This window comes from Pantoea sp. ABR1s (genome assembly GCF_057812235.1).
In genome coordinates this window covers 1,607,302-1,664,416 of record NZ_CM173823.1, presented here as the reverse complement: position 1 = coordinate 1,664,416, position 57,115 = coordinate 1,607,302, and the positions used below count along the sequence as shown (strand labels likewise).

At 52.0% G+C, this 57,115-nt stretch carries 56 protein-coding genes, 1 tRNA gene and 2 pseudogenes (2 of these 59 running past the window's edge); 14 read left to right on the top strand and 45 right to left on the bottom strand.

Annotation, left to right across the window (positions count from 1 at the left end; translation table 11 throughout):
• Together ACXKZD_RS07615 and ACXKZD_RS07610 are read left to right on the top strand one after the other, a co-directional pair.
• On the top strand, positions 1–300 hold the 3' end of the coding sequence (locus ACXKZD_RS07615) for a mannosyl-3-phosphoglycerate phosphatase-related protein (RefSeq protein ID WP_323168827.1). Its footprint begins 492 nt before the window's first position; only the last 300 of its 792 coding nucleotides appear in the window; the start codon falls outside the window, past its left edge; its stop codon occupies positions 298–300.
• 30 nt (positions 301–330) lie between these two features.
• Complete coding sequence (locus ACXKZD_RS07610) at positions 331–1,551, top strand: glycosyltransferase family protein (RefSeq protein ID WP_010247700.1); 1,221 nt, start codon at positions 331–333, stop codon at positions 1,549–1,551.
• 85 nt (positions 1,552–1,636) lie between these two features.
• Here ACXKZD_RS07610 and ACXKZD_RS07605 read toward each other — a convergent pair whose 3' ends face one another.
• The 5 genes from ACXKZD_RS07605 to ACXKZD_RS07585 all read right to left on the bottom strand — a co-directional run bounded on the left by ACXKZD_RS07605 (position 1,637) and on the right by ACXKZD_RS07585 (position 3,902).
• Complete coding sequence (locus tag ACXKZD_RS07605; protein WP_010247703.1) at positions 1,637–1,816, bottom strand: YodC family protein; 180 nt, start codon at positions 1,814–1,816, stop codon at positions 1,637–1,639.
• 191 nt (positions 1,817–2,007) lie between these two features.
• Positions 2,008–2,139: a hypothetical protein gene (locus ACXKZD_RS07600; RefSeq protein WP_003854444.1), complete on the bottom strand. Its 132-nt coding sequence runs from the start codon at positions 2,137–2,139 to the stop codon at positions 2,008–2,010.
• A 33-nt stretch (positions 2,140–2,172) separates the two neighbouring features.
• The gene (locus ACXKZD_RS07595; RefSeq protein WP_010247708.1) at positions 2,173–3,084 is read right to left on the bottom strand and encodes a DUF808 domain-containing protein; all 912 of its coding nucleotides are present in this window, start codon (positions 3,082–3,084) and stop codon (positions 2,173–2,175) included.
• A 10-nt stretch (positions 3,085–3,094) separates the two neighbouring features.
• Positions 3,095–3,370 carry a hypothetical protein gene (locus ACXKZD_RS07590; protein ID WP_010247711.1) on the bottom strand — a complete coding sequence of 92 codons (276 nt, stop codon included), beginning with the start codon at positions 3,368–3,370 and terminating at the stop codon, positions 3,095–3,097.
• A 52-nt stretch (positions 3,371–3,422) separates the two neighbouring features.
• The gene (locus tag ACXKZD_RS07585) at positions 3,423–3,902 is read right to left on the bottom strand and encodes a very short patch repair endonuclease (protein ID WP_010247714.1); all 480 of its coding nucleotides are present in this window, start codon (positions 3,900–3,902) and stop codon (positions 3,423–3,425) included.
• A 190-nt stretch (positions 3,903–4,092) separates the two neighbouring features.
• On the opposite strand from ACXKZD_RS07585, the gene dcm reads away from it, so the two are divergent.
• Positions 4,093–5,469: a DNA (cytosine-5-)-methyltransferase gene (gene dcm, locus ACXKZD_RS07580; protein ID WP_010247715.1), complete on the top strand. Its 1,377-nt coding sequence runs from the start codon at positions 4,093–4,095 to the stop codon at positions 5,467–5,469.
• Positions 5,470–5,748: 279 nt separating this feature from the next.
• Here the strand turns inward: dcm and ACXKZD_RS07575 are convergent, their stop codons facing one another.
• Together ACXKZD_RS07575 and ACXKZD_RS07570 are read right to left on the bottom strand one after the other, a co-directional pair.
• The gene (locus tag ACXKZD_RS07575; RefSeq protein ID WP_010247717.1) at positions 5,749–6,030 is read right to left on the bottom strand and encodes an Arc family DNA-binding protein; all 282 of its coding nucleotides are present in this window, start codon (positions 6,028–6,030) and stop codon (positions 5,749–5,751) included.
• Positions 6,031–6,101: 71 nt separating this feature from the next.
• Complete coding sequence (locus ACXKZD_RS07570; RefSeq protein ID WP_050680073.1) at positions 6,102–6,806, bottom strand: phosphohydrolase; 705 nt, start codon at positions 6,804–6,806, stop codon at positions 6,102–6,104.
• Between the two features lie 611 nt (positions 6,807–7,417).
• On the opposite strand from ACXKZD_RS07570, the gene ACXKZD_RS07565 reads away from it, so the two are divergent.
• From ACXKZD_RS07565 to ACXKZD_RS07555, 3 genes are all read left to right on the top strand, one after another.
• Entirely contained in the window at positions 7,418–8,095 is a 678-nt protein-coding gene (locus tag ACXKZD_RS07565) for an ASCH domain-containing protein (protein WP_010247721.1), read from the top strand.
• A 178-nt stretch (positions 8,096–8,273) separates the two neighbouring features.
• Positions 8,274–9,050 (top strand): DgsA anti-repressor MtfA, encoded by a 777-nt coding sequence (gene mtfA, locus ACXKZD_RS07560; protein ID WP_179256820.1) that lies wholly within the window; start codon positions 8,274–8,276, stop codon positions 9,048–9,050.
• Between the two features lie 103 nt (positions 9,051–9,153).
• Positions 9,154–9,229 (top strand) — tRNA-Asn (locus ACXKZD_RS07555).
• Positions 9,230–9,474: 245 nt separating this feature from the next.
• Here the strand turns inward: ACXKZD_RS07555 and ACXKZD_RS07550 are convergent.
• Positions 9,475–9,722: pseudogene (locus ACXKZD_RS07550) on the bottom strand (LysM peptidoglycan-binding domain-containing protein); the annotation flags it as partial.
• Positions 9,723–9,888: 166 nt separating this feature from the next.
• On the opposite strand from ACXKZD_RS07550, the gene ACXKZD_RS07545 reads away from it, so the two are divergent.
• Complete coding sequence (locus tag ACXKZD_RS07545) at positions 9,889–10,149, top strand: GlsB/YeaQ/YmgE family stress response membrane protein (protein ID WP_033788422.1); 261 nt, start codon at positions 9,889–9,891, stop codon at positions 10,147–10,149.
• A 26-nt stretch (positions 10,150–10,175) separates the two neighbouring features.
• Complete coding sequence (locus ACXKZD_RS07540) at positions 10,176–10,556, top strand: YidB family protein (RefSeq protein WP_154210054.1); 381 nt, start codon at positions 10,176–10,178, stop codon at positions 10,554–10,556.
• Between the two features lie 260 nt (positions 10,557–10,816).
• Here ACXKZD_RS07540 and ACXKZD_RS07535 read toward each other — a convergent pair whose 3' ends face one another.
• From ACXKZD_RS07535 to ACXKZD_RS07460, 16 genes and pseudogenes are all read right to left on the bottom strand, one after another.
• Positions 10,817–11,311 carry a hypothetical protein gene (locus ACXKZD_RS07535; protein WP_072000502.1) on the bottom strand — a complete coding sequence of 165 codons (495 nt, stop codon included), beginning with the start codon at positions 11,309–11,311 and terminating at the stop codon, positions 10,817–10,819.
• Positions 11,308–11,556, bottom strand: coding sequence for a hypothetical protein (locus ACXKZD_RS07530; RefSeq protein ID WP_187484310.1), 249 nt, complete (start codon positions 11,554–11,556; stop codon positions 11,308–11,310). Before ACXKZD_RS07530 ends, ACXKZD_RS07535 begins: the two co-directional genes overlap by 4 nt.
• Positions 11,540–11,914, bottom strand: coding sequence for a CDI toxin immunity protein (locus ACXKZD_RS07525; RefSeq protein WP_033758186.1), 375 nt, complete (start codon positions 11,912–11,914; stop codon positions 11,540–11,542). The genes ACXKZD_RS07530 and ACXKZD_RS07525 overlap by 17 nt, the downstream gene beginning before the upstream one ends.
• Before the next feature lie 5 nt (positions 11,915–11,919).
• Positions 11,920–12,275 (bottom strand): annotated as a pseudogene (locus tag ACXKZD_RS07520) (VENN motif pre-toxin domain-containing protein); the annotation flags it as partial.
• 532 nt (positions 12,276–12,807) lie between these two features.
• A complete protein-coding gene (locus ACXKZD_RS07515; protein ID WP_033758190.1) occupies positions 12,808–13,173 on the bottom strand; it encodes a hypothetical protein in 366 nt (121 codons plus the stop codon).
• A 4-nt stretch (positions 13,174–13,177) separates the two neighbouring features.
• Positions 13,178–13,774, bottom strand: a complete 597-nt coding sequence (locus tag ACXKZD_RS07510; protein WP_033758192.1) for a hypothetical protein — start codon at positions 13,772–13,774, stop codon at positions 13,178–13,180.
• Positions 13,775–13,885: 111 nt separating this feature from the next.
• On the bottom strand, positions 13,886–14,350 hold the full coding sequence (locus tag ACXKZD_RS07505; RefSeq protein ID WP_033758194.1) for a VENN motif pre-toxin domain-containing protein: 465 nt from the start codon (positions 14,348–14,350) through the stop codon (positions 13,886–13,888).
• Between the two features lie 36 nt (positions 14,351–14,386).
• A complete protein-coding gene (locus tag ACXKZD_RS07500; protein WP_187484311.1) occupies positions 14,387–14,920 on the bottom strand; it encodes an immunity 42 family protein in 534 nt (177 codons plus the stop codon).
• Between the two features lie 2 nt (positions 14,921–14,922).
• A complete protein-coding gene (locus ACXKZD_RS07495; RefSeq protein ID WP_052061758.1) occupies positions 14,923–15,243 on the bottom strand; it encodes a hypothetical protein in 321 nt (106 codons plus the stop codon).
• A gap of 542 nt (positions 15,244–15,785) precedes the next feature.
• Entirely contained in the window at positions 15,786–16,148 is a 363-nt protein-coding gene (locus ACXKZD_RS07490) for a hypothetical protein (RefSeq protein WP_033758197.1), read from the bottom strand.
• A gap of 5 nt (positions 16,149–16,153) precedes the next feature.
• Positions 16,154–16,318, bottom strand: coding sequence for a hypothetical protein (locus ACXKZD_RS07485; protein WP_158001810.1), 165 nt, complete (start codon positions 16,316–16,318; stop codon positions 16,154–16,156).
• Between the two features lie 28 nt (positions 16,319–16,346).
• Positions 16,347–16,478: a hypothetical protein gene (locus ACXKZD_RS07480; RefSeq protein ID WP_413787415.1), complete on the bottom strand. Its 132-nt coding sequence runs from the start codon at positions 16,476–16,478 to the stop codon at positions 16,347–16,349.
• A gap of 55 nt (positions 16,479–16,533) precedes the next feature.
• Positions 16,534–17,133, bottom strand: a complete 600-nt coding sequence (locus ACXKZD_RS07475) for a VENN motif pre-toxin domain-containing protein (RefSeq protein WP_033758198.1) — start codon at positions 17,131–17,133, stop codon at positions 16,534–16,536.
• A gap of 599 nt (positions 17,134–17,732) precedes the next feature.
• Positions 17,733–18,140, bottom strand: a complete 408-nt coding sequence (locus ACXKZD_RS07470; protein WP_072014599.1) for a hypothetical protein — start codon at positions 18,138–18,140, stop codon at positions 17,733–17,735.
• A gap of 12 nt (positions 18,141–18,152) precedes the next feature.
• Positions 18,153–18,434, bottom strand: a complete 282-nt coding sequence (locus ACXKZD_RS07465; RefSeq protein WP_139016381.1) for a hypothetical protein — start codon at positions 18,432–18,434, stop codon at positions 18,153–18,155.
• Positions 18,435–18,527: 93 nt separating this feature from the next.
• A complete protein-coding gene (locus ACXKZD_RS07460; RefSeq protein ID WP_139016382.1) occupies positions 18,528–18,995 on the bottom strand; it encodes a VENN motif pre-toxin domain-containing protein in 468 nt (155 codons plus the stop codon).
• A gap of 296 nt (positions 18,996–19,291) precedes the next feature.
• Here ACXKZD_RS07460 and ACXKZD_RS07455 point away from each other — a divergent pair, with 296 nt between their 5' ends.
• Complete coding sequence (locus tag ACXKZD_RS07455; protein WP_033758201.1) at positions 19,292–19,510, top strand: SymE family type I addiction module toxin; 219 nt, start codon at positions 19,292–19,294, stop codon at positions 19,508–19,510.
• A gap of 60 nt (positions 19,511–19,570) precedes the next feature.
• Here ACXKZD_RS07455 and ACXKZD_RS07450 read toward each other — a convergent pair whose 3' ends face one another.
• The 3 genes from ACXKZD_RS07450 to ACXKZD_RS07440 are packed head-to-tail and all read right to left on the bottom strand — an operon-like array spanning position 19,571 to position 21,654.
• A complete protein-coding gene (locus ACXKZD_RS07450; RefSeq protein ID WP_033758203.1) occupies positions 19,571–19,822 on the bottom strand; it encodes a MafI family immunity protein in 252 nt (83 codons plus the stop codon).
• Positions 19,823–19,832: 10 nt separating this feature from the next.
• On the bottom strand, positions 19,833–20,150 hold the full coding sequence (locus tag ACXKZD_RS07445) for an EndoU domain-containing protein (RefSeq protein ID WP_072014600.1): 318 nt from the start codon (positions 20,148–20,150) through the stop codon (positions 19,833–19,835).
• Positions 20,044–21,654: a VENN motif pre-toxin domain-containing protein gene (locus tag ACXKZD_RS07440; RefSeq protein ID WP_488981981.1), complete on the bottom strand. Its 1,611-nt coding sequence runs from the start codon at positions 21,652–21,654 to the stop codon at positions 20,044–20,046. Before ACXKZD_RS07440 ends, ACXKZD_RS07445 begins: the two co-directional genes overlap by 107 nt.
• A 574-nt stretch (positions 21,655–22,228) precedes the next feature.
• On the opposite strand from ACXKZD_RS07440, the gene ACXKZD_RS07435 reads away from it, so the two are divergent.
• On the top strand, positions 22,229–22,459 hold the full coding sequence (locus ACXKZD_RS07435; RefSeq protein WP_033758206.1) for a SymE family type I addiction module toxin: 231 nt from the start codon (positions 22,229–22,231) through the stop codon (positions 22,457–22,459).
• A 310-nt stretch (positions 22,460–22,769) separates the two neighbouring features.
• Here ACXKZD_RS07435 and ACXKZD_RS07430 read toward each other — a convergent pair whose 3' ends face one another.
• The 11 genes from ACXKZD_RS07430 to ACXKZD_RS07380 all read right to left on the bottom strand — a co-directional run bounded on the left by ACXKZD_RS07430 (position 22,770) and on the right by ACXKZD_RS07380 (position 43,527).
• The gene (locus tag ACXKZD_RS07430; protein WP_033758207.1) at positions 22,770–23,141 is read right to left on the bottom strand and encodes a hypothetical protein; all 372 of its coding nucleotides are present in this window, start codon (positions 23,139–23,141) and stop codon (positions 22,770–22,772) included.
• Positions 23,142–23,144: 3 nt separating this feature from the next.
• Positions 23,145–23,396: a hypothetical protein gene (locus tag ACXKZD_RS07425; protein WP_488981980.1), complete on the bottom strand. Its 252-nt coding sequence runs from the start codon at positions 23,394–23,396 to the stop codon at positions 23,145–23,147.
• A 5-nt stretch (positions 23,397–23,401) separates the two neighbouring features.
• Positions 23,402–24,148 carry a VENN motif pre-toxin domain-containing protein gene (locus ACXKZD_RS07420; RefSeq protein ID WP_488981979.1) on the bottom strand — a complete coding sequence of 249 codons (747 nt, stop codon included), beginning with the start codon at positions 24,146–24,148 and terminating at the stop codon, positions 23,402–23,404.
• Between the two features lie 285 nt (positions 24,149–24,433).
• Positions 24,434–24,718: an Imm42 family immunity protein gene (locus ACXKZD_RS07415; protein WP_488981978.1), complete on the bottom strand. Its 285-nt coding sequence runs from the start codon at positions 24,716–24,718 to the stop codon at positions 24,434–24,436.
• A 29-nt stretch (positions 24,719–24,747) separates the two neighbouring features.
• On the bottom strand, positions 24,748–25,452 hold the full coding sequence (locus tag ACXKZD_RS07410; RefSeq protein ID WP_488981977.1) for a hemolysin/hemagglutinin-like protein HecA precursor: 705 nt from the start codon (positions 25,450–25,452) through the stop codon (positions 24,748–24,750).
• A gap of 99 nt (positions 25,453–25,551) precedes the next feature.
• On the bottom strand, positions 25,552–25,935 hold the full coding sequence (locus tag ACXKZD_RS07405) for a DUF6896 domain-containing protein (protein ID WP_033788410.1): 384 nt from the start codon (positions 25,933–25,935) through the stop codon (positions 25,552–25,554).
• Between the two features lies 1 nt (position 25,936).
• Positions 25,937–38,410: a hemagglutinin repeat-containing protein gene (locus tag ACXKZD_RS07400; protein WP_488981976.1), complete on the bottom strand. Its 12,474-nt coding sequence runs from the start codon at positions 38,408–38,410 to the stop codon at positions 25,937–25,939.
• A 15-nt stretch (positions 38,411–38,425) separates the two neighbouring features.
• A complete protein-coding gene (locus tag ACXKZD_RS07395; RefSeq protein ID WP_427052885.1) occupies positions 38,426–40,093 on the bottom strand; it encodes a ShlB/FhaC/HecB family hemolysin secretion/activation protein in 1,668 nt (555 codons plus the stop codon).
• A gap of 412 nt (positions 40,094–40,505) precedes the next feature.
• Entirely contained in the window at positions 40,506–40,661 is a 156-nt protein-coding gene (locus ACXKZD_RS07390; RefSeq protein WP_010670871.1) for a hypothetical protein, read from the bottom strand.
• A gap of 147 nt (positions 40,662–40,808) precedes the next feature.
• Positions 40,809–41,921, bottom strand: coding sequence for a lactonase family protein (locus ACXKZD_RS07385; protein ID WP_404562462.1), 1,113 nt, complete (start codon positions 41,919–41,921; stop codon positions 40,809–40,811).
• 196 nt (positions 41,922–42,117) lie between these two features.
• Positions 42,118–43,527, bottom strand: a complete 1,410-nt coding sequence (locus ACXKZD_RS07380) for an EmmdR/YeeO family multidrug/toxin efflux MATE transporter (RefSeq protein WP_033769370.1) — start codon at positions 43,525–43,527, stop codon at positions 42,118–42,120.
• A 465-nt stretch (positions 43,528–43,992) separates the two neighbouring features.
• Here ACXKZD_RS07380 and ACXKZD_RS07375 point away from each other — a divergent pair, with 465 nt between their 5' ends.
• Positions 43,993–45,447 carry an AMP nucleosidase gene (locus ACXKZD_RS07375; RefSeq protein WP_010670874.1) on the top strand — a complete coding sequence of 485 codons (1,455 nt, stop codon included), beginning with the start codon at positions 43,993–43,995 and terminating at the stop codon, positions 45,445–45,447.
• Between the two features lie 103 nt (positions 45,448–45,550).
• On the opposite strand, the gene ACXKZD_RS07370 is transcribed toward ACXKZD_RS07375, so the two are convergent.
• Together ACXKZD_RS07370 and ACXKZD_RS07365 are read right to left on the bottom strand one after the other, a co-directional pair.
• Positions 45,551–47,095 (bottom strand): methyl-accepting chemotaxis protein, encoded by a 1,545-nt coding sequence (locus ACXKZD_RS07370; protein WP_022625462.1) that lies wholly within the window; start codon positions 47,093–47,095, stop codon positions 45,551–45,553.
• Between the two features lie 1,200 nt (positions 47,096–48,295).
• Positions 48,296–48,601, bottom strand: coding sequence for a hypothetical protein (locus ACXKZD_RS07365; protein WP_163636823.1), 306 nt, complete (start codon positions 48,599–48,601; stop codon positions 48,296–48,298).
• A 222-nt stretch (positions 48,602–48,823) separates the two neighbouring features.
• On the opposite strand from ACXKZD_RS07365, the gene ACXKZD_RS07360 reads away from it, so the two are divergent.
• Together ACXKZD_RS07360 and ACXKZD_RS07355 are read left to right on the top strand one after the other, a co-directional pair.
• Positions 48,824–49,141 (top strand): hypothetical protein, encoded by a 318-nt coding sequence (locus ACXKZD_RS07360; protein WP_488981975.1) that lies wholly within the window; start codon positions 48,824–48,826, stop codon positions 49,139–49,141.
• A gap of 101 nt (positions 49,142–49,242) precedes the next feature.
• Positions 49,243–49,761, top strand: a complete 519-nt coding sequence (locus ACXKZD_RS07355) for a hypothetical protein (RefSeq protein ID WP_488981974.1) — start codon at positions 49,243–49,245, stop codon at positions 49,759–49,761.
• A gap of 1,444 nt (positions 49,762–51,205) precedes the next feature.
• On the opposite strand, the gene ACXKZD_RS07350 is transcribed toward ACXKZD_RS07355, so the two are convergent.
• A complete protein-coding gene (locus ACXKZD_RS07350) occupies positions 51,206–52,504 on the bottom strand; it encodes an NCS2 family permease (RefSeq protein WP_212685931.1) in 1,299 nt (432 codons plus the stop codon).
• 422 nt (positions 52,505–52,926) lie between these two features.
• On the opposite strand from ACXKZD_RS07350, the gene ACXKZD_RS07345 reads away from it, so the two are divergent.
• Entirely contained in the window at positions 52,927–53,670 is a 744-nt protein-coding gene (locus ACXKZD_RS07345; protein WP_033758242.1) for a response regulator, read from the top strand.
• Here the strand turns inward: ACXKZD_RS07345 and ACXKZD_RS07340 are convergent, their stop codons facing one another.
• From ACXKZD_RS07340 to ACXKZD_RS07325, 4 genes are all read right to left on the bottom strand, one after another.
• Entirely contained in the window at positions 53,671–54,369 is a 699-nt protein-coding gene (locus ACXKZD_RS07340) for a D-lyxose/D-mannose isomerase (protein ID WP_033758243.1), read from the bottom strand. It lies immediately after the preceding gene.
• A 245-nt stretch (positions 54,370–54,614) separates the two neighbouring features.
• On the bottom strand, positions 54,615–55,553 hold the full coding sequence (locus ACXKZD_RS07335) for an ABC transporter substrate-binding protein (protein WP_010247755.1): 939 nt from the start codon (positions 55,551–55,553) through the stop codon (positions 54,615–54,617).
• 90 nt (positions 55,554–55,643) lie between these two features.
• Complete coding sequence (locus tag ACXKZD_RS07330) at positions 55,644–56,624, bottom strand: ABC transporter permease subunit (protein WP_010247757.1); 981 nt, start codon at positions 56,622–56,624, stop codon at positions 55,644–55,646.
• A 10-nt stretch (positions 56,625–56,634) separates the two neighbouring features.
• Positions 56,635–57,115: the 3' end of a sugar ABC transporter ATP-binding protein gene (locus ACXKZD_RS07325; protein WP_061703818.1), read on the bottom strand. 1,034 nt of this gene lie beyond the right edge of the window; 481 of the gene's 1,515 nt are visible here — the last part of the coding sequence; the start codon falls outside the window, past its right edge; its stop codon occupies positions 56,635–56,637.

The following is a 57,115-nucleotide window of genomic DNA, read 5'->3' as shown; positions in this document are numbered from 1 at the left end:
GCGCTGACCCAGGGCGGGCGTTTCTGGCATGTGATGCCTGCGGGCAGCGGCAAAGGCGAAGCCCTGCGCTGGCTGCTGGCGCATTCACCCGGTGAGGCACGCGTGACCATCGGACTGGGTGACGGCCCTAACGATGCGCCGATGCTGGATGCGGTTGATTATGCGGTCGTAATTAAGGGCTACAGTAAAACACCGGTGACACTCAGCCGATCCGATCAGCAGCACATCTATCACACGGCTCACCATGGCCCAGAGGGCTGGCGTGAAGGACTGGACTATTTTTTGACTCAACCTCAATGAGCTGCCCACGGGCATTAAAAGGATGATGCGATGAGTGACTTTTACCAGAATGGCGTAATCACCAACTTTCACAACCTCACCCACCGTAGCGTGGAGTCGCTGGAAAAAGAGATGGTACGCTTTGCCCGCAAACGCAAAATGGGGCTGATCCTGCCATCGCTGTTTTCCGAACTTGAAGGCCCGGCGCTGACGAAAATCGTCGATGAACTGGCTAAAGTGCCCTATCTGGATGAAATTGTGATTGGGCTGGATCGCGCCGACCGCGACCAGTTCCTGTTTGCCCGCGAGTTTTTCTCCCGTCTGCCGCAACGGCATCGCATTCTGTGGAACGATGGCCCGCGCCTGAAGGCGATTGATGCCGAGCTGGATAAAGAGGGTCTGTCACCCACTAATCCCGGCAAAGGACGCAACGTCTGGTTCTGCACCGGCTATACGCTGGCGTCAGACCGTACCAGCTGTGTGGCGCTGCATGACTGCGATATCGTCACCTATGAGCGCGGAATGCTGGCACGCCTGCTCTACCCGGTGGCGAACCCGGCATTTCAGTATGAATTCTGTAAGGGGTTCTACGCGCGCGTCGCGGATGGCAAGCTTAATGGCCGCGTGGGACGTCTGCTGGTCGGGCCGCTGCTGCGATCGCTGCAGAAAGTTTATGGCCATTCAGAATATCTGGAATATCTGTCGAGCTTCCGCTATCCGCTCTCCGGGGAGTTCGCCATGCGGACGCATGTGCTGAACGGGATTAAAATCCCCGGCGACTGGGGGCTGGAGATTGGCGTGCTGTCGGAGATTTACCGTAACTACACCACCCGCCAGTCGTGCCAGGTTGAGATCGCCGATAACTACGATCACAAGCATCAGCCGCTGGCTGAAGATGACGGCACCGGCGGCCTGAAGCGCATGAGCAGCGATATCGTCCAGTCACTGCTGCGTAAGCTCGCCACCATGGGTGTGCCGCTGACCAGCGACTCGTTCCGGGTGCTGAAAGCAACCTATTATCGTAATGCGCTGGATATGATGGAGACCTATAACCACGAGGCGGCGATGAACGGGCTGAAGTTTGATCAGCATGTGGAAGAAGCAGCGGTAGAGATGTTTACCCAGTCGATTCTGGAAGCGGGTCAGGCGTTTATTGAGCGTCCTAACGATAAGCCATTTATACCGAGCTGGAGTCGCGTCCAGTCAGCCTTCCCGGATGTGCTGCAGCGGATCTATCAGGCGGTTGAAGAAGATAACGACGGTAACGTCTGAAAACAGGGCGGCACAGGGAGCGTGCCGGGCCAGAAAAAGCAGAAACCGGGCCTGGCGGGTCGCAGAACCCACAGGCCTGATGCTGTCAGCCCGCCAGTTGCTGCGCGGGATTCAAAGCGCAGAGTTCATCGCTGCGAAAGGCTTCGCTGCGCACGGCATAGCCATCATACCAGCGGCACTCCACCATGCCACTCGCGTAGCCGGTCACCACCATCGTCTGCCCCTCTTCCTTATGCTGTACTTCTTCACTGATTGCGAAAACCATGATGCGCTCCTTTTATTAACCTGAGTGTTATTAACCTGAGTGATTATTTTCTTTATAGCAGGCGAATAACGTTCCTGCCTGTTAAGGCACGCAAAAAAAGGGCAAATTCGGAATTAATCAGCTGGATATGCGGAAAATAAAAAAAGCGGATAAAAAAACTTATCCGCTTTGATGAAGTATTGACGCTGACGTCAGATTTTACAGCCTTCGCAATCGGCTTCGTCGCCGAGATCATCCGGCACTTCGCTGGCTTTTTTCTCTGCTTTCGCTTCAGCCTGCTCAAGCTGTGCGTCGATATCAAATTCAAACATGTCGTCGTTCATCGTCATTCTCCTGACCGTAATTCACAGTGCGCTTTATACCGATTTTCCGCGCACTCTGGCAATAAGGTTGACCACTAACAGCACGATCGACCCAATGATAAAGCCGAGCACCAGGTTGGCGCCGTTGCTGAGCAGCATAGCGATCCAGCCGCTGAAGCCACTGCTGACTTCCTCAATAAGATGATGCAGCGGTGCGATACCGTGCACCACAATACCGCCGCCGACCAGGAACATGGCGATGGTGCCGACCACCGAGAGGATCTTCATCAGCCAGGGCGCGGCAGCCAGCAGCACGCTACCCAACCCCTGCGCAAGGCGTGACGGTTTTTCACGCAGCCAGAATCCGAAGTCATCAATTTTGACGATGGCCGCCACGATGCCGTAAACGCCCACCGTAACCAGAATTGCGATGCCCGCCAGGATAATCACCTGGTTGAGCAGCGGCGATTCCGACACGATGCCTAAGGTAATCGCGACAATTTCGGCTGACAGAATGAAATCGGTGCGCACCGCGCCCTTGATCTTCTTCTTCTCAAACTCTGCCGCATTCTGATTCGCCAGCGAATCGAGTCGCTGCTGACGCGCTTCCGGTGATTTGCTCTGCTTGTCATGCTGCAGGCTGTGCATCACCTTCTCAACGCCTTCGTAGCAGAGATAGGCACCGCCAATCATCAGCAGCGGCGTAATCAGCCAGGGCGCAAACGCGGAGATAATCAGCGCCAGTGGCACCAGGATCAGTTTATTAAGAAATGATCCTTTGGCAACGCCCCATACTACAGGCAGCTCACGGTTGGCTTTCACGCCGCTGACCTGCTGCGCATTCAGCGACAGATCGTCGCCCAGTACGCCAGCGGTCTTTTTGGCCGCCACTTTCCCCATGACGGAAATATCGTCCAGAAGTGTTGCAATATCATCAAGTAAAGTCAGTAAACTGGTTCCCGCCAAAATCTTATCCTTAGTCTGGTTCGTTATGTTGACAACATGGGCAGCGCTCAATTTCCGTAACGGTCATCTCGGCGATGCCCTCACAATCCCACTCTACCCGCACCGTCTCGCCTGCTGCTCCTTCAGCATGCAGATATTTGCTGACCGGGCTTTCGGTCATGCCGGTGATCTCCTCCGTGGCGACAAGCCTGTCGCCGCAGTAAACCCGCGCGGTCGCTTTGGTATTCACCATCCGCTCGTCACGAATCTGGTAAAGGCGTTTTACCGTCAGTTTTATGCTGCTCATTTCAGGCTCCTGGCCACGGAGAAAGCGCAGATCTAACCAATTATGTCTGTGATTAGCAATCGGCGTTGTAATGATGAATGCCCTGATGGTCGACTTCGGCACTCTCCGGCATCGCCAGCAGCCACTCCTCCAGCCGCTCCAGCAGGTCCTGATCCGTCAGGCGCAGTTTGCCACGTAGCGCACACTCCCAGATGATCAGCACTTTCCAGCCGCTCTCCTGCAGCTGGCGCACATAACGCCGGTCACGTTCAACGTTGCTGTTGATTTTTCCGGTCCAGAATTCTGTGCGTGTCGCTGGCAGTTTAAACAGATAGCAGTGATGACGATGCCAGAAGCAGCCATGAACAAAAATAATTGCCTGATGTTCTGTCAGAACGAAATCGGGCCGTCCCGGCAGGTTTTTATCCTGCACGCGAAAGCTGAATCCCCGATCTTTCAGCAGCAGCGCAATACGTTGCTCAATGGCCGTATCCTGAGCGCGAATGGCACGCATATTTTTGCTGCGTATTTCGCTGGAGTGAACATCAGCCATAACCTCTCCTTTTTTGCTGGTACTTCAACTTTAGCCTGCGCCACGAAAAGCGAAAGCCGCCGCCCGACGACTTCACACCGTGCGCCGCAAAAACAGAACATTCCGGGGGGCTGAAACAGGGCACATCCAGGCAATTTCCTCACAGCGTCTGGAGTGATAGCATAGGCATCTTACTGTTAAGGAAAAACGCATGCATCCCGCCGCCCTCGCTGAACCACTCTCTGCTGCACTTTCATCTGCTGATGCGTCTGAACTCTTTCAGCAGGTGCTGGCAATCTATTCGGTTCGTGATCTCACGGCCCGCCTGCAGCAGGCAGGATTTTCCTGCTGGACGCCGGCACTCCTGAACCGGATTCGTCAGGGTAAAACCGCCCTGCCACCGCTGTGTGAGGCGGAACTGTCGCTGTTACAGGGGCTGCTGCCGTCCCGTCCCGCCCATTATGATAATCCTGAATTTCGTTTTATCGATCTTTTTGCCGGTATTGGCGGCATTCGTAAGGGGTTCGAGGCGATAGGCGGCAAGTGCGTGTTCACCAGTGAATGGAATAAAGAGGCGGTCCGCACTTACAAAGCCAACCACTACAGTGATCCGCTGGAGCATCACTTCAATACCGATATCCGTCAGGTCACCCAGCCGGAAGGTCTGACCGACGATGAAGCGATATACCGCGCGATTGATGCGGCAATCCCCGATCATCAGGTGCTGCTGGCCGGTTTTCCCTGTCAGCCCTTTTCGCTGGCGGGCGTCAGCAAGAAAAATGCGCTGGGCCGTGCACATGGCTTTGAGTGTCAGGTACAGGGCACGCTGTTTTTCGATGTGGCCCGTATCCTGGCTGCCAAGAAGCCGCCGTTCTTTGTGCTGGAGAATGTGAAAAACCTCAAGAGTCATGACAAGGGCCGCACCTTCGCCATTATCATGGAGACGCTGGATGAACTGGGGTATGACGTTGCGGATGCGGGTGCCAGCAGCCCGGATGCCAAAGTGATCGATGCGCGTCACTTCCTGCCGCAGCATCGCGAACGCATTGTGCTGGTGGGTATTCGCCGTGACCTGAAAAAGCAGGATTTTACGCTGCGCGATATCCGCCGTTTCTACCCGGCGCAGGTACCCAGCCTGCAGAGCCTGCTGGAGAGTGCGCCGGACGACAAATATATCCTGTCACCGGTGCTGTGGCGCTACCTCTATCAGTATGCGAAAAAACATAAAGCCAAAGGCAATGGCTTTGGCTTTGGCCTCAACGATCCGCGTAATCCTGACTGCTGCGTGCGTACGCTGTCAGCACGTTACTACAAAGATGGCTCAGAGATCCTGATCGATCGCGGCTGGGACAGTGCGCTGGGCGAAGCGGAGTTTCAGGATGCCGATAACATGGCGCGTCGGCCACGCCGCCTTTCCCCGCGAGAGTGCGCCCGTTTGATGGGCTTTGATGTGCCAGGACGCGAGCCGTTCCGCATTCCGGTTTCGGATACCCAGGCTTATAAGCAGTTTGGTAACTCGGTGGTGGTACCTGTGTTTGCAGCGGTGGCTCAGCTGTTACTGCCACATATCCGTCAGCTGAAGTCGTAAGCACCGTGAAATGAAAAAACCCGTCTGGCGACGGGTTTCAGGTTCCTGTAAAACCTGGCCAGATTAGCGGTGAGATCGAGCTTGCTCAGGGAACAGGGTCAGATCGGAAAGACGCAAAAACTGTCATCCATGACCGCTCGGCCCGCGCCGTCCCTGGCGCGGGACGCTTTCCTTATCTGACCCTGTTCCCTGCGCGCTGAGGTATTGAGTTGCGGCCAGATTTAGCCGGTTTCAGCAAACCCTGAAAAGTAAAAACCCGTCTGGCGACGGGTTTCTGTTTTATTTCTTCTTCTTGCTCTGCTTCTTCAGCAGCAGCCGAATCTGCTTCAGCTCTGTTGCACTTAGTGCATCGGTCTTCACGTCAGCGGCACTGGATCCCTCAGTCCCCTCTTCAGTGATATCCTGATTATCAATCGCCGGATGTGGATGCGTTTCCAGGCTGGCCTGCAGACGTTGCACAATCTCCTGGCTCATCGAAATCTGATTTTCCAGCGCCAGCTGTTTAATCGTTTCTTTCAGCTCAGGATCAATTTTAATTGTTAAATTAACAGTTTCAGTCATCGGGCAGCTCCTTTTTGTTATTGCTACAAGCTACCGGATGACCGTTTCGATTAATACACTGTCACAAAAATTTAATATTCGGTTTGCAAAGGTGTGAAGTCCCGCAGCACACCCTCATCCATTCCCACCAGATTGCCCTGTAGCTCGGCATAAAGCTTAGCCATATAGCGTACCAGGAAATCGGCGTTATGCTCAGCCAGCATGCGGCCGGTTTCGGTGTGCATGGTTTCCGGCAGACGCAGCAGCTTCTTCTGGAAATGATCCAGCGTCCATTTAACATCATTCAGCTCGCGATCTTTACCCAGCGGGTCCTGGCTGTCGAATAATGGCCGATTCAGCGCACCGGCGGTGTAGAAGACCCGCGCCAGCCCGATCGCGCCCAGCGACTCCAGCCGGTCAGCATCCTGTACAATTTTAGCTTCCAGCGTCTGAGGCGGTATGCCGGCGCTGAAACTGTGGGTTTTAACGGCATGCATCACGGCATCAATCTTTTCAGCCGGGAAATCGAGAAAGTCCTGCTGCAGAATGCGCTGAGTTTCCGTCGCGGCATAGGTAGAGGCGAGATGACGTTCCGGATGGTTCTTCGGCAGATTCACCACATCGTGAAAATAGCAGGCGGTCAGCACCACCAGCGGATCAGCGGGCGTGCCGTCCATGATTCGCTGTGCGCTCATCCATACACGCCGCAGATGGGCGATATCGTGCGCGCCGTCGTCGTGGATCCAGTTCGCCTGAAACCAGCTTTCATAGCGAGATTGCCAGAGTGTAAGTGACATAATCTATCTCCCTGTAGTGATCGACAGCAGTTTTTCTGTCGCGATCAGTGCGCAAACGGCAAGCCATCATAGCGACTGGCTAATGACACTTTTTTTACAGTGCAGTTGAAAAGAGCAGCGCTGCCAGCGATTCCGGGCAGAAAAATGAGATCTGGATCATCTGTATAGCATCTCTGTTACACAATAACCGCAATTTCGGCTGTTTTCAGTCTTTCCTCAGTGAATTGCTGCTAAGAAAATTAGTTTAACAGGCGTAATGTTTGGTTCGATCTTAACCAACTTCCTGCCCCATGCTCAGCGTTTTTTTGTCACGCGATTAAGTGTAAAACTGCACGTTATGACAGGTGAAAAAGTCTGAAAAGGTTCCTATTTTTACGGTTATAACGTACTGTATCCGGGCTATTCGTCGCTTTTTGCCAGTTGCGTGATAAGCTTTGGTGCGCTTTTTGCATTTTGCTGGTTTTTAACTACTAAAGTGACAATTATACAGTGACAGTCAGCCTACAAATTATTAAGCAAAATGATTTAAAGCTTTTATGATAACTCTCAGATGTGAAGCAAATGGACTTTTACAGCAGTAACCGGGTTCTACTAATAAAAAGAGGTAATCCATGAAAGAACGGCCGATTCTTTTTTCCGAACAGCGTGTTCGTGCCCTGTTGGTTGGCCAGCAAACGCAAACCCGGCGCATTATGAAAACTCAGGCTTTCGGTCCGGGACAGGATCATCACGAGGGCGTACACGCTTTCGATGTGAGTGCTAATCATCTGCATGGTTATAAAATGATGTCGATGACGGACATCAGCTATCAGTGTCCTTACGGTAAACCGGGTGACGTGCTCTGGGTGCGTGAAACCTGGCGTGGCCCGATGGTACCCGAGCAGTATCTGGCCGATTATGAACGCGACCCGACGCCCTTCCGCCAGCCAGAATATTGCCAGTATCGTGCAGACAGCAACGAGCTGGGCCAGCATGCACTGAGCACGCCGGAAGCGGAACAGTTTGGCTGGCAAACCGCCATTCATATGCCGCGCTGGGCCAGCCGCATCAATCTGGAAATTACCGGCGTGCGCGCCGAGAAAATTCAGGACATCAGTGAAGATGACATTATGGCGGAAGGCGTGCAGACCGATTCGCACTTCCTCAACAACTTCTTCACCATGAACGTCAATTCTGAATCGCCCAAAGAGGCGTACCGCAAAGCCTGGGAAAAACAGTATGGTGCGACCAGCTGGGAAGTGAATCCCTGGGTGTGGGTAATTGAGTTTCATCGTATTGAGCGCAACTGACGCCCCGGCCCCACGCTTTGCGGGCTGAATCACAGACAACGACCGTGCTAACGGGTTGAATAGACGGCCCTTAGCCCTGTCGCCAGATGAACAGTGCCAGCATGGTGTTTCGATGCTGGCATTTTTATGTCTGCCGCGTCAGGATAGCGAAATAGTCCGGTTCTGTGCGGGAGTTGCGATGTTTAAATGGCCCTGGAAAACGCATAACGACGCCACCCTGGCCGCGCTGCCATGGCAGCACGGGCTGGCGCAGCCGATATTCAGCCAGCTGGATGAGGCCGAACAGCAGGCGCTGGTTGAGCTGGCGCAGCGCTTTCTGCAGCAGAAAAAGCTGGTGCCGCTCGACGGTGTTCAGCTGGATGAATTGCGCAGTGTGCGGATCGCCCTGTTGTTCTGCCTGCCGGTGCTGAAACTGGGTCTGGAGTGGCTGGACGGTTTCCACGATGTCCTGATCTATCCCGAGCCGTTCGAGGTGGACGATCAGTGGCAGGATGACGATGGGCTGGTTCACAGCGCGCCTGCGGTTCACGCCGGACAGAGCTGGACGCAGGGGCCGGTCGTACTCAACTGGCTCGATATTCAGGACTCGTTCGATCTCTCCGGCTTTAATCTGGTGATCCACGAGGTTGCGCACAAGCTGGATGCCCGCGGCAGCGGTTACACCAGCGGTATTCCGGTCATGCCGCTGCGTGACGTCGCACTTTGGGAGAAGGATTTGCGTGCCGCGATGGCGGAGATTGAGAGTGAAGTTGAACTGGTGGGTGAACAGGCCGCCACGATAGATCCCTACGCCGCCAGCGATCCGGCTGAGTGCTTCGCCGTGCTCTCTGAATATTTCTTTACGGCTCCGGTTCTGCTGGCCGAACGCTTTCCTGCCATGTATCAGCATCTGCGCCAGTTTTACCTGCAGGATCCCCTGGCCAGAATCGCCGCTGACACTGCGCAAACTGCTTAAATCACGATCGCTTTGCGTTAAAGCTAGCCAGTTGAATGATAATGTATTTTTTGCTGTTGACACCTTCGGGCGACGCCGTTAATATTCGCCTCGTTCACACGATTCCTCTGTAGTTCAGTCGGTAGAACGGCGGACTGTTAATCCGTATGTCACTGGTTCGAGTCCAGTCAGAGGAGCCAGATTAGAAAAACCCGCTCAGGGAAACCTGAGCGGGTTTTTTGCTTTTCAGCGATCCCCGTTTTCTCTTCCTGTCTGACTGTTCATCGCAACTCGTCTGCGGCTACTATTACAGAGACCACCGTTAAGTCTGGATCAACGCAGGCTGTCTGGCGCAACCCTGTCATGGTGTTATGACGAGCTGGCTTTAAATGAAAAACCAGCCGGGCAATATTTGCGCCAGCTGGCTCATACTATTGACGAATTATTACGCAGGAATGGTCAGTACCTGTCCCGGAGCAATTTTATCCGGGCTGCTGAGAATGCTTTTATTCGCCTAAAGATTTTCATATATTGGGACGCATCATTGTAAAACTGCTTGGCGATGGCGCTGAGCGTGTCGCCTGATTCAACCGTATATGTACGATTACTCCCTGCGCCGGTGACAGACTTATCTTCAACATTTTTATCCACAGCATGTAACAACTCATCGCCTATATTTTTAATGTTATCCAGAATGCTCATATTTACTCCCCTATCGTTTCTGATACGTTTAGTTTGATAAAGAAAACAGGATTGCCAGACAAACACTACGCGGCGTACGATACACCCGCTTTTAATTCATGGGTTAAACCACTGCTAAACGTTGCTGTAATTAATATAAAAACAGAGGATATTAATGATGGGTATATTGTCATGGGTTGTATTCGGATTACTTGCCGGCATTATCGCCAGATGTATTATGCCAGGCAAAGAACATATGGGCATTTTCATGACCATTATTCTGGGTATTATCGGTGCGCTGATTGGCGGTGTAGTCAGTACCGCTCTGGGTTTTGGCAAGGTCGATGGCTTCAATATTTACAGCATTGGCATTGCCACCGTGGGTTCAATTATTGCGCTGTTTGTCATTCATAAAATCAGAGCGTGTAAACAGTCTTAATAGATTACTTCAAAGGGGATAACAGAATGAGTTTACTGGAAACAGTACTGGCCATGTGCGGCCTGAATAATCAGACCAGCCAGGAAGTGAAAGGTGTGCTGGAGTGGGTTGAGCAGCAAGGCGGTTTACATACCATCGTGAGTCACCTGCAGAGCGGCGAGTACAGTGAAATGGTTAACTCCTGGCTGGGCGATGAGCAGAACATTGCGCTGAGCAGCGACCTGGTGCAGAAGATGATTAACTCTGAGGCGATTGAGCAGCTGGCTGCGCGGATGGGCATCAACACCAGCGATGCACTGAATCTGCTGGCGAAATATCTGCCGCAGCTGGTGGATAAAGCGTCAACGGCGGGCGTCGTGGATAAAAAAGCCGATCTTACCGGACTGGTTAGTCAGTTAATGCACTAAGCATGACGTAATTGAAAGATAAAAGCCTGAGGCTCTAACTGCTTTATACATCATTAACTTTTTAAGATTTATCAATCTCCGCCTGGCAAGGATTAACACTTTTGATGTAGTCTGAAATTTCTTTATCAAACGCCAGTCCTGGTGCGTAACTTAAAAAGTTATGATCGAGGTGATCATCGGGTCAGGACAGTTGATCATCCGACTGGCTAAGGTGTAATGGACGGATAAAAACATCCCGGCTTATATGGCCGGGGTTTTTATTACCTTTCGATTCGAATTAACGATTCGTAATGACCAAATTCGGGAAAATGATCATAGTTACCAGAAATATCGGTAACAGTTTGACTTTCTTCTAAAACATGAGGTTCGAAACTTTCTTCCCTTACTATTGTATTACCATCTTCATTGAAAAGGTATGTGGTTCCGCTTGATACATTCAAAAAACCAACTCCACGCTCACCATTTTTTGCGAATTCTCGATGGACGGCCATTGATAAAAATAATGTCCCATTATCCAATAATTTGAAACTATATAAAAGAAACTCTTTTAAGTCATCATCTAAAAAACTAACACTAACCCATCCTTTATCTCTTATTACGTGAATAAAACAAGACGGTTTAGTGTCAGATCCAATAAGTACCGTGTATTCAGCACCTCTAGAATGAAGTTTATATGCAGCATCTTTACTCAATAAATCTATCGGCTCTTTATAGGCAACTGACCATTTTTTACAGTAAAAAACATTCTCACTCATTTATATACCTTACCGCTAGTATCACGGATCATCACATTAGCTTTCTTAGCTGAATCAAGTATTGATTGTGGTATCGGTTTCGCTTGAGGTGGGACCTCTAAAATATTTATCCCTTCTAATTGACGCCCAGCTAACGAACCACTTGATGAAACTTTAGCAATCGTTTCCCCGGCTGGATATTTATTCACCGCTTCCCTGATGTAATTATTTTCTGTTATCTCTATGATATCAGAGAACTGAGCCAAAACGGATTTTTTCAGTTGGAAATAAAGGATAAAATATAAAACTATCATTAAAAATAAATAGCTTAGGTGATAGCGCTATAACATCATAAATATTTTCAGCTATTCGGTAGAGTTTAGTTCTGAATAGAGGAACATCAAGATCATCCGCAAAAACGAAGACACTATCATTCCTGAGGTTGTTTTCTTTTAATAGCTTATTTATATCTTCGTAGTCCGAGTATTCAATCTCTGACCATGCAACATTTCCATCGGCAAGGAGATACTTATGCAATAGATCAACTACACCCTTCTGATCGGAGGGAGCAACTAAACTAAAGTCATCTCCAAGTGCTTCTTTACACTCTTCAAATAAAGTCATCCACTCTACCTATTTAGCTGTTTCAATATGGTTATAAATGAATCCTCATTGCCCTCAAATGGTGTAACCTGCGTCACTGCTTTTCCCGGACATTTTCCTTGCGAGTAATCCCATATATTCATTATATTCCCTTTTTCAGGATCATAATCAACACGCCAGTCGACTTTACCATCATTGGATGGTCGCCCGATAACCTTTCCATTTCCAGCACTTATTCCTAATCGGCCAATAACAGGTTTGGAGACAGCACCTAAATCCCCTACAAAATCCAAAGCCTTATTCTGGGCGCTTTCCCAATTTTTTCGGATTTAAGAGTTATTTCACTCTTATTTTCTGATTGGGGATTAGGCTTACCCTTACGAACTCCTGCAGCTATCCCTGCTGCACTGGTTCCAACTGCCTGAGCCAGAGAGTTCATAGCGAGCTGCTTCGCTTCTGGCGAGTCCCACGACATTAATGCATTGTGAATAGCAGCCAACCGATCCGCTTCCAACTGAATCGAAGTACCCTGAAGGATTGATAGTTCGTACTGTTCAACCGTGCTTAATTTGCCATGAAGGCGGGATTGTTGCTTCATTTCTTTAGCTCATTTACGCAATTGTCATAATCTGCCATTGGCAACGATCGGTGCGAGGCGTCAACAGGTTTGAACGTCAGCACGGGTGGCAACAAATGCCAGCACATTGCGGATCCTGCCATGATGATTTACTGATTATCCACGTGTTTGGGTGTCGGGGCGTCGCTCTGATCAAGGCGTTTTGGAGGGCCGCCATAAAGCGGTACTCCAAAAAAAATCTTGTCTGAAAGTAATAAGCGCAGGACATACAACCCCGACTCAAAAGCCGGGGGGTTAATCAATTTAATACTGAATATCAGTTTGATTGACCATTATTTTACTCAGGGTTAACGTCATAACGTGCATCCTGAATAATGTTAGGTTCTGCGACATCTTCCCATACAACCTTCGCCATGTTTTGCCATTCAGTCGGGTTTTGCTGCTTTGCAATATAATCCCTGATTAGCTTAACAGCCCGGTTAAAGTCAGCCTTATCTAACTCAACAAACGAATAAAATTTCAGATACTCGCCTTCTTCAGACTTTATTATTTCATGCAGCTTGGGATGGTTGGGTAAAAAAACACCATCCAGCAGGTCGCCAAAAGCATCCCAATAGTTCCCATTAACAAAGCCTCCGGTCCTTTGAAAGTTGCTTTCTCTTTGTCCATTATCATTCCAACCGATAAATAAACTCGCCCCCATACTATCACCTCATAATAATAATTTTATCTTTTTGTGCTTTAGGCAGTTTTTTTATATAATCCATAAAGTTTTTTTGGTTAGCAGGAGTTAGAACTCTAAAATCGACAGGCACAAAATCAGCTTTTTGCAAGTGATCTTGGATAACATCTCTTCCTCTACCAACACTCATGTTCTTCTCATAAAACTTATTTGGCCCATCAATTTCTTTTTGTGACAATCTATCGGTAGTATACATGGCATCGACAGCTTTACCTTTAATTAGCCCTGATGTAATCACAAAGCCGGGCGATATTCCCGATTTTTCTAGAGGCTGTGGTGCGTAACGTTCCAGATTGCCCATAGCTGACTCTGGTTGTGCAGCAGCAGCAGCTTCTGCGGGTTTTAGCTTACCATTACCCCCAAGGTCAGGTGTATTTAAGCGATCGTGACCTTCCAAAGGCGTTGAATTTAGTTTTACTTCGTAAATTCCATCTGCATCATTAACAAGCGAACTTGCTGCCCCTGAAGCCGAAGCGTTATTGTTGAGCTCTACATCCTTCCCTAACTGTTTCGTCAATGTACCTGATGCGACTACAGCACTCACATCACCCGCGATGTACATCGAACCAACTTAGGCTCCTGCTCTTACTTTGACATCATCTTACGTGTGCCCAAACGACATAAACGCCTGCGTATATCCTTCCAGAATATTGAACATTTCCTTCGTATTCGGTTATGTAGAGTTCAGTAAGTTCACTATCTGCTGATAACCCGCCTGAGCCTCTTTCGGATTCTGGTAAGTCTGGTTGAAGTAGGTATCTTGCGCGGCCTTCGCTTTTTCTCTTTCTGCCTGACAGCCAGCACCTGTGCCATTACAGGCCGCATAAACCGCCATATCGCTTTCCAGATCCTTACGATTTAACCTCTCCTTATCTTTCTGCTCTTCTGGCGTCAGATTCTGTTTGTTATTGAGATATGTCTGGCGGCCCTTCTCTGTGCTGCTCAGGTAGTTATTCTCAACCTCAGTTCTACTGGCAGATGCCCCGTTACCCACCCCAGAGTTGCCATCAACCGCACCGCCCACTGTTGCGCCAGCATGAGTTACAATGTTCGCAACCAGCATCTTGTCATCGGCTGACAGTTCCGATACATCTTTACCGTACAGCAGGTGTCTGAGCTTGTCGTTATAGCTGAGCATCACGGCAGTCGGTTCGTACCTATCTAAAAGTAATACCTAAAGTAAATCAGATGAATATTTTTTCAAACTCGCAATGATTTCACTTATCTCTTTTTTTGGAATGGTAATATCCTCAAGGTTTGGTTGTTCTATGTCCACCCAGGTTCTTCCGTTGTCTCCGCTAACTAACTCCGTTATTTTACCCCCAACAATCCTCACTGAACTTTCATTTGCAATAGCAAAAAAATATGCCCCTGAGTCGTTAATGATTGTAGGAGACGCGCAAAAATCAAACACTTGCTCAGGATATTCATCATCTTGTGTCGATTCTGGATATGTCAGTTTAAATAAGGAATTAAAAGCTTCAGTTGTAGTGGCCTTGAAGATCTCATCATTGCATGGAAAAGAAAGAAGGGCATTTTTTTCATCAATAACATCATAAATATCAACAAATAATGTTGATGTTCTGATATCTTCTGGATACATATGTCCATCTATAAAAAAATAAAAAAAACCATTTTTATAGGATTCACTCCATTGAGGAATACACTCTATCCAGATAGCAAACCGATAAGGATCACCGAAAATCATATTTATCTCCATTTCCCAGGCAACCCAAATTCTTTTTTAACAGCGTTGGGTATATCGATTTTTTTGATTGGGACTGATGCATCACCCGTGCTCCCAGACCAATGCCACGAACCATCATTTGTATTCGTAAACTGATGTACATCGCCATTCTCGTCCAATGCATACCTTTTCTCCCCATTCTCTACTGAATTACTAAGCAACTGAATAGAGTTTGTAGGTTCGGTTCCAGCGTTTCTATTATAACCGGCTTGCCCAGGCGTTTGTTTACCATTCGATTGATAAACTAGCCCATTGTCAGCTCTGGTTGGGATAGGAACAGGCATCGCGCTTCCTTTATTTTTCCCGATTCCAGCTGCTATCCCTGCCGGCTGGTTCCAACTGCCTGAGCCAGAGAGTTTATAGCAAGCTGCTTAGCTTCTGGCGAGTCCCCCGACGTTAATGCATTGTGAATAGCAGCCAAACGATCCGCTTCCAACTGAATCGAAGCACCCTGAAGGATTGATAGTTCGTACTGTTCAAACGTGTTTAAGTTGCCATTAAGGCGGGATTGTTCCTTTCGCTCATTTACGCAATTGTCATAATCTGCAAGGGGCAACGATCAGTGCGAGGCGTCAGCGGGTTTGAATGTCAGCACGGTTGGCAACAAATGCCAGCACATTGCGGATCCTGCCATGATAATTTACTGGTGACCCACGTGTTTGGGTGTCGGGGTGTCGCTCTGATCAAGGCGTTTTGGAGTGCCGCCATAAAGCGGTACTGAAAAAAATCTTGTCTGAAAGTAATAAGCGCAGGACATACAACCCCGGCTCAAAAGCCGGGGGATTAATCAATTTAATATTGAATATCAGTTTGATTGACCATTATTTTACTCAGGGTTAACGTCATAACGTGCATCCTGAATAATGTAAGGTTCTGCGACATCTTCCCATACAACCTTCGCCATGCTTTGCCATTCAGTCGGATTTTGCTGCTTTGCAATATAATCCCTGATTAGCTTAACAGCCTGGTTGAAGTCAGCCTTATCTAACTCAACAAATGAATAAAATTTCAAATACTCTCCTTCTTCTGACTTTATTAATTCATTCAGCTTGGGATGGCTGGGTAAAAAAACACCATCCAGCAGGTCGCCAAAAGCATCCCAATAGCTACTATGTATAAACGCAGAGGTAAGTCTACTCTCAGGTTTTTCGATAGTTTCATCTCTACAAAAATAAATACTTGCTCCCATACCAATTACCTCATGATGATACTTTTATCTTGCTGTGCTTCAGGTATTGTTTTTATATAATTCATGAAAAAATTTTTATTGGCAGACGTTAGCACTCTAGAATCGACAGGAACAAAGTCAGCTTTTTCCAAGTGTTCCTGAATGACTTTTTGCCCATTTCCTGAAATCATGTTTTTTCATAGAATTTGTTTAATCCGTCTATTTTTTCTGTGACAACCTATCGGTTGTATACATAGCATCGACGGATTTACCTTTATTGGGGCCAGACGTAATCACAAAGTCAGGTGTTTTATCAGTAATCATCCCTGGTGGTGGCGTATAACGTTCCATTGTACCAAGAACAGGCTCTAATTGTGCCGCGGATACGGCTTCTGCCGGCTTTAGCTTACCGTTGCCTCCCCAGATCCGGAGTGTTAAGTCGGCCATGCCCTTCAAGTGGTGTGACATTAACATTTACTTCGTAAATACCATCTGTATTCTTGACCAGCTTTTCTGTTTTTCCCAGTACAGCACTAAATTCCGGCTCTTTCTTACCAGGTGAAAATATTCCGCCTGTCGCTTCCAGCGCGGCCTGATTGCCACCAAACGCCTGTTTAAGCGTGTCGGCTACTGCTGACCAGGTTTCACTCTTCATCAGCGCTTTCACTACATCGGCTGCTGCCTGATTTTTACCTGCCAGATCGCTTAAAGCCTTATTACAATAACCATCTCCGACAGCACATGACGCCAGTGCCATCGCTCCATCCGCAACATAATCTGTTCTACCTAATGCAGCATCACCAGTATCAGCGACAGCATTGATAATACTGTTCGCGATAGCCGATGTAGTGCCGTCACCCAGCTTATCGCGAACCTGTTTCTTCCACCATTCCGCACTTTCTTTTACTGACTGACGGGCTTTATCACCGCTCAGCGAGTTATTCTCAACCGCATTTTTACCCGCAATCGCGCCGCTCGTCGCCGCAGCACTGCTGTTGCCCACCATGCCGCCCGCCAGTCCTGCCGCCCGACATCTGCGATGATACTGCACCCCACACGGCATGTGCCATGGCATTGGTTGCCACATCAACGTTTCCGGAAGCGTCGGTCGTTTCCTTCTTAATCAGCTGAGCTGCCCACGGATTAAGGCCACCTGCGACCGCCTGACCTGCATTTCCGGTCCCCGAAACCGCATGCGCCATGGTATTGGTCTGCTCTTTGCCGTCGACTAATATGCTGGTTGCGTCTTTAGTTTTATTGGCGTTATACGGCGCCATCCCACCCAGTGCACCAATTTATTTTCGCATGATATTATTGTCAGTTACACGCAAACATACTGTTGGAAAGGAAATCTCTAAAAAATGAACAACGCCTAAAGTGGTTTGAGTTTAAACATACCTTACCCTATAAGAGGTTTCATTTAACCTGAAAAGAACATATGAGGATTTAGATTTAAAAATATTTAATTTCAAAAAATATAAGTTGAGAGTAGTGAAAAAAATAAAATTTAATATAGCTTCAATCAAAAAATATAAAAAATATAAAAAATATAAAAAATATAAAAAAATTGGAATAATAAAAGCCGAAATTAAAGATAAGAAATGCTTAGCATAATACAATTTTGCATTCTGACAGCGGGACTGATCGGCCATCAGAAATAACAAAATTATCGCCATCAATATTGGCCAACAGCAACCTTAGCCCTTTTGCACCTGCTTTAATATCCTTTTCCCACCCTTCAATATCTCCATGACATTCAATAGAATGAAAGAGCGGGCCTTCTACTGGAGTTATACTACAGCCAACCTCATTGACTCCACCCTCAGTTGCATTAGGAGGATCAGTAAAACAGGTGATATTCTTGAATTGCTTCCTGAATTTATTTTTTCCATCATCAGAGAAATAAACCGTTTTCCTGGTGGTTGCACCATCTTTCCCAGGAATAACCCGAGAGTTAGAAGCTTCAAACTTTGAGCCAAAAGCCTTCTCCAATTCTTTTACAAATCTTGTCAATACATCACCTCATCATTTAACTGGAGTAATTATAAATTTATTAACACCAGCATCAGCAAAGAATTTTGAATAATGGTCGGCTAACTCTGGACTATTAGTATGATAAATCACTCCACCCTCGAAAGCAGCCGAATACTTCCTGGCTTGATCTAACATTTTAGTCTGCTCAGTAACTGACCAAGGCTTTGAACCCACTGAGCTTATTGGGTTTCGAAGCGAGTTACCCCAATCCTCTACAAACTTAGCTTCAACAGCAGTCCGTTGACCGTCGATAATAGTTACATTATCAGCCATACCGTTAACACGTTTCCCACTGATAATAGTTGTGTACTGACGCTCGGTGTAAGGTACATTACCATATTTCTCTCTAAGGCCACTTTCGTAGCTTTACTCTTTATCAATTGCTCTTGTGCCACTAACAGCTATAGGACTAGTTGTAATATAAGGCTCTACGACTTTTGCATCCTTAACTGACTCACTGGATGTTCCGGCCTTTCCTGTTGTTGCGGGCAAATCTTTGATAGCAAAAGGCAATATAACCTTACCCCAAACCGACCTGATACTGCCCTCATCATCTACAATTCCAGCTTGTGCGGGTTTGATAGAAATTATTTTAACCGGGCGATTACCATGTTCCCGCTGCAACTCCTCTTCATCATTTCCCAGTGTATTATTCTCAACAGCATTCTTCCCGGCAACCGCCCCCTGAATGCCACCTTCAACAGAACCAGAAGCCACTCCCGCCGACAATTGCGCAGCCAGCTGGCCGAGTGCGCTGACAACCTGCTTTTGTTCCTGCGTCAGTTCGCTGGCCTGCTTGCCGGGATACATTGAACTGAGGATAGCTCTGGCCATCAGCGCGCCCGTCACCGCTGCGATAGAATAGCTGCCGAGCAGGCCTGATTTTTCCTCGCGGTGAAGCACTTCAGGAAGAAGGGATAAGTGAAATAATGCTCGGAAAAAATAATCCGTTTTACAGAGGTGCCTCGCAGTTTATTACTTGGCTTTCAGCGAGTTTATGCGGCAGAAGGTGTATATTTAAACAGGTTAAATCGGAACAGGAAGCACTTAACGAGACATTTTTAGCGCGGCTGAAGCGGGTTGGCCCCCGTTTCAGCCGCTGACCACAACTAACTATACGGGAGTTAATTATGGCTGACATGCATCATAAGTCAGGAACCCGCACGGTCACAACCGCCGCGCATTATTACAAAGTCGGATACCGGCCTAATAGGGGCCAGCCGAACCCGCTGCCACAGCTGACCATTAAAGGCCGCTGGCTGGAGCCGTTGGGCTTTACCACCGGGCAGAAGATCGAGGTGATCACCGGGCCGGGGCAGTTGATCATCCGGCTGGCAGCTGAAGGGTAACTGACTGATAAAAAAGTAATCCCGGCGCGATGGCCGGGATTGCTTGTGGGTTTTAGAATATTATTTCTCTGGGTTGATATATGTATATCTATTGTCAATTTCCAGACCAAAATCATTCGCTATTTTAAGTATTTGAGAATATTCATCTTTAGTAATCACAATATCATGTTCAGCAATGTGATCACATATAGTTTCGAACGCTAATATATTCTCTGAGAACCCAATATACTCAAGCGCAAAATCAATCAGAGAAGGATCCAGCCGATCCTTTAATCCTTCACCCAATAATTTAATTTTGTTATTAATATCCATTGTATACACTCTAATTCTTAATCGGTTTTAATGTTGGAGGCGTCGGATTGCTATCCGGGAACGCCGTTACTATTTTCCCGCTAGCTGGCTCGTATACCACACGAACTCTAACACCATCTTGCTCCGACCATGCAACCCATCTTGCTGGTTTCCCGGCCTTTGTATAAGCTTCTCCCGTTCCAGTCTGGGCAAACCACTGGGTATCAGGAGAAGTAGCGATATCACCTACCACATGAACAACCTTGTCTGCTGACCAGCTTTGAGGGAAGACGGTTTTTCCTGGATTGCCGGGATATAGATGCCCCCCCCTGCGTGGGACTATCCCCATATAAAATATGCTGTTTCGCTTCCGGTGAAAGAATATCAACATATTTTTGGTTTTCAGCAGACAAACCAAGATCCGCACTCTTAGCAATGGTTAAATATGCCTTAGCTGCAACATATTGTACCAGTTTCGCTTCACTTGCCGGTATACCACTGGCCAGTATTTCCGCTGCTCTTTGCGGAGTCATTTCTCCGTCAGCCGTCAGAGCACTGACCGGCACTCCAAAGAATTCAGCCCACGCGATCAACAGTCCTTTAGCAGCATCCTGTCCTTCCGGCATATCTCCCTGAGCAGCTTTAGCCAGAGCCGCAGATATTTCGTCCGCAGATGCGCCGCTTTGTATCATTGACGTACCTAGCGAAGTCTGAGCTTGGGCATAGTCAGCCATTCCCTGTCCAAAATCCACCGGACTCAGCGCGTTATTCTCAACCGCATTTTTACCCGCAACCCCGCCCTGAATCCCACCTTCAACAGAACCAGAAGCCACTCCCGCCGACAATTGCGCAGCCAGCTGGCCGAGTGCGCTGACAACCTGCTTTTGTTCCTGCGTCAGTTCGCTGGCCTGCTTGCCGGGATACATTGAGTTGAGGATAGCTCTGGCCATCAGCTCGCCACCCGCTGCACCCGCTGTTGCGTTGTTGCCCGCAAGCTGCGCCAGTACGGCACCCGCAACTGCGTGCGCCATGGTGTTAGCCAGGACGTTAGTCTGCTCCTGTCCGTCGACAACTTTGCTGGTAGCTTGCTTAATTTTATTGGCGATGTAAGGCGCCATTCCACCTGCTGCAGCTGCACCCAGGTTACCTGCGCCAAGGCCACCCAGCACGCCAGTAACCGCTGCTGCTGCCATGGAATAGCTGCCGCCTGTGCCCCACTTTTCTGCAACGGCCTTATAGCCGGGATCATTTACGATTAAAGTGTTTAATGCATCGGTTGAATAACCAGCAAGTTGCGGGTTTGCTTTCAGCAACCTTTCTCTGGTTTCATCCTCAGCAGCCTGCATTTTGTAGCTGCTGACATCGCCTGCTACGCGCTGACCCAGCTCCTGCATTCCCTGTGCAAACTCAAGCTTGCGTGCGACCTTATCCTTGTCGAATATCTTGTCGATATGGCCGTTGGCGTTGTCGGTATCTCTGCTCAGGTCGGCGACGTTCTGTGTCTGAGCCTGACCGTTACGTACCGTGATGGTACCGTCCGCCACGGCTGAACGGGTGGTGCCAGATGCACTGCCATGGGTATTAGCAGAGGTTGGTATCGCACCGCCTGACATTTTATTATCTTCGTTACCTCCACCCATGCTGATGGATGAGCTACTGGCTTTGTAAGAAGCGTGGTTGTCGATGTCAGACCAGCCCAGCGTACCGGTGGAGAGCGCATTGTTCGCGGACTGCGCCGTTGAGGCGATCACCGCGCCATTCAGCTGGGTGTGGTTGCCAACATAGATGTCATAGCCACCATTCCCTGCAAACAGGCCGCTCTGATCGCCGACGCTGGCATACTCACTGTTCACTTTGCTCTGGCTCAGGCTGAGGCCAGCGGAGCCGGTCATGCTGCCGAACGTGAAGCTGAAGCCGCCGCTAGCGGTGATGCATGTTCCGGCATCAGTCTTCTGTGTGCCATCTGGCGGCGTGACGGTCTGATTAACAAATCGCGGATCGATCCCGCACAGATAGTAGCTGTCACTTCCGGGCTACCGCTGACGGAAGCGCTCATTGCAGCCGCTATCTTCACCAGCAGGGAAATCTTTTCGTTATCATTTTCGGCGGCGATACGTGCGTAATCAGGAAGACAGACTGAAGACAGGTTAACGCGGATTTACAGCATGAAAGCCCGCCCACAACTGATATTTCAGAAGGCTACAGGACGAAGGAATAAGTGAATTTCAGACCGGGAAAAAGAATCCATTTTTCAGAGGCGAATCGCATTTTATGTCTTAGCTTTCAGCGAGTTTTCCCGGCATAAGGTGTATCTTTAAACAGGTAAAAACGGAACAGGAAGAGCCCAAGAAGAGATTTTTAGCGCGGCTGAAGCGGGGGGCAACCCGCAGCAGCCGCTGACCACAACTAACTATACGGGAGTTAATTATGGCTGATAAGCATCATAAGTCAGGAACACGCACGGTCACAACCGCTGCGCATTATTACAGAGTCGGATATCGGCCTAATAGGGGCCAGCCGAATCCCCTGCCCCAACTCACTATTAAGGGCCGCTGGCTGGAGCCGCTGGGCTTTACCACTGGCCAGCGGATCGAGGTGATCAACGAGCCGGGTCAGTTGATCATTCGCATCACGTCCGACACGGAGGGAACCGCATGAACATCACCTTTACCCCTAAGCCGATACTGGCAGGCGGCGCGTTGGCCGCATTGGGATTTACCACCGGCACTCCGATACAACAGACGCTTTAGCAGCATACTCTATGGATCTCTATCGTTACCAACAACGCCACTTAGGAAGCACTGTGCGGAACCAGCCAGGACTGACAGGATTTGGGTAGTGACTGGCTCATCGAGTCCGGCATTACCAGTGCTGAACAGTTTGAGTTGACCGCTGCTCCCAATGCGCTCCAGTTACAACGGCGAGAAGTGGATGTTTTTAAGGTATTAACGCCAAAATCCCCGGCTAACTAGCCGGGGCTCCTATCTTCACTTTGTTGTTGATAACGTTCATCTTGTTGAATTAATGGCTCTATCTCTTCTTCCCATATACGTTTTTGGTATAACTGCCCTTCACTGGTTTCCTTGCGAGCTGCTAAGTATTCTCTAATAACCTTAATAGATGTATTGAATTCAGACTTATTCAACTCATTGAAATTTATCTGGTCAAGAACCTGAACTTCCATGATTTTTTGATGTATTACAGGATAATTATCCTGTAATACTTCATCAAGTAACGCCTCCAATACATCGGATGCTTGACGATTTAGCACTACACTTAAATTTCGCTCACCATAGTTATTATTTAGGGCTCTATAACCAATACCAAAATAAGCACCCATGACTCACCTCATAATAATGATTTTATCTTGTTGTGATTTAGGCAATGTCTTTATGAAATCCATAAAGATCGCTTGGTTTTTTTGAGTCAGTACACTGAAGTCTACAGGGACTAAATCTGCTTTCTTCAGATGTTGTAAGATCTGATCCTGTCCATGAGGTATGTCTCCTGGCGATTTCGATGTTGTCATATTCTTTTCGTAAAACTTATTGATCCCATCAATTTCTTTTTGAGATAGATTTTTAGTTGTATACATTAAGTCTACTGATTTCCTGCGTTCGGCCCGCTTGTAATAATGAAGTCAGCATTCTTATCAAGTGAACTTGCTGCCCCTGAAGCCGAAGCTTTATTGTTGAGCGCTACATCCTTTCCAAACTGCTTCGCCAGTGCACCAGACGCGACTACAGCACTCACTCCACTCGCGATGTACATGGAACCAACATAAGCTCCTGCTCTCGCTTTGGCCTCATCCTCCGTGTACCCAAACGACATGAATGCCTGAGTATACCCTTCCAGAATATTGAATACTTCCTTCGCATTCGGATCTGTAGAGTTCAGCAAGTTCACTATCTGCTGATAACCCGCCTGAGCCTCTTTCGGATTCTGGTAAGTCTGGTTGAAGTAGGTATCTTGCGCGGCTTTCGCTTTTGCTCTTTCTGCCTGACAGCCAGCTCCTGTGCCATTACAGGCCGCATAAACCGCCATATCGCTTTCCAGATCCTTACGGTTTAACCTCTCCTTATCTTTCTGCTCTTCTGGCGTCAGGTTCTGTTTATTGTTGAGATATGTCTGGCGGCTCTTCTCTGTGCTACTCAGATAGTTATTCTCAACCTCAGTTCTACTGGCAGATGCCCCGCTACCCACCTCAGAGTTGCCATCAACCGCACCGCCCGCTGTTGCGCTAGCATGAGTTACAATGTTCGCAACCAGCATCTTGTCATCGGCTGACAGTTCCGAAGCATCCTTGCCGTATAGCAGGTGGCTGAGCGCGTCGTTATAGCTGAGCATCACGGCAGTCGGTTCGTACCTATCTAAAAGTGATACCTAAAATAAATCAGATGAATATTTTTTTATATGCGCAATGATTTCACTTATCTCATTTTTTGGAATGGTAATATCCTCAAGGTTTGGTTGTTCTATGTCCACCCAGGTTCTTCCGTTGTCTCCGTTAACTAACTCCGTTATTTTACCCCCAACAACCCTCACTGAATTTTCATTTGCAATAGCAAAAAAATATGCCCCTGAGTCGTTAATGATTGTAGTAGACGCGCAAAAATCAAACACTTGCTCAGGTTATTCATCATCATGTGTCGATTCTGGATATGTCAGTTTAAATAAGGCATTAAAAGCTTCAGTTGTAGTGGCCTTGAAGATCTCATCATTGCATGGAAAAGAAAGAAGGGCATTTCTTTCATCAATAACATCATAAATATCAACAGATAATGTAGATGTTCTGATATCTTCTGGATACATATGTCCATTTATAAAAAAATAAAAAAAACCATTTTTACAGGATTCACTCCATTGAGGAATACACTCTATCCAGATAGCAAACCGATAAGGATCACCGAAAATCATATTTATCTCCATTTCCCAGGTAACCCAAATTATTTTTTAACAGCGTTGGGAATATCGCTTTTTTTGATTGGGACTGATGCATCCCCCGTGCTCCCTGACCAATGCCACGAACCATCATTTGTATTCGTAAACGTATGTACATTGCCATTCTCGTCCAATACATACCTTTTCTTACCATTCTCTACTGAGTTACTAAACAACTGAATAGAGTTTGTAGGTTCGGTTACAGCGTTTCTATTATAACCGGCTTGCCCAGGCGTATGTTTACCATTCGATTGATAAACTAGCCCATTTTCAGCTCTGGTTGGGATAGGAACAGGCATCGCGCTTCCTTTATTTTTCCCGATTCCAGCTGCTATCCCTGCCGCGCTCGTTCCAACTGCCTGAGCCAGAGAGTTTATAGCAAGTTGCTTCGCTTCTGGCGAGTCCCCCGACGTTAATGCATTGTGAATAGCAGCCAACCGATCCGCTTCCAATTGAATCGAAGCAGCCAGAAGGATTGATAGTTCGTACTGTTCAAACGTGTTTAAGTTGCCATGAAGGCGGGATTGTTCCATTAGCTCATTTACGCGATTGGCATAATCTGCCATCAGTTGGCTAACTTCATTAGCTTTGTTGACGCAATTCTTAGCGCCTGTGCATCCAATAACGCCCTGATGCTGTTCTGCATTTAACTTTCTATACTTTTTAATGACATTCTTTTCGCAGTCAGAATCACTCTGGCACTTTGTCATCTCAATTGCGCAAGACTGGTTCTGTTTAAGACTCAGCGTATTATTCTCAACAACAAAATCCCGGCTCGATGCCCGAGGTGATTGTTAAAATTCTTTATATTAACTCGTAATAAACTCGTATTGCCGTTCTGATATTTTTTGTAAAAACCCAGATGAAGCCATTTCATCTAAAGTGCTTTTTATTTCATCATCAGTATGATTCGAAAAATATTGTGACAATCGCCATACGTCAATTATTTTCGCATTGTTAACATTATCTATTATATCAACCACTACTCCTGCGCTTGAGTTATTTTTAAAAAACCTAATCCCTTTTCCATGTTTTTTAAAATCCCATGATTCATTGCCAACCAAAATAACCCCCTTGCTCGGAAAATCCAGTAACCATTTAAAATCCTTTACTAAAGGATAATGAATGAAAAATGACCTCATCAAAGTTATCTGTAACTCTATGAAATGAATGACTTCTATTTGATTAATCATATTAGTACCTCACCCTTGCTTCAGCAGCTTCTCGCAAAAGCTGCTCACCTTGCTCTTTAGTCACTTCATGTATTCTAACTGGTATATCTTTGAGCCCAGCTTTTGCAGCTGCTTGAGCTCGATGATGTCCGTCAATGATAATCATTTTCCCGTTTACTAAAGCTACATCAACAGGATTATTCGCGTCAAATCCGTTTTCTTTCATATCTTTCACAAGACGTTTTACTTGTGAACCTGACATTTCATTCTTATCTTGTCTGCTAATTAACGTCTTTGGATCAACATTCTTACTGAAAGTTTTGTCGGTATTGTTATGATTATCTGATAAATAAGCCAAATCATCTTTATTCGGCCCGTCAGAGATCGGTGTTACCGTAGTATTCCCACTTGTAACGGTGTTTCCTTCTGTGTTTCCGGTATTTGTCGCGCCCCTCTGACCGGATTGATCCGGGCTGATGAGCGTCGTTCCTTTATTCTGATCGTGTACCGGATTAACCAGCTTACCGCCCGTAAGATCCCTGTCCGGCTGCGGAAAGATAGTGATTAGACCTTTCTGATCCTGGCCTACCATATAATCGTAAGCTTCACGCTGCTCTGGCGCTAACTTCTCTATCAGATCAGCCTTGCCCGTCATGGCAACGTTAAAGACATATTCCTGCTCTGAAACAGAGAGATTGTCCAGCACGGTATTCGCTGCGCCTATGCCCAGCAACGCCCCCAGGCCTTTCTCAACCAGCGCATTCCGGCAGGCAGCAATCTTAGAACAGCCTTGTGCGGCAAGCTTACCGCCCTCAACCAAAGCACCCAGCGCATTATTCTCAACCTCAGTTCTACCGGCAGATGCCCCGCTACCCACCCCAGCGCTGCCATCAACCGCACCGCCCGCTGCTGCGCCTGCCAGCGTTACAATGTTGGCAATCAGCATCTTGTCATCGGCTGACAGTTCCGAAGCATCCTTGCCGTATAGCAGGTGGCTGAGCGCGTCGTTATAGCTGAGCATTCCTGCAGTCAGTCCACCCGCTGCGCCGCCAATGGCGCTGCCACCCTGCGCTTTAGCAATCAGCCCTGACGCCAGCGTGTGCAACAGTACGCGCATAGGCTCGTTACCCTGCGATACCTGCTTGACCATCTGCGCCAGCAATGGAGCTGCGCCTGCCGCCACCGCGCCGCTGACGTTACCGCCCGCCAGCCCGGCAAACAGCCCGCTGATAGCCTGTGCCGCAATCTGCAGGTCTGACCCGATACCGTACTTCTCTTCAACATTCTGATCGATTTTATCGAGTGCTTTTTTCTGATCCGCTTCTGAAAGCTTATTGAACGCAGCATCGTTTTTAAGCTTGTTTCTCTCCTGCTCTTTCTCCTGCTTCTTCAACGCATCAAAGGTCTGCTGAATCGCCTGCTGTCCGAGTACGGCCATTTCTCGCTGGATGGCAAGGCTGCCTTCTGCTTTTTGCACATCAAACTTATCTTTCAGCACATTCTCCGCCGCGGCGGTGTCGCGGCTGATTTGGGACACATCCTGCTTCTGCGCATCCGGATTGCGGATCTCAATCGTTCCCGGTGAGATGGCGCTGTAGGTGGTAGAACTTGCCCTGTCTTTCGTCTGCTGCAGCGTGCCCATGGGCAGCGAGTTATCGCCCGACTGCTGGGAATGACCAGATTTTGATGTGTCGTTCCCTGAACTGTCAGATGTATGAGTAGTGTTTTTTCCCATGCTGCCGCTGACAGCTGCGCTGAAGCCGCTGCCGCCCGCATTGGCGTGGTTTTCAATATCCGTCCAGCCCAGCGTCCCGGTGCTGAGGTGATTTTTGTCCGGCGTTGCAGATGAGGCGATGATCGCGCCATCAAGCTGGGTATGGTTGCCGACGTAAATTTTGTAGCCGCCATCACCCGCGCTGATCCCGCTCTGCTGCTGTACAGAATCAAAATCATTGTAAATTTTGCTGCCGCTCATGCTGGCACTGCCCTGCACCGGTACGCCCGCACAGATAGGCGGTATGCAGATACTGGCGCTGAAGCCTGATGAGCTCTGATGGCTGTCGTAGCTTGCGCGATCCTGCTGGCTGGCAATTTCCAGGTTACGGCCCGCGTTGAGGTCAACGTGATTGCCGTTGAGGTTTGCTCCGTTCAGCTTGACGTCCTGACCCGCTTTGACCGTCAGATCGCCCGCTGCGGACACTTCGCTGTTGTGATGAGTAATGCTGCTGCCATTTCCGTTTGCACTGTTCTGGCTGGCAGCCAGCTCAAGGGATAAGCCGTTCTGGCTGCCGCCAAGGCCGAAGCCAACACCGACGCCGTATTTGCTGCCACCGCTGCTTGACTGCTGGCTGCTGCTGTCCTCGGCGCTGTTCAGGGCGATATCGCGCCCCGCATTCAGCGAGACGTTATCACCGCTGATTTTTACGCCTTCGCCTGTGATGTCCTGCTTAGCCGTGACTGCTACGTCGCCGCCCGCCTTAAGCACACTGCCGCTCTGCTGCGTGCTTTTCTGTTCCACGGACTGATGGCTGCTACCCACGGTGGCGCTCACGGTGACTTTGACGGCTGCGGTGTTCTGGTTGTAAGCCGACAGCGCGGTCATGGCCGCCTGCGCGGCATAAATGGCCTGCAGGCGCGGATCATCACTCTGTTTGTGCGACTGAGCCACCTTGTCCGCCGCCTGCGCCATGCTCACGCCGTAGCCGGAGACCTGCGCGGTGATGCCATACTGCGAGGATTTACTGCTGCTGCTGCCTTCGTGCGTGTCTTTTGACGGATCGAGGTGGATGTTCTCACCGTTGACGCTCAGCGAATTGCCTGCATAAACGTCAGCCCCCTGCAGGTTAACGTCTTTGCCTGCATTAATCGAAACGTTACCCAGCGTACTGACGATACCGCTGCGTACGGTGTTCTGCTGCGTGCCCGTGCTGGCGTTTTTCCAGCTGTTATGACCCACGCCAACCGTTCCGCTGTAACCATCGCCGCCCAGATCGCCTATAGCGTGGTCAGACCCGGAGGTCGATGCCTGCTGGCGGTCTTCGCCTGCTACGACGCTGATCTTACCCTGCTCCGCGTTAAGCGAAACGCCGGAGGTGCCGGTCAGGGTTGAACCGCTGATTGCGATGTCACCTTTATGGCTGGTGACGTCAACACTACCGGCGGTTATTGCGGAAGTGTGTTGCGCGAGCATGCTGCTATCACCGCTCATCTGGTTGTTTTTCGAGCCGTAATTAGTCCCTGCCGAACCATTGTTTGGCGACCCGCCGCCGCTACGTGCCAGCGCACCAATTGAAGCTGATGTTGTTGCCGACCAGCTCTTACTGCTACTGCTGCTGGCAGCCTTCTGGCTGTCAGAGGCTGTGGTGATGTCAATATTACGGGTAGCGTCCAGTGAGGCTCTGGCACCGGCGTTCAGGCTGCTGCCCTCAACCAGAATGTTGCCGGTGTGGGTATCTGAATCGCCGCGGGCCTTCAGTAGCAGATTTCCGGTGGTATTGAGCGTGCTGCCGCTCTGATAGATGCTCTCGCTGTTCTGGCTGACTTTACTGCCTGAACGGCCATAGGTCAGTCCCGGCGCCGGAGAATCCAGCGAACTGGCGCCCAACTCATTGCCAGTCTGCTTCATCTGCTCGTACACCGAACTGGTGTTGTTCATGATGTCACGCAGATTGCGCACGGTGTCCAGTGGCGTTAAGTTCAGACTCAGACCAAACCCGCTGCTTTTCGACGCCTGCTTCGCGGTTTCGCGCACCAGGTCCTGCCCGGACACGATGGCGATGTTTTTCGCCGTCACGCTGATCTCGCCATTCTGGCCGCCCGCAATAACGTCGCTTCCCTTGATCAGCGCGTTGTTACCCGCCGTAATGCTGACCACACCGTTGCCTGCACCCACCAGGCTTCGCGCATCGCTCTGCGTGACCTGGTCGCCGTTACGTTCACTTTTAGCAGACTGCTTACCGTAGCTGAGTCCCAGACCACCACCCATCAGGCCACTTTTCTTCTTCTCTTTCAGGCTGTAGGTAGATTGAGTATTGGTGGCGGTAACAATATTCAGGTCATTGCCTGCACTCAGTGCGACGCCTTTGTCACCGGCCACAGACGAGCCCTGAACGTTCAGGTCGTTTCCGGCAATGACAGACACGGTGTTGCCGCTCAGTTGTGAAGCCTTTTCACGGGTGTCGCTGTTTTCCTGAATGGTGTGCGTAGTGGTCTTTTTCAGGAAACCTTTCTTGGTTTTGGTCTCTTCACGGTAGGCATAATCACTCTCCGTCGCAGTGGTGATATTGACGTCGTGTCCAGCCTGCAGCGCCAGATCCTTATTGGCTGTGACTGTTGCGGCCTGGCTTGTGATGTCATTGCCCGCCAGTAGCCTGGTACTCCCGCCGCTGGCAATTTCAGTGCCCTGCTGGCGTACCGACTCATTAATCTCAACCTTCTTACCGGATTTGTAGCTATTACCAGAACCGGTTTCAGCCGCCAGCAGATTGACGTCACGTCCCGCCAGCAAGGTCACGTCTTTGTCTGCGGCGATGCCTGCCGCCTGGCTATTGAGATCGCGTCCGGCCTGAAGTGCTAAATCGCCTCCACTGGTCAGCGTCGTGCGATCCAGCCCGGTTGAATGGGTTTCACGTTTACCCTTCACATCATTCTGGCTGGTCGTCGCGCTGTTGAGATTAAGATCGTTACCGGCTGCCAGCGCCGCGTTTTTACCTGCGCTGATGTTGCTGGCGGTAACAGTCAGATCGTGGCCCGCCTGCATCGCCATGTTGCCGCCTGCGGCGATCTGGCTGCCGACCGTGGTGACGGTGGTTGTGCTGGTTGGGTCAACTTTTTGCCAGCGGTTTCCGAAGCCGGATTGCGCGCTGCCAGTGACGTTCTGGTTCCCGGTGATAGCAATATCATTCCAGGCGTTCAGCAGCAGATCGCCACCCGCTTTGAGGTTAGCGCCGGTGACGGTAATATCGTTGCCCGCCTTAAGGCTCAGAGAATCCAGTGACGTGATGCTCGCCGTTGGCCCGCTCAGGGTTTCGGTATAGGATTTCTTCGCACCCTTACCGTTGTCTGCATCCAGATGCCAGAGCTGTGATGTGGTAAGGTTGTTGATGTCACCGTTAACACTCTCCAGTGCCACCTTTTTACCGCTGATAGTCGCGCTGACGTTGTTGATATCATTCAGTGCGCTAAGCTGCAGATCGCCCCCTGCATGGAGCAGACCGGCGTTGAGGTTACTGAGCGTGTTCTGACTGTCGATGGTCAGATCGTTTTTAGCCATCACGCTACTACCGGTGTTGATGACGTTTCCGCCTTTCAGCGTCACGTTGTTACCGGCAATTACGCTGCCATCACGCACTTCCACATCTTTTGTAGACAGATAGAGCTTCGGCACCATCACCGTTTCACCGTTGATGGTGGTGGCTTCCCACCAGACTATACTCTTGTCTAAAGAGGCGAGTTGCCCGGCAGAGAGTGAGACACCAAACTCCAGTCCCAGCGACTGCTGCGCAGCCGCAGCGTTGTCCATCAGATAGCGCATCTGGGCGAGATCGGATCCCAGGCCATTGATGTAGCGATTACCGGTCTGATTCAGTATTGCATTACTGACGTAGCGGGTATCAAACGCCGCATCACCGAGAAAACGATAATCATAATCTGGCTTCAGGTTAAGGCGATCAAGCATGTATGAGGAGCCGAGGAAGGCGTTCTCGTCTGTGTATTGGGGGCGCGTTTCCTGTAATGGCGTGGTGGCAGGCTGTTTGCCCAGTTTTGCGTTCAGCTCGCCGAACAGGCTCTGATCCAGCTGGCCCAGGCCATTAAGTTTGGGGTTAACGGTAATCAGATAGCGGCTATTGGTGTTCGACGCAACAAAGTAGCCGTTCTGACCAGAAGGTAATGGATAGGCGCTGATATCAACCTCAGCGGCCTTATAGTTATGCAGCGACGCAGGACCCTGAGCAGCATTCGTCAGGTTGACGGCTTTACCCAGCGCTGCGTTGTTTTTACCCGCAGTTGTATATTGCGTCAGCGATGCGCTGCCCTGTGAAGCACTCTCCAGCGCACCTGCGCCATTGACCTGCTGCAACGCATTCTGGAGCTGATCGCGCCATTGAGGGGTATTAATTGCGGCTTTGTCGGCAGCAGCCAGTTGCTGATGAGACTGCGCGCCTGCGGTGCCTGCAGCGGTTAAGCCGCGTAAAGCGGGGGCCGAAAGGGTGTTACCGCTCCAGCCGGCATTCGCTGTGGTGTTGGTGTTGCTGATATCGCCGCTGAAGTTAGCTGAGACATTGCCTCCGGCCTGAATAACCGACCGGTAGAGCTCTCCCGGAGTGAAACTCGTCCCCTGATCTGAAAGTGTATATGTTATTGATTTTACTTTAGGCTTATTGCGAGAGCCGGTAGTAGCATAAGTATTTTGATAACCGTTTTCACTAGTACTTGTATATAGGTGTGCGTAATCAAACAGTATCCCTTCATGCTTATAAGTAAAATAAGTACTTTGTGTCCCAGCCTGCCAGGATTGGTTGTTCAATTGATTTCCGGATAGAGAGATATCTCTTTGCGCCAGAACATTACTGGCCTGATTATCAAGCGAACCTGCCCTTATATTAATATTACGTCCTGCGGCTATGCGAGCTGCACCACCATTACTGGTGACGTTTATAGTGGTGCTAGATAATGAAAAACTCTTAATCGCGGCTTCTTTTGTTGGTACGTAGTAATATGCTGTTGAAGTTTTACAACCTTGCCCATTTTTTCCCCATGAATCGCATGTTGTCCTTGAGTTTACGAATACTCCATATTCCTCTGGTTTAAATTCCGATATTGGAACATTTATTAGGTCTACGCCTAGTCCCGTCTGGTTTGAAGCGCTATGCGTTTCAGAAACACTCAACCCATCCCTTGTATTCAGCAAATGTCCCGTATTAATCGTGATATCGCCGTTCTGCGTTTCGATGGTGCCGGAGTTATTAATCACCTCGCCGTTAGCATTTCCCGCGGCATCGCCCTGCAACCACATACTGCCGCCTGCCAGCATATCGGCACGCTGGTTGCGGATGCTGTTGGCAAAAAGAGAGAGATTGCCGGCCGCATAGAGCAGCGCGTTATTGACGATGCTGCCCGGTGCGCTGAGGGTCAGATTGCCCAACGTACCCGTAAAACCATCAACAGTGATATCGCTGCGGCTGGCTAAGTTGATATTCCCGCCGCCCTGCAGACTGCCATTCCCGTTCATGGCGATGCGGTTGCCGCTTAACGTACTGTCACCCGAACCGGTAGTGAGCTGACCATTATTAGTGAGATCGCCGCCTGCACTCAGCGTCAGCGCCCCGCCCTGCATCGTGCCCTGGTTGTCTATCGCGCCATTACTGCTGACAGAGAGTCGCCCGCCCGCAGCCAGCACATCGCGACCGGTAAAACCATTCGCGATCTCCAGCGTGGCATCACCCAGTGCCACAACCTGACCGGTCTGATCAAAGCCATTGCTGTGAACCAGTAAACTGCCGCCACTGAACAGACGACCACTGCTTTGCTGATTGACCTGAGCGGCCATTACGCTCAGCCGGTTGTTACCCAGCAGCGTGCCGCTGTTGTTTACCTGCTGATAATTGACCTCAAGGTTGCCGCCCTGGACTGTGCCCTGGTTGCTGAAGCCATTGCCGGTCAGCGTGCCCTGACCATCGGCCAGCAGCGTACCGTTATTGCTGGCATTGGTGGCATTGAGAATCAGCTGCGACGCCTGTAACCAGCCGTTGTTATTCAGCTGCGGCGTATTCAATGTCTGCGCACCACCCGAGAGCCACCGCCCATCGTTTTGCGTTAAACCGGTTATTGTCGCGACACCGTTGCCATTGCCCTGAATCAGGCCATAGTTGAACAGTTCAGGCCCGGTCAGCGTCAGGGCGTTTTGCGTGATCATGGCGCCATTGCCGCCGTTGGTGACGCGTCCACCGGCATTGACCAGCAGGCTGTTGTCACCCTGTAAGCGCCCGTTGTTATCAACCGCGCCCGTGGTGATCTGCAGGTCGCCGCCCTGCACGCGTCCGGCATTATTAAGCGAGGAGGACTGAAGCGTCAGCCTGCCCGAACTGAGCAGCGTTTTATCCTGCTGCTGAGTCAGTGCACCGTTAAGGCCAACCGTCAGCGCCTCCACACCGGTGACTGCGCCGTTATTGTTTAACGTGTCGCCCCGTAGCGTCAGGTTTCTGGCAATCCATTCACCCTGATTGGTCAGCGTCAGTGCCTGCAGTGCCGCTGTGCCATTCGCTGAGATCTTACTGCCAGCGCCCGTATCAAGGCGATCCGCCAGAATCAGTTGCAGCGCATCCGCACTCTGGATCGCGCCATTATTGGTCAGTTTCCGGGCATTCAGCAGGATCTGCTGTCCCTGCCAGCTGCCGTTGTTAACAACGTCCCCGCCGTTAATGTTCAGCGTGCCCTGCGTCAGCAGCGATCCTCCCTGGTTATTGATCAGCTGACGTGATGGCGCGGCCAGCGCTCTGAGCAGCATTCGCCCGGCCACCTGTGGCGCAGCGGCAAACGTCAATGCCTGCAGACCAATCAGGCTGCCCTGATTAATGACGCTGGCGGGTGAAATGGTCAGGGTTTTGCCCTGCACCGATCCGCTGTTATTCAGCGCGGCACCGTTCAGCACCATCGCCCCTTCACTGAGCAGTGAGCCGCTGTTGTTCAGCGTGTTCGCCGTAACCTGTGCAGTGTTCTGACTCATCAACGAGCCGGTGTTATGCAGTTCATTGCTGATGCTGGCGTTCAGATCTTTGCTGCCCAGCAGCGATCCCTGATGCAGCCAGTTATCAGCGTTAACCGTTGCCTGCTCGCCCTGCAGCGTTCCCTGGGTGTTAAGCTGACCCGCGGTCAGCGTCAGTGTTCCGCCGCTCAGCGTTTTGCCACCGGCAGATTGCGTGATGTTATCGGCCTGAGCAGTCAGCGCCGTGTTGCCCTGTAACAGACTGTCGTTGTTCAGGCTGGTGCCCTGCAACCCCAGGCGGTCCGCCATTATTTTGCCGCTGTTGCGCAGCGTGGTGGCATTAAGGTCGCTCTCTCCCTGGCTGACCAGCGTGCCGCTGTTGATCAGATCGCTGGCGATATTACCGCGCAAGGCGCTGATGCCATTGATGTTGCCGCGATTGTCGAGAGAATCCAGCGTGACGTCGAGTTGCTGGCCCTGCCAGCTGCCATCATTGATCGCGTTACCGCCCTTGACGATCAGTCGATCGCCGCTCAGCAGTTGCCCATTGTTGTGGTTGAGGGTCTGAGCAAATCCGAGATCCAGCAGGTTGTCGCCCTGAAGCAGTCCGCTGTTCTCCAGCGTATTACCGCTGGCGCTGAGTTGCTGTGCCGCAATCTGGCCGCTGTTACTGAGCGTTTGGGCATGCAGGTCGGCCTGCTGGCCGGTCACGATCTGTCCCGTACTGCTGTTATTCAGCGTATCGGCAATCTGAAGATCGAGGTCATCGCTCAGCAGGCGTCCGCTGTTGTTGAGACGGTTGCCGTTGACTGAAAGCTTACCGTTAACCTGCAGCAGCCCGTCGTTATCCAGTTGATCTAACGTCAGCGTCAGCGGTCCTCCGGCGATTAACTGGCCGCCATGGAGGTTGTGGAGTTGCTGATGATCCAGCGTTAAGGTGCTGTTGCCCTGCAGCAGACCGCCGTTACTGAGCACTGGCGCATGCAGGCTGAGGTTATCTGCCGCCAGTGTGCCTTTGTTATCGATCTCCCCAGCCTGTAAATTCATCTGCTGCTGGCTGATCAGGCTTCCGCTGTTATCCAGCACCCCCCCGACATGGGCTGTCAGTGCCTTTCCGGCGCGAACAGTGCCACTGTTCTGCAACGCCTTCGCGTTTAACGCCATCTGATCGGCCTGCATTGCGCCGTGGTTATTTAGTGAAGTGATGTTGCCGTTCAGGGTGCCGTCACTCAGCAACTGTCCGCCCTGCTGATTATCCAGCTGGTCGCCCTCCAGCGTAATCTGCTGATTACCCTGAATCAGGCCACTGTTAATCAGGTCGCCCCGCAGCGTCAGCGCCTGGGCAATCAGCCAGCCGCTGTTGTCAGTGTGATTCGCTTTTAGCGCGATGCCCTGTTGTCCCAGAATCTTGCCGCTATTGACCAGCGTGTCGCTTTGCAGGTCGGCGTCGGCTTCACTGAGGGCATTGCCGCTGTTTTGCCAGCGGTCAGCATTCAGTGTCAGCTGTTTGCCCTGCATCAGTCCGCTGTTGTCCAGCGTCTGCTGTTGCACATTCAGCTGGCCTGCGCTGAGCAGCGTGCCGCTGTTGATTAACCCGCTGCCCTGCAACGATACTGCCTTGTCGCCCTGGATTGTTCCGCTGTTATTGATCTGGCTGACATCGCTATTCAGCGCTGCGGCGGCGATGATGCCCTGATTAGTCAGTACATCGCCGTGCAGCTGGAGTGGGTCACTGGCAAGCAGTTTGCCACCCAGCTGATTATCCAGATGCCCGTACCGGGCGCTGAGGCTGGCAGCGTTGATTTCCCCGCTGTTGTTCAACTGGTCGCCGCTGACAACCAATGTTTTGCCGCTGGTGATCAATCCGCTGTTATTAAGCTGTGGCAAATCGAGCGCAAAATCGTTATCGGAGCTGATCGTCCCCGCAGCAAGGTTATCCAGCTGTCCGGCATGTAAAGAGAGCTGATTAGAGCCCTGAAGCAGGCCGCCGTTACTGATTTGCGCGGCGATCAGCGTCAGATTCGGTGCGGTTAACGAGCCCATGTTACGCAGTTGTGCACTGTTCAGGATGAGTGCGTTCTGACTGCTGATGGCCCCCTGATTTTCCAGCCTGCCACGAGCGGTCAGTTGCGCGTCACCGCGTGCAGTGATGGAGCCGTTTTGTTGCAGCGTATCGCTGTTAATCACGGCATCGCCATGACTCATCATCTCGCCACTGTTATTCAGGGTCGGGGCATCGATTTGCAGACGCTGACTGACCAGATTGCCGCTGTTGCTGAAGGTGTCCGCAACACTGAATAGTGTGTTGCCCTGTGCGGAAAAGATCCCGTACTGATTCAGACGATTAGCCGTGATCGTGGCATCACCCGTACTGATCAGTTTGCCGCTGTTATCAAGAGTGCCGCTTTGAATGTTCAGGCTGCTGCCACTGATTTCATCGCGGTTAGTCAGCTGTCCGCTCACAGCCAAAGTATTTTTACCCTGAGCCAGCAGCTTACCGTTCTGTTGCAGAGTGTTAGTGCGAACCTGCACGTCACCATTACTGGCCAGGCTGCCACGGTTAGCGATCTGCGCGGCCTGAATATCGAGTGTTTTTGCGGCGGCGAGCTGACCGGCATTATCCAGCTGAGAGGTGACAGAGAGTTGCAGCGCGTCTACCGCACTACCGCTGCTGCTGTTATCAACACTCAGGTTGGCACCGCTGAGACGCACATTCTGGCCTGCTTTAACGCTGCTGCCTTTAAGCGTGATACTGCCCTGACTGTTGAGATCCAGCGAGGCGTCGCTGCCCAGCGAGGCCCCATTTAAGGCAATATCCTGCTGCGCTGTCAGTGCGACGTTACCACCCGCTTTATGTTCGCCCTGCAGGGCGATGCTGCTGCCTTTTGCAGTCAGGGTGCCGCTGGTCAGGCTGTTGTTGACGCTTAAGCGACCTTGCGCATCCAGCACCATATCGCCCTGACGGGCATTAAGATTGCCGAGATTGACGCCAACGCCGTTTTCGCTGGAAACCAGATGGATGCGGTTTGCGTACATGCCGCCCAGCGCGCCGGTATCTACAGCGACCGCTGGCGCAGCACCTTCGCCCGCGATGGGTGTCACGCTGCCATCAGCACCGACCCGGTTTGCGCCCAGCGTCACATTAAGATCTTTGGCATGGATGCCCGCGTTGATTTCGGTTGCGCGCGCGATGATCGAGACAGCATCAGCCTGGCTGCCATCCAGTCCTTTACCCTCAATGCTGATTGCGCCTTTCGTCACCTCCAGCGATTGCAGATTGCCCTGCGCATCAAGCTGCGGTTTACCTGTGGTCAGTGTGACGTTGGGCGTATTGATAAAGCCACAGCCGTTACAGGTAATGCCATAAGGGTTAGCGACCATCACGTTGGCCGCTTTACCCGCTACCTCGGTATAGCCCTGCAGCTGTGAACGGTTAGCACCCACCACCTCATTGATAATGGCCCGGGCTTCCTGCCCTGCTTTGAGATTCGGGTTGTTCTGGACAAGTCCACCCAGCTGGGTCTGCGTCAACCGGCCGGTTGCGTTGTTCAGGATCAGCCCTTCCTGGCCCACGTTGTAATTCTGATACTGGTTATGCGACAGGCCCGCCGCATTCGGCGTCGCGATATTAATGACCGGCACGCCATTCCCGGCAGCATCAACTTTTGTTCCTGTTGTGACGGGCGCTATCGCCGCAGAAAAGGCGGGCAGCAGTGGCTGAAACGCGATCAGCGAGCAGATGAGATAGCTCAGCAGACGACGCGGCAGTGAAAGCTTTAATTGATCATCCATAATCGGGGCCTTTTTTTAAAAAACGAGTCCAACACGCGCGTAAACGCTGAGGCGATCGGGCGCAAGATAATTGGGGTAGCTGACAGGGATACCCAGCGACAGCTGAGTGGAGACATGCGCGTTACGGGTGCCAAGTCCCAGCGAACTGCCCCACAGCGTGCCTGCTGCGTAGCGATCCTGTTTGTCGCTCTGGAGCCACCCGCCGTCCAGCGCCAGGGTGGTGCTGACCTCGCCGATTGCAGGCAGTGTAAACAGCGAGTAATTCAGTTCGTTACGCAGATAGCCGCCAACATCGCCGGACAGGTATTGCTCCTTGTAGCCGCGAACCGAGTTCTCGCCACCAATCGTCAGGCGTTCGCTGCCATAGAGGCGATCCGGCGACCACTGAGCGTAAAAGCTGCTGAGCCACCACATTTTCTGAGTGACAGGCCGCTGATAGCTGCTGCTGACGCTCCATTTGCGGAATTCAGCTTTCGGAAAATCGTCGCTTTTACCCTTGTCGCTTTCCGCATCAAACCACGGCATCCCGCGGCTCAGCATCGGGTTCAGGGTGGCCACCCCACCCGCAATTTTTTGCGTATGGTTAAAACCGATCTGCAGGCTGGTCAGTTTGCGGCTACTGCTTTCAAGCAGGGTCTGATTCAGCCAGTTATGGCTGGCATAATGGTTCAGCCCAAGCTGAACACCGGTTTTGATTTGCCCGTTGCGGAACAGCACCCACGATCCGCTGAGACGGTTAGAGATGTTGTCGCCGTTGCTATACCAGTCGAAACTATTGGCGTTAAAGCGACTGTGATAGTTGCTCCAGCTATAGCTGTAATCCAGCAGCCCATAGCCATAAGGCACGCTGACGCCCGCCTGGAAATTTTGCGCATCGCGCCAGTCGCTGAAAGCGCTGCTGCGACCACCGCTGACAAACCAGCGATCGGCAACACCCAGCAGGTCATTACCCACCAGCGAGCCGGAAAGCTGACCTATGCCGGTGCTTCGCTGGCCGCTATTGTCCATATTCAGCCCCAGCGTCAGAGGAAACTCGGGTGTGCTGGTCAGATTGACAATGGAATAGCCCGGCTGAGTCGACGGAATGATTTCAATCTGAACCGGCGTAGTACGAAGCCGGTTTATCTGCTCCATTCCCTGTTCAATGTCGCGTAAATTTAAAATACGACCTGCACGGGTCGGGAACGCCATGTTCAGCTGACGTGCACTGGCACCCTGCAAATGAATCGCCTCAAGCTTTCCTTCCAGTACGGTGATATTTAATGTCCCGTGGGAAAGATTCTGTTCTGTCAGGAAGGCCCGGCTGGTGATATAGCCGCGCTGGACATACCACTCTGAAATGGCGCGTACCAGCTGATTAATACGGTCCAGACTCAGGCACTGATTGATATAGGGAGCGACAAGTCTCTTCTGTGTATCAGACGTGATTAAGCTCGCCTGTTGCAGTGAAATCTGGTTGATTTCAAAACAGGGGCCGCTGGCTGGCGCCGATTCGGTTTTTTGCAGCTCAACCTGATGCGCCTGTGTTAATGCGTCACGCTGCTGCTGATCCTGCTGCAACCGCTGCTGCTGCTGATTTTGAATAACGTCAAGATCGCCCGGCGTGACCGGTGCAGCCATGACATTGCTGATAAACAAACTGGCTCCGAAAACCAGCCACTTCCCTGTTTCAGGCATTTTCATCGAAGGATTAACAACGCTTATTGTAAGTTTTGTGTAAGCACAGGCGTGCAGATTACCACCTTAACAATCGGAAGTTCCTTATTGACTTAAAATAATGATGTGGTTTTACAAAAAGTAAAATTAGCGGTGATAAAACGTTTTATAAGCCAAATTTGTAATGACTTAGCCACTTTCTATGTGTGGAGGTCATTTACGAGTGTTAAGGGAATGGATGTTAAGACGTGCACTGATGAATATAGATCCGCGCCGGATTACTCATTCATATAACGGCGCTGAGGTATTAAGTGGGATAAAAAATAATGATGTTGCTGTTTTTCGTGGTGAAGCCTGCTGGCTGAAATGACTCGCGCACTACAGATACAAAAAGGCCCGCAACGTAGCGGGCCTTTAACCAGACAACACACAACAACCATTATTTTTCATGGTAGCGATGCACTGCCGGATAATATTCCAGTCCATACAGCTGGCTTAGCGGCAGCAGCAGTTCCACGTTAATATCATGCACACGTTCACTCGCCACAGGGCCGCTCAGCAGCTGTTCAAACCAGGCTATCAGTTTCTGTTTCATCTCAGGCTCTCCGCATCAGTTGATGCCCTGAGTAAACCCGCTTACACGCCCGATCAGAACCAAAAATTTCTGCGCTGCTTATGCCGGAAATGGCATAAGCAGCCCGCATCTGTTTAGCCAGTGCCATACGCCAGCGGCTCAAAACGGTTACTGCCTTATCAGCGTCACCCAGTTCGCGCCTTTACCAGCCGGGGCTTCAGCAACCCGTTTGAGTTCACCGCTGGCGTAATCGATAGCGTAACTGCCAATCACCGCGCTCTTCTCCCCGCTGACGATCAGCCATTTACCCTGCACATCAATCGCAACACTGCGCGGCTGTTTTTCAACCGGCCAGCTGCCGATAAGTGTTAACTCACCCGACTGTTTATCAACCCGGTAGCCGCTGACGGTACTGGAGGTGCGCTCGGTGACATAGATAAATTGTCCGTCCGGGGTGATTTTAATGTCTGCCGCCCAGATGCGCGGCGTGGGATCGCTGTAGCCCGCCGGGCGCTGCTCGCCATGCTGCAGGTTATATTTCTTCGCCACCGCATTCGGCCAGGTTTTCAGCTCCGTCAGCGACCCATCCGCCGCGCGCCGGAACTGCGTAATGGTGCCGCTCATCTCCGCGAGGTTATAGAGGAAGCGATTGTCGGGCGAAATCACCGAATGTCGTGCGCCGCTGTTCTTCTCACCCTGAACAAATCCGGTTCCCAGCGGCGTTATCGCGCCGTTATCGGCAAACGCATATTGCAGTACGCGATCCGCGCCAAGGTTGCCGACGTAGAGGGAATGATTGCTGACGTCGGTAATCACCGAGTGGGCATGCGGCCCGGTTTTCACCTCGCCTGTGACCTGTGGTGTCACAATCCCTTTGCCATCGATTCGGTTACTGGTGACGATATCGCTGTCATAGGAGGCGGCCAGCAGATAGCGCCCACTTCTGTCAGTGGTGATCCACGGAAAGCTGGCTACAACCGGTGTCACCGCCAGTTTCTGCAAATCACCATGCGAACCCGAGACGCGCCAGCTGATGATCGAGTAAGGCGGACTCCGCAGCGCACCATAGAGCCGTTTACCATCCGGGCTGGCCGCCAGCGGCATAATCTTTTTACCGGCAGGCGTATCGCCACGCCATTGCAGGCTGCCATTCGCCTCGCTGAGCTGATAGCGGGAAACGGTGCCGGATTCAGCATTGGAGACATAGACAAAGGTTGTCGCCCATAACGGGGCGCTACACAGCAGCGGCAGAAGTGCCAGCGCCGTTTTCAGACGGATCATAGGGTCACCTTGATAAGTAGTGTCTGCGTCGGTGCGCAGCAGGCATTACGCTAACCCTGTCCGGGGAGGCTGGCTTTGTGCAACTGTCTGAAATTCGGTTCGAAAGTCTGGAGATGTGACGGAGATGTTATTTTTAATGGTGCTGAAAGAGGTATGACGCCTTTCCCCGCGGCGGGGGAAAGGCGTGAACAGTGCGCTAGCCGGTTTTCGCGATCATTTTTCGATAGCGGTTGAGCCACTTGCCGCTGTTAAGTCGCCACCAGAAGAAGATGCCACGCACCGTCCAGTCGAGGAACATCCCCAGCCAGACGCCGGTCACGCCCATCCCCAGCATAATGCCGAGCACGTAACCGACCACCACGCGCGCGCACCACATGCTGAACATCGAAACATACATGGTGTAACGCGCGTCGCGTGCGCCCTTGAGGCCGGCGGGCAGCACCCAGGATGCGGCCCACAGTGGCATAAACAGCGCGTTGAGCCAGAGCAGATGCTTTGTCACATTAATGACCTCCGGATCGCTGGTATAGAACCGCGCCAGCAACCCGGCCAGTGGCACCGTCAGCAGCGCTATCGCGCTCAGACACAACGTCGCCAGCCAGAAGACATGCCGCACCTGACGCTCTGCCTGAAACACCTGATTCCTGCCCAGACGGGTGCCGGTAATAATGGTGGATGCAGAACCCAGCGCATTGCCCGGCAGGTTAATCAGCGACGCAACCGAGAACGCGATAAAGTTACCCGCAATCTCGCTGGTGCCCATTCCGGCAACAAACACCTGTGTCAGCAGTTTACCGCCGTTGAACAGCACCGACTCGATACTGGCAGGCACGCCTATTCCTAAAACTTCCATCAGAATGCTGCTGTTCCAGCGCCGAAAATAGCTCGACAGCGTAATTTTCAGTGAGGCGTTAAAGCCGATCATCAGCACGTAAATCACCGCGATCGCCCCGATATAGCGGGTGATGGTCAGTCCGAGCCCGGCACCGATAAACCCTAAACCGTCCCACGAGAAGCAGCCATAAATCAGCACGCTACTGATGATGATGTTGAGGATGTTCATGCCGCCGTTAATCAGCATCGGAATTTTGGTATTACCTGCACCGCGCAGCGCCCCGCTGCCAATCAGGGTGATGGCGGCGGCCGGATAGCTCCAGGCGGAAGTCTGCAGATAGCTCAGCGCCAGCGCTTTGACTTTTGGATCGGCGGCACCGGCAATCGCATCGACGATCAGATGGCCCCAGAACTCAATGGCGATCACCAGCACAAAGGCGAGTATCGTCATCATGGCCAGCGACTGACGCGTGGCGGCGCGGGCGCGCTTGCCGTTGCGTTTTGCCAGACTGAACGCCACCACCACCGTGGTACCAAGATCGATGGCAGCAAAGAACGAGATGATCACCATGTTGAAGCTGTCGGCCAGGCCCACACCCGCCATCGCCTCTTTACCCAGCCAGCTGACCAGGAAGGTGCTCAGTACGCCCATCAATAGCACACAGGCGTTCTCGAAAAAGATAGGCACTGCTAATGGCGATATCTCACGCCAGTAGAGCGTGCGATACGAACGGCGTTTCGGGTACCACGCCGTGCGCTTGATCGCCTGCATCACTGCTACGCCGGGATTTTGCAAAGGATTACCAAATCAGAAGAGACTGGACAGGAGTTCTAATGATGATAGTGGGCAGGGAAATATGCAAAGTCTTTCCGGTGCAAATTAATCATGGTTACAAACTTTTTAATGCCGCCACGGCACAATCTGCCTCACTGCCCCGCCCGCTGTAGCAAACCTGATTATTTCCCTGATGTTATGATCGGTTGGCCATGCTTTGCTGCTGGCGGTTTTTCCGCCATCTCCTCATCGGTAACGCATTCAAACGTGGCGAACCACCCCTTCTGATAGTAAAGATTTTCTTACTGTTTTTCAGTGCAGCAGATCTTCACTTAAAACAGCACTGCTCAGAATTCCCGCTTCGCTGGCGCAAAAAAACGGCGATCACAGATTCTTCAACAATCTCCGCAACAAACCCGCTAAGCTTGGGGCAAATTGCGGAAAAAAATGGAAGGAGAAACCATGCCGACACTACGGAAAAACCTGACCAGCCAGCAGGCGCTGGATGAACTCGAACGCCTGTACGATGGCGCCGTTGATGCGCTGCGCGAGGCGATTAAAGCCTTTACCGAAAACGGCACGCTGCCCGATGCCACCGCACGGGCGCAGGGACTATTTGTTTACCCGGAGCTGCGCATCACCTGGCGCGGCGACGGTCCGCAGCAGAACCGCACGCGTGCCTGGGGACGCTTCACCCACACCGGCAGTTACAGCACCACCATCACCCGCCCGGCATTGCTGCGCCACTATATTTCGGAACAGCTTCAGATGCTGGAGAAGGAGTATCAGCTGGAGATCGACGTGGGGCCCTCCAGCCAGGAGATCCCCTACCCTTACGTGATCGACGGTTCCGACCTGTCACTGGATCGCACCATGAGCGCCGGTATTGCGCGCCACTTCCCGACCACCGAGCTGTCACAGATTGGTGATGAGACAGCCGATGGCCTGTTCCATGCCGATGCAAAATCCCCTCTGTCGCACTTCGACGCGCTGCGAACCGACTTCTCGCTGGCCCGCCTGCGCCACTACACTGGCACCAGCGTAGAGCACTTCCAGCCGTTTGTGCTGTTCACCAACTACACCCGTTATGTTGATGAGTTTGTGCGCTGGGCGATCGAGCAGGTGCGCGATCCCAGTACCCCTTACGACAGCCTGGCCTGCGCGGGCGATGTGGTGCTGACCGCCGACACCGCTGACAGTGAGTCGATGCTCTCGGATCTGGCGTGGAAGAAGCACCAGATGCCCGCCTGGCATCTCACCTCGCCGAATCGTCGCGGTATTACGCTGATTAATATTGGTGTTGGCCCGTCGAATGCCAAAACCATCTGCGATCATCTGGCGGTGATGCGTCCACATGCGTGGCTGATGATTGGTCACTGTGGCGGTCTGCGCGAGAGCCAGCGGATTGGTGATTATGTGCTGGCCCATGCCTATCTGCGCGACGATCACGTGCTGGACAGCGTGCTGCCGCCTGATATCCCGGTACCCAGCATTGCCGAAGTGCAGCGCGCGCTGTATGACGCCACCAAATCAGTGAGCGGCATGCCAGGCGAAGAGGTGAAGCAGCGGTTGCGTACCGGCACCGTGGTGACCACGGACGACCGCAACTGGGAACTGCGCTACTCCGCTTCGGCACTGCGCTTTAACCTGAGCCGTGCGGTGGCAGTCGATATGGAAAGCGCCACCATTGCCGCACAAGGTTATCGTTTCCGGGTGCCATATGGCACGCTGCTGTGCGTTTCAGACAAGCCGCTGCACGGTGAGATTAAGCTGCCCGGTCAGGCGAACCGTTTCTATGAAGGGGCGATTTCGGAGCATCTGCAGATTGGTATTCACGCTGTTGAGCTGCTGCGCGCCGAGGGCGATAAGCTGCATTCGCGTAAGTTGCGTACCTTTAATGAGCCGCCTTTCAGGTAAGCGTTAGCCGGCTGATGCGAGGAATAAGGCCGGTACTGCTGACAGGCAGTACCGGCCTCTTGCTTTGGAATTTACCCAATGCGCATGTCAGCGCCGGGATAATTTATACTTTAAAGGTCTCTACAATCAGCCTGAGAGACTGCGCTTGCTCAGAGAGAGACTGAGAAGCACTTGATGATTCTTCTACCAGAGCAGAGTTATTTTGCGTCACCCCATCCATCTGGCTGACTGCAATACTCACCTGAGAAATCCCCTGCATCTGTTCAGCCGACGACAGCGCAATAGCATCCATGGATTCAGCCAGTTCATCCACTAAATGCACGACTTTGAGAATACTCAAACCCGTATCACTGGCAACAGTGACGCCGCATTCAACCTGTCCGACAGCCTGCTCTATTAACGCTTTAATATCTTTTGCGGCAGTCGCACTACGTTGTGCAAGCGTTCTGACTTCAGACGCGACGACAGCGAAGCCCCTTCCCGTCTCTCCCGCTCGTGCCGCTTCAACGGCTGCGTTCAGGGCAAGAATATTAGTCTGGAATGCGATGCTTTCGATGACGGCGGTGATATCTCTGACTTTAGACGCGCTTTTTGAAATATCACTCATCGTATCTGACATTCGTTTGACGTCCGTTTCCCCTCGTTTTGCAATCGAGGCGGTATCTCTCGCTGAGTTGGCTGTGTCCCTGGCAGTTTTGCTGTTATTTTGTACCGTAGCGGTGAGCTGTTCCATACTCGCAGCCGTTTCCTGCAAGGCAGCGGCCTGCTGTTCAGTGCGGGATGCAAGCTCATTGTTTCCTTCAGAAATCTCATTCGCAGAAAGGGCGACTGAAGAAGAGCCTGATTTAATTTCTGAAACGATATCCCGTAACCGAACCTGCATGCTGTTTAAAGAGGCCATGAGGCTGAGAGTGTCATTTTTCTTCAAGCTAACCGGTGTGGTCAGATCCCCATTGGTGATCGCATAAGCAAGCTTCCGCGCTGTACTCGGTTCATCGCCAAGCTCGCTCATGAGTTTACGAATAAGATAGATGCTGGTGCCCGTGCCGAACAAAATAGCCGCAACTAAAAGCGTCACCAGGATGATGTAGGCTCTTTCGGTATTTTTCGCATTTTGATTAACTGAGTCATCCGACTGCTTTGCCAGGATTTCACTCATCAGGGTAAGACCTTCAAGCAGCGGAACCTGAGCGGGTCTGACTTTTTCCAACAGATACTTAACGGTGATATCACTGTTTTTAGCCAGTGCCAGCGGAACGGTGTTACTGAAGGCATCCAGAGCATTTTTCTCGCTGTCACTGATCTTCGCAAAGGCTTTATATTCTTCCGTATCGCCAGACTGGCTGATCATCGTATTCAGTTGATCCCTGCTGGCTGCAAATTTAGCCTTCAGTTTAACCAGACGATCAGACTGCTCCTGGATAAGAGCCTGATCTGAAAAGAGTGATAAATTCCTGACGGTTATCGCCATATCGCGCTGCGCCAGGGTAAGTTCATTGATTAATTTTGTTTTTTTCATATCACCCTGAACAACTGACTCAAGCGTGCTTTTAGCCTGATATAAAGAGTGAATAGCGACAACGATACATATGGAGAAAAAGATGATTAACGTGCCAAATCCGGAACCGAGGCGCGTAGAGATTTTCATTAAAATTCCTTGAAGGGGGGCGGCGATATATATCTATCGGCATCTCTTTTTTTAACTTCAATGAATATTTATCACATAAATAATATTAACCAGAATTAATGGCACCGCTGCAAAGCATCACAAAAACTCATAAATTTGTCAGGCTTCGATGATTTCCAGTTCAACCAGAAATCGTTTTTTGTGCGTTATAAACAATCAGAACCCTTATGCTTACCGTTGTCTTAACTTATTACTGCGTTACGCTACACTGGTTTGCATGTCATAAAAATTTCATTTAACCCTTGCAGGCGCGGCTTTTAAGGCTGCTACAACCTGGATGCTTTTCGCATGCAAAAAATACCGCAATAAAAATCAGGAATACATAAATTATAATTATAAATAACGTCAGGAACTTCTGTAGATCACTTTAAACGCGGGCCGGTTCTGTGACGTCTCGCAGGATATGAATGCTTTATTAGTACGATGAATATGGCAGAACAGACCGGCATAAGGATGCTTCAGCCCGGCCGCAGCAATCCAGCCTTCAGGCAGAAAACGCGCTGAGTGCGTTGATGAGCGTGCCCGTCTGCACGATAGCCCTGGTCTGATATGCATCACGAATAAACTCTCCATCATCAGCCCTTGATACGAACGGATAGCCCGGGCAATCGCAGAGAGAAATAGATTTGCCTGACTCGCGCATCAGCTGCAGTAACAGATGAAATTAAAAGCCGTAACATAACTGAAGCATATTGCAGACGAAATATAAAAACATACACAGCAACAAAAAACATCATTATTGAGCTTGTCACTCCATAATTGCTGTGCAATATAAATAACAGCAGACTGTAGAAGCTATTTCTTAAAATTAGTGCCACATACTGGCAATGTATTCCCGCCTTTCACATAAAATAAAATAAAGGACGCATAAAGAAACTCCAAAACGGAGGAAGACTGACAAGAAGGATTTGAGGAAAATTAACATACCTTTGGCAGCGCAGATAATAAATTTAATTACTCACTTAAAGAGGATTCATTGTGAAAGTTAAAAATATGACTGTGTTAGCGAGTATGGTTTTATTCTACTCCGCTCAGGGTATGGCCAGACAATTTGATATCAGTGCAGCAAACATTGACGTCAATACCTCTAAATCTTCCTTCATTCTTACTGGTGCGGGAGGTGCCGGCGGCGCAGGTGGCGCGGGGGGTGCAGGAGGAGCGTTAGGCGGGCAAGGTGGTGCCGGAGGTGTTGGCGGCGCCGGAGGTGCTGGCGGAAGTGATGGTAATGGCGCCGCTAACGCCAGCCAGAATGGTAATAATTCCAATAATGATAACGGCAGTAAAAACGGCAACGGTTCTGATCAGGGTAATAACAGTAATAACGGCACCGGGAATGCTAACGGGAGTGGTGACGGTAACGGAAATGATGCAGGCAACGGCGGTGGTAATGGAGGAGGTGATGGTGGCGGTGATGGCGGCGGTGATGGCGGCGGTGATGGCGGCGGAGACTGATAGTCTGGCGTCCATTAACTAAAAAGCTCCTGTTTGTAACCGTTATAGCAGGAGCATTATCACTGTTAGCACAGGAACAGCACATGAAACTTACCAGAAGTTACCCATTATTTTTAGCCACCGTACTGACAGTGGCATGTCCGTTTTACTCCCTGGCTCAGACTGCCAGCGACATGAATACTTCATCCTCAAATACCTCCCTCCAGCCCTCAGCAGGCAAAGACGGACAACAAGGCAATGGTGAAAACGGAGGCGCGGGAGGCAAAGGAGGCGTTCCGGGAGAAGGTACTAACGGAGGTGATGGCGGCAATGGCGGCAATGGCGGCAATGGCGGCAATAGTGGCAATAGTGGGAGTGCCGATAATCCCGATACATCAAGTAAAAGCGGTGCGGGCGGCGCAGGTGGTGCAGGCGGTGCGGGTGGCGCAGGCAGTGCGGGCGGTGCAGGCGGTGCGGGTGGTGCGGGCGGTGCAGGCGGTGTGGGCGGTGCAGGCGGTGCGGGTGGTGCGGGTGGTGCGGGTGGTAACGGAGGGACCGGTGGAGAAAGTTTTCTGAAAAGGATTTTCAAATGAAAACAATCACTTTGTTAGCTTCGCTAATCATCATTCCGTATGCGCATGCTGAGTACAAAACGGATATGTTGAGTTCACACCATAATGTCATTCTCATTGATGCCGCTGCAGGTTCTGATGGCGGACCGGGTCAGAACGGCGGTGCCGGGGCCAATGGCGGTCCGGGTGAAAATGGAGGACGAGGGGGAAACGGGGGTATCGGCGGAAATGGAGGGCCAGGAGGAAATGGTGGTGCCGGAGCCAATGGCGGTGATGGCGGAAATGGCGGCCTGGGAGGAAACGGTGGAAATGGCGGGAACGGAGGTGCTGGACAGAATGGCCAGGCCGGAGGCAATGGCGGGAATGGAGGAAACGGCAGTATGGGGGGAGATGGCGGAAACGGTGGAAATGGAGGGGATGGCAGCAATGGTAGTGCTGGTGGCGCAGGGGGGAACGGAGGGAATGGTGGCAGCACGGGAGGTGACGGCGGTGCGGGAGGTAACGGTGGTGACGGGGGAGATGGCGGCGACTAAATTCAACCACGCCTTAATATCTCTTCTCTCCTGGCAGCAGGCTTATAAAACAGGCGAGAACAGCAATTATCACGGGTTAATTCACAGCTAAAACAGGCATTTGAATAACACTGATTTAGCGTAATAAAACTTTCCGTCAGCTCCGTCAGCTCCGTCAGCTCAACATTAAAATCAGCTTACCTGAACTAACAAAAACGCTCAGAGATCCTGTCAACGCTAAGTATGTGTGAAACTCCTCTTTTTTTAACATCAGGGAAATGCACCCTGGAGTTGGCGTACAGTGGAGCCCCGGATTTTTGATAGCCATGATGTGAGAAATAATGGAATTAAATACACCGCTGAAATGGAGTAGCGAGTAACAACAAACGCCACAAGTGAAATGCTTTTATAATTTAAACGCACAAACGAGAACAGCCGCGAATAACAACAGCTCCGCCATATTCGCTCTATTGCAATGTTTCGCAGTGTATCAGACACCGCCTGCCCCATAGCCTGGCCGACGAAACCCGCTCAGTGTTAACGCGCGGCTAAGTGAGCTGAAACTCCCATACGTCTGGCGGGCGTAACCCTCTCAGCGCTAACGCGCGGCTAAGTGATCTAAAACGTTCCATCGCCTGGCAGGCGAAACCCGCTCAGTGTCAGCCTGCTACAAAGCGAAACCTTATGAATCTTTCCCCGCTTTCAGCGGCCTGAGCCCAGCCAGTCCGGGTGACAAACCCACCGGCAGGGGTTTGCCAGAGGCGTCCGGAGCGCTGAGGAACAACCGGAAGCCGGGAGCCGACAGGACGTCGGCGAAAGGACGGTACGAGCCAGGGATGGCGAGTCCGGACGGTCCGTCGGCCGCAGGACGTGACGAGGGCACCCCGCGTAGCGGGGCGCGCAGGCAGCCGGACGCCGGGATTGTTAAGGGGCGGGCGTACGCCCCTTAACGCGTCCGCCTGCACGGGCAACCTGAAACTCCTCATCGCCTGGCGGGCGTAACCCTCTCAGCGCTAACGCGCGGCTAAGTGATCTAAAACGTTCCATCGCCTGGCAGGCGAAACCCGCTCAGTGTCAGCCTGCTACAAAGCGAAACCTTATGAATCTTTCCCCGCTTTCAGTAACTTGAGCCCCGCCCATCCGGGTAACAAACCCACCGGCAGGGGTTTGCCAGAGGCGTCCGGAGCGCTGAGGAACAACCGGAGGCCAGGATGAGCCGACAGGACGTCGGCGAAAGGACGGCACGAGCCAGGGATGGCGAGTCCGGACGGTCCGTCGGCCGCAGGGCGTGACGAAGGCACCCCGCGTAGCGGGGCGCGCAGGCAGCCGGACGCCGGGATTGTTAAGGGGCGGGCGTACGCCCCTTAACGCGTCCGCCTGCACGGGCAACCTGAAACTCCCGAACGACTGGCGGGCGAAACCCGCTCAGTGCTAACGCGCGGCTAAGTGATATAAAACGCCCCATCGCCTGGGCAGGCGTAACCTGCTCATAGCCAGCCCGCTGCACAGCGAAATCCGCCCGCTGCTAAGCGACCTTCCCTGCCGCCAGGCAACAACTAAGCACTCAACCATCCCAGCTTAATCACAAAAAGAATCGACAGGATCACCAGCGCCGCATTCACCTCTTTCGCACGTCCGCTCAGCAGCTTCACCAGCGTCCAGGTAATAAAACCAAACGCGATGCCGTTGGCGATCGAATAGGTCAGCGGCATGGTCAGCGCGGTCACGGTGACCGGCGCGGCGGTGGTGATATCTTTCCAGTCAATCTCTGCCAGGCCCGATGCCATCAGCACCGCCACAAACAGCAACGCAGGCGCGGTGGCATAAACCGGAACACTGGAGGCCAGCGGCGAGAAAAACAGGGCCAGCAGGAACAGCACGGCGACCACAATCGCGGTCAGGCCGGTACGGCCACCGGCACTCACGCCCGCCGCCGATTCCACATAACTGGTAGTGGTCGAGGTGCCGAGCAGCGAACCAAACAGCGCAGCCGCACTGTCAGCAATCAGCGCACGGCCCATCTTCGGCACGTTACCCTGCTCATCCGCCAGACCGGCGCGTTTGGTCACACCCAGCAGCGTGCCCGTGTTATCAAACACATCAACAAACAGGAAGGCAAAAATCACGCTGATCAGGCCGACGTTAAACGCGCCGGCAATATCCAGCTGCATAAAGGTCGGTGCAATCGACGGCGGTGCAGAGAAGACCCCGGCAAAGGGCGACAGACCAATGCCCATGGAGATAAAGGTCACCAGCAGAATACCGATCAGCACTGCGCCCGTCACCCGACGCGCTTCCAGTACCACAATAACCACAAAGCCGAGCATCGCCAGCAGCGGACCCGGTTTAGTCAGATCGCCAATGCCCACCAGCGTCGCCGGGTTATCGACCACAATGCCCGCCCCTTCCAGCGCAATCAGCGCCAGAAAAAGCCCGATACCGGCACCAATCCCGGCGCGCAGCGGCAGCGGAATACTGGCAATAATCCATTCACGAATCTTAAATAGCGACATCGCGAAGAAAATCACCGCCGAGAGAAACACCGCGCCCAGCGCAATCTGCCACGTATAGCCCATGTGCAGCACCACGGTGTAGGTGAAAAAGGCGTTCAGTCCCATACCCGGCGCCAGCGCAATCGGATAGTTGGCGATCAGCCCCATCAGCACGCAGCCAATCGCCGCCGCCAGACAGGTGGCGACAAATACCGCGCCCTTGTCCATGCCGGTTGCGCCCAGAATGCTTGGGTTCACAAACAGAATATAAGCCATCGCCAGGAAGGTGGTGATCCCGGCGATAATCTCAGTACGAACCGTCGTGTTATGCGCTTTGAGTTTGAATAGTTTTTCTAACATCATCATCTCTCGATACAGGAGACATCAGTCTCACTTGCCAAAGGGGTTTGCATGCTGATTATTCTGTTTCCGGGACACTGATGCCGGCCGCTGCATACTTGCGTGCCAGAATCGCCTGAAATCCCTGACTTACCCACTGCCCAAAGCAATTGCCATGCCATCTACAGACGCAATCGATTACCTGGCAGAGCCGGGTACGCCTAAGAGAATTCCGAACCAAAACGAGGCGCGATTATGGTGCAATGCACCGATGCCGCGCAATCGTTTTCCTGCGGCAAACAGGCAGCCCCGAAAAACTCTGCGCCAGCGCACGCTTCCGCACTCTCACAGGCGAAGCTGGTCACGTTTCAGCACGCTGCCTCAGCAAGCTTTTTTGGCCTGTGTAGACTCCTGAATTAACTCTTTCGTAACATTGAGGCCGCGCAATGAAGCCAGCAATTTTGGTGGTGGATGATGATCCTGCAGTCTGCGACGTCTTGCAGGATGCGTTAAGTGAACATCTGTTAACGGTCTATCGTTGCCATCAGGGACGCGAGGCGCTATCGATGCTCAGCGAACACCCGGAAATCTCGCTGGTGATGCTGGATATGATGCTGCCCGATACCAACGGGCTACTGGTGTTGCAGCAGCTTCAGCGTGAGCGACCCGAAGTGCTGGTGATTATGCTGACCGGTATGGGTTCTGAAGCGGAGATGGTGGTGGGCCTTGAGATGGGCGCAGATGATTACATCGCCAAACCCTTTAATCCACGCGTGGTGGTGGCGCGAACCCGGGCGGCCCTGCGTCGCAGCGGACGCATTGCCCAGGCAGACCCTGAACAGGAGGGCTGGCGTTTTGGCGGCTGGCAACTGGATGATGGCCGCTGCCAGCTGTTTAATCCGCAGCGCGAGCTGGTGCCGCTGACCCAGGGGGAATATAGCCTGTTACGCGCGCTGGTACGCCACGCCCGCAAGGTACTGACCCGCGATCAGTTGCTGGAGCTGACCCACAGCGAAAGTCTCGACGTGTTTGACCGCACCATCGATGTGCTGATCATGCGGTTGCGCCGTAAAATCGAAATCAACCCGCACCAGCCCGACCTGATCCGCACCATTCGCGGACTGGGTTATGTCTTTTCGGCCGATGTGGTGAAACCCGATTCGACAACGCGTGCCAGTCAGATTGCCTGATTACGCCTGCCGCGCGCAGGATAGCCAGTGCGCGTAATCATTACATAGCAGCCAGCGCGGCGCTTCATCCTCCTCCAGTGGGTTGAAACGAGCCAGCGGCGTCAGAAACACATTGTCGTTTTCATCATCGTTGGTCATCGACACCTCGCCCACCAGCACGTCGCCGAAGCCACTTTCACCCCAGAAACTGTGCCAGATGCCCGCCTCCAGCGTCACGCTTTCACCCGGTGAGAGCCGCAGCTGTGAACCGGCGGCATGGGTCTGGCGCAGGCCATCCAGCGACACCGCCACCAGCGAGTCAGCCAGCCCGTCACCGTTGCGGTTATGCAGTTCGACAATCAGATTTCCGCCGCCGCGATTAATGATGTCTTCCATCTTGCGCGGATGGTAGTGCATCGGCGTCTGCTGCCCTTCCCGCACGTGCATTATTTTCTCGGCGTAGGGTTTATGCCACGGCTGCCCGCCTGGTGAACCGTTGCGCAGGGTAAACAGCGTCAGCCCGGTCTGCAGAAAATCAGTCGCGCCAAAACTGGTGAGATCCCAGCCCAGCCGCAACGCCAGAATCTCCTGCGCGACCTCTCGATCCTGAGCCCGCCACTGGCTCACATCGAAATCGGCCCACGGCGGCAGATGCACATCCTGCTGTCGGAAAAACTCGCGCGTATGTTGCAGGTAATAATTAACCTCTGAACGTTGCATGGTGGCCTCCTGAGGGTACTGACAAAGTCTGGCCCGGGTTAGCTGTAAGAGCGAGCCTGCGCAGAGAGCCCGGTCAGATCGGAAAGTCGCTAAGGCCAATCCCTGGCCGCTCGGCCCGCGCCGTCCCTGGCGCGGGACGCTTTCCTCCTCTGACCGGGTTCCCTGCGCGATAAGGTTATTCGTTGCTGCCAGATTCACCCTGATTTAAGTCTGTCAGAAGTCTGAAGCGGGTGCCGCACTAAAGCTTATTTCACCGTCCAGCCCTGGTAGCTGCCGATATTATTACGATCGATCAGTTTCACCGGGATCAGCACCGGTTTGTCCGGTGCCGGTTTGCCCTGCAGGATGTCATAACCAATCTCGACCGCTTTGGCGGCCATGACCTGCGGGTCCTGCGCAGGCGTCGCGACGAACAGTGAATTCTTGCGCTTCAGCGCCTCTTCACCGTCCGGCGAGCCATCGACGCCAACGATAAAGAACTCACTGCGCTGCGCCTGTTTCGCCGCTAAGTCTGCGCCAATCGCTGTCGGGTCATTGATGGCAAACACCGCATCAATTTTTGGATTGGCAGAAAGCAGACCGGTCATGACTTCCAGTCCGCCTTCACGACTGCCTTTGGCGTTCTGGTTGTAAGAGAGCAGCTTGATGTCCGGATGGGTTTTCAGTTCGGTCATACAGCCTTCAACGCGGTTCTGCACCGCAGAGACCGGTGGTCCGTTGATGATCACCACGTTGCCTTTGTTCTTCAGGCGGTCAGCAATATATTTACAGGCCATCGCGCCCGCCTCGGTGTTATCGGAGGTGATGGTCGCATTCGCGCCATCGGCCGCCACGTCGACCGCCACCACTACAATACCGGCATCACGCGCCCGCTTCACCGCCGGGGCGATCCCTTTGGAGTCGGCGGCGTTGAGGATAATCATGTCGACTTTGGCCGCAATAAAGTTATCAATCTGGCCCACCTGCTGACCGAGATCGTAGCCGCTGGAGACCAGCGTCACATTCACCTTATCGCCCGCCAGCTGACGCGCCTTCATCTCTGCGCCTTTGGTGATCTGCACGAAGAAGGGGTTTGCCAGATCGCCGACCGTTACGCCGATAGATTTGAGTTCTTTTGCCTGAGCCAGGCCGGTACTGAACAGCGTCGCCGCCAGCAGCCCGGTTACAATCGGATTAAAACGCATAGACCTTCTCCTGCTGTTTTCAAGGTGCCAACCACTTAATGGCGTTTTTTAGGTTGCGGAGGTGAAATGGCACATCCGCCCTTATAAGACTCAACTCACATGATGACGGGTACGGTATTTGTCGATCAGAACCGCGATGATGATGACCGCGCCCTTGATCACCAGCTGCCAGAAGTAGGAGACCCCCATCAGCGTCATGCCGTTATTCAGCGTGGCGATAATCAGTGCGCCAATCAGGGTGCCGGTGATGGTGCCGATGCCGCCGACAAAGCTGGTGCCGCCGAGGATCACCGCCGCAATCGCATCCAGCTCATAGCCCACCCCAAGGTTGCCGTTGGCGCTGTAAAGCCGCGAGGCACTCATCAGTCCGCCCAGCCCCGACAGCAGCCCGCTCATGCCGTAGACAAACAGCAGCACCATCCCCACCTTGATGCCGGTGAGACGCGCCGCCTGGATATTGCCGCCGACCGCGTAGATATGGACGCCCAGCGTGGTGCGGCGCAGGATGAACCAGCAGATGGCGATCACCGCAAAGGCAATCACAATCAGCCACGGCACTGGCCCGAGATAGCCGTTGCCGATCCACTCAAAGTTAATATCGGAGTTGATTACCGTGGTGCCATCCGCCAGCAGGTAAGCGGCTCCGCGCAGCGCGGTGTAGGTGCCAAGCGTGACGATAAAGGGCGGCAACCCGGCCCAGGCGACCAGGATGCCGTTGAACAGCCCCATCACCAGGCCGGCGCCCAGCGCCATCGGAATGGTCATGGAAGCCAGCATCGGATCCAGCGACGCTACCAGCGCCACCACCGCGGTGGTCCCCAGCATTGACCCCACTGACAGGTCGATGCCGCCGGTGAGGATCACAAAGGTCATGCCCGCCGCCAGCACGATGTTAATCGACGCCTGACGGGTAATGTTGAGCAGGTTTGCTTCGGTAAAGAAGTTCGGCGTGACGAAACCAAATATCGCCACGATCAGGATCAGAATCGGCAGGATACCCACCGTTTGCAGCAGATCGCCCATCAGGGCGCGTTTCAGCGTCGGTGCTTTGGTGCGGGCCAGTTGTGTCATGGTGGTCTCCTTAGATTTCGCCTGCTGACGCGCTGTGCGCACCGGTTGCCAGCGTCATAATATTTTCCTGACTGATGTGGCTGCCCTCCAGCTCACCGACGATGGTGCCTTCGTGCATCACGTAAACGCGGTCGCTCATCCCGACCACTTCCGGCAGTTCGCTGGAGATCATCAGAATCGCCACGCCCTGCCGCGCCATCTCCTGCATCATCCGGTAGATCTCGCTTTTCGCCCCGACATCGACGCCGCGCGTCGGTTCATCGAGGATCAGAATGCGCGGGCCAATCGCCACCCAGCGCGAAATCAGCAGCTTCTGCTGGTTACCGCCCGACAGACCGCCTGCCCGGACCTGAGCGTGAGGAACGCGAATATTGAGTGAAGCGATCGCCTCATTGGCGATGGTCTGCCCTTTGCGGCGGTTCAGCATCCCGTAACTGGCGTCACGTTCCAGCGTCGCCATCACGATGTTCTCCTGCGCCGCCATCTCCAGA

Coding starts and splice junctions, on each gene's coding strand:
- ACXKZD_RS07610 (WP_010247700.1), top strand. CDS start 331: ATGAGTGACTTTTACCAGAATGGCGTAATCACCAACTTTCACAACCTC.
- ACXKZD_RS07605 (WP_010247703.1), bottom strand. CDS start 1,816: ATGGTTTTCGCAATCAGTGAAGAAGTACAGCATAAGGAAGAGGGGCAG.
- ACXKZD_RS07600 (WP_003854444.1), bottom strand. CDS start 2,139: ATGAACGACGACATGTTTGAATTTGATATCGACGCACAGCTTGAGCAG.
- ACXKZD_RS07590 (WP_010247711.1), bottom strand. CDS start 3,370: ATGAGCAGCATAAAACTGACGGTAAAACGCCTTTACCAGATTCGTGAC.
- ACXKZD_RS07585 (WP_010247714.1), bottom strand. CDS start 3,902: ATGGCTGATGTTCACTCCAGCGAAATACGCAGCAAAAATATGCGTGCC.
- dcm (WP_010247715.1), top strand. CDS start 4,093: ATGCATCCCGCCGCCCTCGCTGAACCACTCTCTGCTGCACTTTCATCT.
- ACXKZD_RS07575 (WP_010247717.1), bottom strand. CDS start 6,030: ATGACTGAAACTGTTAATTTAACAATTAAAATTGATCCTGAGCTGAAA.
- ACXKZD_RS07570 (WP_050680073.1), bottom strand. CDS start 6,806: ATGTCACTTACACTCTGGCAATCTCGCTATGAAAGCTGGTTTCAGGCG.
- ACXKZD_RS07565 (WP_010247721.1), top strand. CDS start 7,418: ATGAAAGAACGGCCGATTCTTTTTTCCGAACAGCGTGTTCGTGCCCTG.
- mtfA (WP_179256820.1), top strand. CDS start 8,274: ATGTTTAAATGGCCCTGGAAAACGCATAACGACGCCACCCTGGCCGCG.
- ACXKZD_RS07545 (WP_033788422.1), top strand. CDS start 9,889: ATGGGTATATTGTCATGGGTTGTATTCGGATTACTTGCCGGCATTATC.
- ACXKZD_RS07540 (WP_154210054.1), top strand. CDS start 10,176: ATGAGTTTACTGGAAACAGTACTGGCCATGTGCGGCCTGAATAATCAG.
- ACXKZD_RS07535 (WP_072000502.1), bottom strand. CDS start 11,311: ATGAGTGAGAATGTTTTTTACTGTAAAAAATGGTCAGTTGCCTATAAA.
- ACXKZD_RS07525 (WP_033758186.1), bottom strand. CDS start 11,914: ATGACTTTATTTGAAGAGTGTAAAGAAGCACTTGGAGATGACTTTAGT.
- ACXKZD_RS07515 (WP_033758190.1), bottom strand. CDS start 13,173: ATGGGGGCGAGTTTATTTATCGGTTGGAATGATAATGGACAAAGAGAA.
- ACXKZD_RS07510 (WP_033758192.1), bottom strand. CDS start 13,774: ATGTACATCGCGGGTGATGTGAGTGCTGTAGTCGCATCAGGTACATTG.
- ACXKZD_RS07505 (WP_033758194.1), bottom strand. CDS start 14,350: ATGCTCAGCTATAACGACAAGCTCAGACACCTGCTGTACGGTAAAGAT.
- ACXKZD_RS07500 (WP_187484311.1), bottom strand. CDS start 14,920: ATGATTTTCGGTGATCCTTATCGGTTTGCTATCTGGATAGAGTGTATT.
- ACXKZD_RS07495 (WP_052061758.1), bottom strand. CDS start 15,243: ATGCCTGTTCCTATCCCAACCAGAGCTGACAATGGGCTAGTTTATCAA.
- ACXKZD_RS07490 (WP_033758197.1), bottom strand. CDS start 16,148: ATGGGAGCAAGTATTTATTTTTGTAGAGATGAAACTATCGAAAAACCT.
- ACXKZD_RS07485 (WP_158001810.1), bottom strand. CDS start 16,318: ATGATTTCAGGAAATGGGCAAAAAGTCATTCAGGAACACTTGGAAAAA.
- ACXKZD_RS07480 (WP_413787415.1), bottom strand. CDS start 16,478: ATGGAACGTTATACGCCACCACCAGGGATGATTACTGATAAAACACCT.
- ACXKZD_RS07475 (WP_033758198.1), bottom strand. CDS start 17,133: ATGGTGGGCAACAGCAGTGCTGCGGCGACGAGCGGCGCGATTGCGGGT.
- ACXKZD_RS07465 (WP_139016381.1), bottom strand. CDS start 18,434: ATGGCTGATAATGTAACTATTATCGACGGTCAACGGACTGCTGTTGAA.
- ACXKZD_RS07460 (WP_139016382.1), bottom strand. CDS start 18,995: ATGGCCAGAGCTATCCTCAGTTCAATGTATCCCGGCAAGCAGGCCAGC.
- ACXKZD_RS07455 (WP_033758201.1), top strand. CDS start 19,292: ATGGCTGACATGCATCATAAGTCAGGAACCCGCACGGTCACAACCGCC.
- ACXKZD_RS07450 (WP_033758203.1), bottom strand. CDS start 19,822: ATGGATATTAATAACAAAATTAAATTATTGGGTGAAGGATTAAAGGAT.
- ACXKZD_RS07445 (WP_072014600.1), bottom strand. CDS start 20,150: ATGGGGATAGTCCCACGCAGGGGGGGGCATCTATATCCCGGCAATCCA.
- ACXKZD_RS07435 (WP_033758206.1), top strand. CDS start 22,229: ATGGCTGATAAGCATCATAAGTCAGGAACACGCACGGTCACAACCGCT.
- ACXKZD_RS07430 (WP_033758207.1), bottom strand. CDS start 23,141: ATGGGTGCTTATTTTGGTATTGGTTATAGAGCCCTAAATAATAACTAT.
- ACXKZD_RS07425 (WP_488981980.1), bottom strand. CDS start 23,396: ATGTATACAACTAAAAATCTATCTCAAAAAGAAATTGATGGGATCAAT.
- ACXKZD_RS07420 (WP_488981979.1), bottom strand. CDS start 24,148: ATGCTCAGCTATAACGACGCGCTCAGCCACCTGCTATACGGCAAGGAT.
- ACXKZD_RS07415 (WP_488981978.1), bottom strand. CDS start 24,718: ATGATTTTCGGTGATCCTTATCGGTTTGCTATCTGGATAGAGTGTATT.
- ACXKZD_RS07410 (WP_488981977.1), bottom strand. CDS start 25,452: ATGACAAAGTGCCAGAGTGATTCTGACTGCGAAAAGAATGTCATTAAA.
- ACXKZD_RS07405 (WP_033788410.1), bottom strand. CDS start 25,935: ATGATTAATCAAATAGAAGTCATTCATTTCATAGAGTTACAGATAACT.
- ACXKZD_RS07400 (WP_488981976.1), bottom strand. CDS start 38,410: ATGGATGATCAATTAAAGCTTTCACTGCCGCGTCGTCTGCTGAGCTAT.
- ACXKZD_RS07395 (WP_427052885.1), bottom strand. CDS start 40,093: ATGAAAATGCCTGAAACAGGGAAGTGGCTGGTTTTCGGAGCCAGTTTG.
- ACXKZD_RS07390 (WP_010670871.1), bottom strand. CDS start 40,661: ATGAAACAGAAACTGATAGCCTGGTTTGAACAGCTGCTGAGCGGCCCT.
- ACXKZD_RS07385 (WP_404562462.1), bottom strand. CDS start 41,921: ATGATCCGTCTGAAAACGGCGCTGGCACTTCTGCCGCTGCTGTGTAGC.
- ACXKZD_RS07380 (WP_033769370.1), bottom strand. CDS start 43,527: ATGCAGGCGATCAAGCGCACGGCGTGGTACCCGAAACGCCGTTCGTAT.
- ACXKZD_RS07375 (WP_010670874.1), top strand. CDS start 43,993: ATGCCGACACTACGGAAAAACCTGACCAGCCAGCAGGCGCTGGATGAA.
- ACXKZD_RS07370 (WP_022625462.1), bottom strand. CDS start 47,095: ATGAAAATCTCTACGCGCCTCGGTTCCGGATTTGGCACGTTAATCATC.
- ACXKZD_RS07365 (WP_163636823.1), bottom strand. CDS start 48,601: ATGGACGCCAGACTATCAGTCTCCGCCGCCATCACCGCCGCCATCACC.
- ACXKZD_RS07360 (WP_488981975.1), top strand. CDS start 48,824: ATGGTGAAAACGGAGGCGCGGGAGGCAAAGGAGGCGTTCCGGGAGAAG.
- ACXKZD_RS07355 (WP_488981974.1), top strand. CDS start 49,243: ATGTCATTCTCATTGATGCCGCTGCAGGTTCTGATGGCGGACCGGGTC.
- ACXKZD_RS07350 (WP_212685931.1), bottom strand. CDS start 52,504: ATGATGTTAGAAAAACTATTCAAACTCAAAGCGCATAACACGACGGTT.
- ACXKZD_RS07345 (WP_033758242.1), top strand. CDS start 52,927: ATGAAGCCAGCAATTTTGGTGGTGGATGATGATCCTGCAGTCTGCGAC.
- ACXKZD_RS07340 (WP_033758243.1), bottom strand. CDS start 54,369: ATGCAACGTTCAGAGGTTAATTATTACCTGCAACATACGCGCGAGTTT.
- ACXKZD_RS07335 (WP_010247755.1), bottom strand. CDS start 55,553: ATGCGTTTTAATCCGATTGTAACCGGGCTGCTGGCGGCGACGCTGTTC.
- ACXKZD_RS07330 (WP_010247757.1), bottom strand. CDS start 56,624: ATGACACAACTGGCCCGCACCAAAGCACCGACGCTGAAACGCGCCCTG.